55 protein-coding genes and 4 tRNA genes (2 of these 59 only partly in view) are annotated in these 55,754 nt (G+C 62.8%); 18 read left to right on the top strand and 41 right to left on the bottom strand.

Features of this window, described 5'->3' with window-relative positions; all coding sequences use genetic code 11:
* The 3 genes from K1X15_RS06785 to K1X15_RS06775 all read right to left on the bottom strand — a co-directional run.
* Positions 1-360, bottom strand: the 5' end (the start) of a protein-coding gene (locus K1X15_RS06785) for an amino acid ABC transporter permease (protein WP_220306734.1). 768 nt of this gene lie to the left of the window's left edge; the window shows 360 of its 1,128 coding nt (coding positions 1-360); the start codon lies at positions 358-360; the stop codon falls past the left edge of the window.
* A 9-nt stretch (positions 361-369) separates the two neighbouring features.
* Positions 370-1,560 (bottom strand): amino acid ABC transporter permease, encoded by a 1,191-nt coding sequence (locus K1X15_RS06780; protein ID WP_220306733.1) that lies wholly within the window; start codon positions 1,558-1,560, stop codon positions 370-372.
* A 111-nt stretch (positions 1,561-1,671) separates the two neighbouring features.
* Positions 1,672-2,688 carry an amino acid ABC transporter substrate-binding protein gene (locus K1X15_RS06775; RefSeq protein ID WP_220306732.1) on the bottom strand — a complete coding sequence of 339 codons (1,017 nt, stop codon included), beginning with the start codon at positions 2,686-2,688 and terminating at the stop codon, positions 1,672-1,674.
* Between the two features lie 217 nt (positions 2,689-2,905).
* On the opposite strand from K1X15_RS06775, the gene metC reads away from it, so the two are divergent.
* Positions 2,906-4,093: a cystathionine beta-lyase gene (gene metC / locus K1X15_RS06770; protein WP_220306731.1), complete on the top strand. Its 1,188-nt coding sequence runs from the start codon at positions 2,906-2,908 to the stop codon at positions 4,091-4,093.
* On the opposite strand, the gene K1X15_RS06765 is transcribed toward metC, so the two are convergent.
* Complete coding sequence (locus tag K1X15_RS06765; protein ID WP_220306730.1) at positions 4,075-4,812, bottom strand: phosphatase PAP2 family protein; 738 nt, start codon at positions 4,810-4,812, stop codon at positions 4,075-4,077. The genes metC and K1X15_RS06765 overlap by 19 nt on opposite strands.
* Before the next feature lie 103 nt (positions 4,813-4,915).
* Between K1X15_RS06765 and K1X15_RS06760 the strand changes: the two genes are divergently transcribed.
* The 3 genes from K1X15_RS06760 (at position 4,916) to K1X15_RS06750 (ending at position 6,349) form a co-directional block, all read left to right on the top strand.
* Positions 4,916-4,992: transfer RNA gene (locus K1X15_RS06760), tRNA-Pro, on the top strand.
* An 89-nt stretch (positions 4,993-5,081) separates the two neighbouring features.
* A complete protein-coding gene (locus K1X15_RS06755) occupies positions 5,082-5,387 on the top strand; it encodes an ETC complex I subunit (protein ID WP_220306729.1) in 306 nt (101 codons plus the stop codon).
* A 98-nt stretch (positions 5,388-5,485) separates the two neighbouring features.
* Entirely contained in the window at positions 5,486-6,349 is an 864-nt protein-coding gene (locus tag K1X15_RS06750; protein WP_220306728.1) for a TraB/GumN family protein, read from the top strand.
* A gap of 45 nt (positions 6,350-6,394) precedes the next feature.
* Here K1X15_RS06750 and K1X15_RS06745 read toward each other — a convergent pair whose 3' ends face one another.
* From K1X15_RS06745 to K1X15_RS06710, 8 genes are all read right to left on the bottom strand, one after another.
* Positions 6,395-7,546 (bottom strand): Gfo/Idh/MocA family protein, encoded by a 1,152-nt coding sequence (locus tag K1X15_RS06745; protein WP_220306727.1) that lies wholly within the window; start codon positions 7,544-7,546, stop codon positions 6,395-6,397.
* A gap of 112 nt (positions 7,547-7,658) precedes the next feature.
* Complete coding sequence (locus K1X15_RS06740; protein WP_220306726.1) at positions 7,659-8,717, bottom strand: sugar phosphate isomerase/epimerase family protein; 1,059 nt, start codon at positions 8,715-8,717, stop codon at positions 7,659-7,661.
* 169 nt (positions 8,718-8,886) lie between these two features.
* Positions 8,887-10,029 (bottom strand): Gfo/Idh/MocA family protein, encoded by a 1,143-nt coding sequence (locus K1X15_RS06735; protein WP_220306725.1) that lies wholly within the window; start codon positions 10,027-10,029, stop codon positions 8,887-8,889.
* Positions 10,030-10,031: 2 nt separating this feature from the next.
* Positions 10,032-10,781, bottom strand: a complete 750-nt coding sequence (locus tag K1X15_RS06730) for a sugar phosphate isomerase/epimerase family protein (RefSeq protein WP_220306724.1) — start codon at positions 10,779-10,781, stop codon at positions 10,032-10,034.
* Positions 10,782-10,954: 173 nt separating this feature from the next.
* On the bottom strand, positions 10,955-12,037 hold the full coding sequence (locus tag K1X15_RS06725) for an ABC transporter ATP-binding protein (protein ID WP_220306723.1): 1,083 nt from the start codon (positions 12,035-12,037) through the stop codon (positions 10,955-10,957).
* Between the two features lie 5 nt (positions 12,038-12,042).
* Entirely contained in the window at positions 12,043-12,960 is a 918-nt protein-coding gene (locus K1X15_RS06720) for a carbohydrate ABC transporter permease (RefSeq protein ID WP_420828375.1), read from the bottom strand.
* Between the two features lie 17 nt (positions 12,961-12,977).
* Complete coding sequence (locus K1X15_RS06715; RefSeq protein ID WP_220306721.1) at positions 12,978-13,916, bottom strand: carbohydrate ABC transporter permease; 939 nt, start codon at positions 13,914-13,916, stop codon at positions 12,978-12,980.
* Between the two features lie 97 nt (positions 13,917-14,013).
* Positions 14,014-15,255, bottom strand: coding sequence for an ABC transporter substrate-binding protein (locus tag K1X15_RS06710; protein WP_220306720.1), 1,242 nt, complete (start codon positions 15,253-15,255; stop codon positions 14,014-14,016).
* Positions 15,256-15,479: 224 nt separating this feature from the next.
* On the opposite strand from K1X15_RS06710, the gene K1X15_RS06705 reads away from it, so the two are divergent.
* The 3 genes from K1X15_RS06705 to K1X15_RS06695 all read left to right on the top strand — a co-directional run bounded on the left by K1X15_RS06705 (position 15,480) and on the right by K1X15_RS06695 (position 17,527).
* Entirely contained in the window at positions 15,480-16,526 is a 1,047-nt protein-coding gene (locus tag K1X15_RS06705) for a LacI family DNA-binding transcriptional regulator (protein ID WP_220306719.1), read from the top strand.
* 53 nt (positions 16,527-16,579) lie between these two features.
* A tRNA-Arg gene (locus K1X15_RS06700) sits at positions 16,580-16,656 on the top strand.
* Between the two features lie 169 nt (positions 16,657-16,825).
* Complete coding sequence (locus tag K1X15_RS06695) at positions 16,826-17,527, top strand: HAD hydrolase-like protein (RefSeq protein ID WP_220306718.1); 702 nt, start codon at positions 16,826-16,828, stop codon at positions 17,525-17,527.
* A 3-nt stretch (positions 17,528-17,530) separates the two neighbouring features.
* Here the strand turns inward: K1X15_RS06695 and K1X15_RS06690 are convergent, their stop codons facing one another.
* Entirely contained in the window at positions 17,531-18,049 is a 519-nt protein-coding gene (locus K1X15_RS06690) for an ArsR/SmtB family transcription factor (RefSeq protein WP_220306717.1), read from the bottom strand.
* 165 nt (positions 18,050-18,214) lie between these two features.
* On the opposite strand from K1X15_RS06690, the gene trhA reads away from it, so the two are divergent.
* The gene (gene trhA / locus K1X15_RS06685) at positions 18,215-18,904 is read left to right on the top strand and encodes a PAQR family membrane homeostasis protein TrhA (RefSeq protein WP_220306716.1); all 690 of its coding nucleotides are present in this window, start codon (positions 18,215-18,217) and stop codon (positions 18,902-18,904) included.
* Here the strand turns inward: trhA and K1X15_RS06680 are convergent.
* Complete coding sequence (locus K1X15_RS06680; RefSeq protein ID WP_220306715.1) at positions 18,888-19,373, bottom strand: DUF192 domain-containing protein; 486 nt, start codon at positions 19,371-19,373, stop codon at positions 18,888-18,890. The two genes, trhA and K1X15_RS06680, sit on opposite strands and share 17 nt — an antisense overlap.
* 13 nt (positions 19,374-19,386) lie before the next feature.
* Positions 19,387-20,007 carry a cold-shock protein gene (locus K1X15_RS06675; protein WP_220306714.1) on the bottom strand — a complete coding sequence of 207 codons (621 nt, stop codon included), beginning with the start codon at positions 20,005-20,007 and terminating at the stop codon, positions 19,387-19,389.
* A 186-nt stretch (positions 20,008-20,193) separates the two neighbouring features.
* Here K1X15_RS06675 and K1X15_RS06670 point away from each other — a divergent pair, with 186 nt between their 5' ends.
* The 4 genes from K1X15_RS06670 (at position 20,194) to K1X15_RS06655 (ending at position 21,513) form a co-directional block, all read left to right on the top strand.
* The gene (locus K1X15_RS06670) at positions 20,194-20,610 is read left to right on the top strand and encodes a VOC family protein (RefSeq protein WP_220306713.1); all 417 of its coding nucleotides are present in this window, start codon (positions 20,194-20,196) and stop codon (positions 20,608-20,610) included.
* 133 nt (positions 20,611-20,743) lie between these two features.
* A complete protein-coding gene (locus K1X15_RS06665) occupies positions 20,744-21,220 on the top strand; it encodes a YcbK family protein (protein WP_220306712.1) in 477 nt (158 codons plus the stop codon).
* 93 nt (positions 21,221-21,313) lie between these two features.
* Positions 21,314-21,388 (top strand) — tRNA-Glu (locus K1X15_RS06660).
* 50 nt (positions 21,389-21,438) lie between these two features.
* Positions 21,439-21,513 (top strand) — tRNA-Glu (locus K1X15_RS06655).
* 104 nt (positions 21,514-21,617) lie between these two features.
* Here the strand turns inward: K1X15_RS06655 and K1X15_RS06650 are convergent.
* The 12 genes from K1X15_RS06650 to K1X15_RS06595 all read right to left on the bottom strand — a co-directional run bounded on the left by K1X15_RS06650 (position 21,618) and on the right by K1X15_RS06595 (position 36,128).
* Positions 21,618-22,430, bottom strand: a complete 813-nt coding sequence (locus K1X15_RS06650) for an ABC transporter ATP-binding protein (RefSeq protein ID WP_220306711.1) — start codon at positions 22,428-22,430, stop codon at positions 21,618-21,620.
* 16 nt (positions 22,431-22,446) lie between these two features.
* Positions 22,447-23,445: a FecCD family ABC transporter permease gene (locus K1X15_RS06645; protein ID WP_220306710.1), complete on the bottom strand. Its 999-nt coding sequence runs from the start codon at positions 23,443-23,445 to the stop codon at positions 22,447-22,449.
* A gap of 50 nt (positions 23,446-23,495) precedes the next feature.
* Positions 23,496-24,506, bottom strand: coding sequence for a FecCD family ABC transporter permease (locus K1X15_RS06640; RefSeq protein WP_240549678.1), 1,011 nt, complete (start codon positions 24,504-24,506; stop codon positions 23,496-23,498).
* Positions 24,507-24,531: 25 nt separating this feature from the next.
* Entirely contained in the window at positions 24,532-25,476 is a 945-nt protein-coding gene (locus tag K1X15_RS06635; protein WP_220306708.1) for an ABC transporter substrate-binding protein, read from the bottom strand.
* A 91-nt stretch (positions 25,477-25,567) separates the two neighbouring features.
* The gene (locus K1X15_RS06630; RefSeq protein WP_220306707.1) at positions 25,568-26,803 is read right to left on the bottom strand and encodes an SAM-dependent methyltransferase; all 1,236 of its coding nucleotides are present in this window, start codon (positions 26,801-26,803) and stop codon (positions 25,568-25,570) included.
* 225 nt (positions 26,804-27,028) lie between these two features.
* Complete coding sequence (gene recJ / locus K1X15_RS06625; protein ID WP_220306706.1) at positions 27,029-28,819, bottom strand: single-stranded-DNA-specific exonuclease RecJ; 1,791 nt, start codon at positions 28,817-28,819, stop codon at positions 27,029-27,031.
* Between the two features lie 204 nt (positions 28,820-29,023).
* Positions 29,024-30,010, bottom strand: a complete 987-nt coding sequence (glpX, locus tag K1X15_RS06620) for a class II fructose-bisphosphatase (RefSeq protein WP_220306705.1) — start codon at positions 30,008-30,010, stop codon at positions 29,024-29,026.
* 26 nt (positions 30,011-30,036) lie between these two features.
* The gene (locus K1X15_RS06615) at positions 30,037-31,377 is read right to left on the bottom strand and encodes a homoserine dehydrogenase (RefSeq protein WP_240549741.1); all 1,341 of its coding nucleotides are present in this window, start codon (positions 31,375-31,377) and stop codon (positions 30,037-30,039) included.
* 259 nt (positions 31,378-31,636) lie between these two features.
* Positions 31,637-32,617, bottom strand: a complete 981-nt coding sequence (locus K1X15_RS06610) for an ABC transporter substrate-binding protein (RefSeq protein WP_220306704.1) — start codon at positions 32,615-32,617, stop codon at positions 31,637-31,639.
* Between the two features lie 23 nt (positions 32,618-32,640).
* Positions 32,641-33,609 (bottom strand): ABC transporter substrate-binding protein, encoded by a 969-nt coding sequence (locus K1X15_RS06605; RefSeq protein ID WP_220306703.1) that lies wholly within the window; start codon positions 33,607-33,609, stop codon positions 32,641-32,643.
* A gap of 96 nt (positions 33,610-33,705) precedes the next feature.
* On the bottom strand, positions 33,706-34,836 hold the full coding sequence (rlmC, locus tag K1X15_RS06600; protein ID WP_220306702.1) for a 23S rRNA (uracil(747)-C(5))-methyltransferase RlmC: 1,131 nt from the start codon (positions 34,834-34,836) through the stop codon (positions 33,706-33,708).
* A gap of 68 nt (positions 34,837-34,904) precedes the next feature.
* Positions 34,905-36,128, bottom strand: coding sequence for an LL-diaminopimelate aminotransferase (locus K1X15_RS06595; protein ID WP_220306701.1), 1,224 nt, complete (start codon positions 36,126-36,128; stop codon positions 34,905-34,907).
* A 418-nt stretch (positions 36,129-36,546) separates the two neighbouring features.
* Here K1X15_RS06595 and K1X15_RS06590 point away from each other — a divergent pair, with 418 nt between their 5' ends.
* The gene (locus K1X15_RS06590) at positions 36,547-37,836 is read left to right on the top strand and encodes a glycosyltransferase (protein ID WP_220306700.1); all 1,290 of its coding nucleotides are present in this window, start codon (positions 36,547-36,549) and stop codon (positions 37,834-37,836) included.
* A gap of 67 nt (positions 37,837-37,903) precedes the next feature.
* The gene (locus tag K1X15_RS06585) at positions 37,904-39,937 is read left to right on the top strand and encodes an NAD-dependent epimerase/dehydratase family protein (protein ID WP_220306699.1); all 2,034 of its coding nucleotides are present in this window, start codon (positions 37,904-37,906) and stop codon (positions 39,935-39,937) included.
* Here K1X15_RS06585 and K1X15_RS06580 read toward each other — a convergent pair.
* From K1X15_RS06580 to K1X15_RS06565, 4 genes are all read right to left on the bottom strand, one after another.
* Complete coding sequence (locus K1X15_RS06580; RefSeq protein WP_220306698.1) at positions 39,934-40,587, bottom strand: SdpI family protein; 654 nt, start codon at positions 40,585-40,587, stop codon at positions 39,934-39,936. The genes K1X15_RS06585 and K1X15_RS06580 overlap by 4 nt on opposite strands.
* Complete coding sequence (locus K1X15_RS06575; RefSeq protein ID WP_240549677.1) at positions 40,584-40,853, bottom strand: autorepressor SdpR family transcription factor; 270 nt, start codon at positions 40,851-40,853, stop codon at positions 40,584-40,586. Before K1X15_RS06575 ends, K1X15_RS06580 begins: the two co-directional genes overlap by 4 nt.
* Before the next feature lie 117 nt (positions 40,854-40,970).
* Complete coding sequence (gene lon, locus K1X15_RS06570) at positions 40,971-43,397, bottom strand: endopeptidase La (RefSeq protein WP_220306697.1); 2,427 nt, start codon at positions 43,395-43,397, stop codon at positions 40,971-40,973.
* A gap of 233 nt (positions 43,398-43,630) precedes the next feature.
* Positions 43,631-44,056 (bottom strand): Lrp/AsnC family transcriptional regulator, encoded by a 426-nt coding sequence (locus K1X15_RS06565; RefSeq protein ID WP_220307457.1) that lies wholly within the window; start codon positions 44,054-44,056, stop codon positions 43,631-43,633.
* A 125-nt stretch (positions 44,057-44,181) separates the two neighbouring features.
* Here K1X15_RS06565 and rocF point away from each other — a divergent pair, with 125 nt between their 5' ends.
* Both rocF and K1X15_RS06555 read left to right on the top strand, forming a co-directional pair.
* Complete coding sequence (rocF, locus tag K1X15_RS06560) at positions 44,182-45,153, top strand: arginase (RefSeq protein WP_220306696.1); 972 nt, start codon at positions 44,182-44,184, stop codon at positions 45,151-45,153.
* Between the two features lie 9 nt (positions 45,154-45,162).
* A complete protein-coding gene (locus tag K1X15_RS06555) occupies positions 45,163-46,197 on the top strand; it encodes an ornithine cyclodeaminase (protein ID WP_220306695.1) in 1,035 nt (344 codons plus the stop codon).
* A 115-nt stretch (positions 46,198-46,312) separates the two neighbouring features.
* Here the strand turns inward: K1X15_RS06555 and clpX are convergent, their stop codons facing one another.
* The 3 genes from clpX to K1X15_RS06540 form a co-directional block, all read right to left on the bottom strand.
* Positions 46,313-47,590 carry an ATP-dependent Clp protease ATP-binding subunit ClpX gene (gene clpX / locus K1X15_RS06550; protein ID WP_220306694.1) on the bottom strand — a complete coding sequence of 426 codons (1,278 nt, stop codon included), beginning with the start codon at positions 47,588-47,590 and terminating at the stop codon, positions 46,313-46,315.
* A gap of 174 nt (positions 47,591-47,764) precedes the next feature.
* Positions 47,765-48,394, bottom strand: coding sequence for an ATP-dependent Clp protease proteolytic subunit (locus tag K1X15_RS06545; RefSeq protein ID WP_220306693.1), 630 nt, complete (start codon positions 48,392-48,394; stop codon positions 47,765-47,767).
* Positions 48,395-48,646: 252 nt separating this feature from the next.
* Positions 48,647-48,874 carry a hypothetical protein gene (locus K1X15_RS06540; RefSeq protein ID WP_220306692.1) on the bottom strand — a complete coding sequence of 76 codons (228 nt, stop codon included), beginning with the start codon at positions 48,872-48,874 and terminating at the stop codon, positions 48,647-48,649.
* A 136-nt stretch (positions 48,875-49,010) separates the two neighbouring features.
* Here K1X15_RS06540 and K1X15_RS06535 point away from each other — a divergent pair, with 136 nt between their 5' ends.
* On the top strand, positions 49,011-50,267 hold the full coding sequence (locus tag K1X15_RS06535; protein WP_220306691.1) for a cytochrome P450: 1,257 nt from the start codon (positions 49,011-49,013) through the stop codon (positions 50,265-50,267).
* Positions 50,268-50,316: 49 nt separating this feature from the next.
* On the opposite strand, the gene K1X15_RS06530 is transcribed toward K1X15_RS06535, so the two are convergent.
* The 6 genes from K1X15_RS06530 to K1X15_RS06505 form a co-directional block, all read right to left on the bottom strand.
* The gene (locus tag K1X15_RS06530; protein ID WP_220306690.1) at positions 50,317-51,684 is read right to left on the bottom strand and encodes a dicarboxylate/amino acid:cation symporter; all 1,368 of its coding nucleotides are present in this window, start codon (positions 51,682-51,684) and stop codon (positions 50,317-50,319) included.
* Positions 51,685-51,857: 173 nt separating this feature from the next.
* Positions 51,858-52,496: an SdpI family protein gene (locus tag K1X15_RS06525; RefSeq protein WP_220306689.1), complete on the bottom strand. Its 639-nt coding sequence runs from the start codon at positions 52,494-52,496 to the stop codon at positions 51,858-51,860.
* Between the two features lie 4 nt (positions 52,497-52,500).
* Positions 52,501-52,902 carry a VOC family protein gene (locus K1X15_RS06520; RefSeq protein WP_220306688.1) on the bottom strand — a complete coding sequence of 134 codons (402 nt, stop codon included), beginning with the start codon at positions 52,900-52,902 and terminating at the stop codon, positions 52,501-52,503.
* A gap of 63 nt (positions 52,903-52,965) precedes the next feature.
* Positions 52,966-53,448, bottom strand: a complete 483-nt coding sequence (gene rpsI / locus K1X15_RS06515) for a 30S ribosomal protein S9 (protein ID WP_220306687.1) — start codon at positions 53,446-53,448, stop codon at positions 52,966-52,968.
* 1 nt (position 53,449) lies between these two features.
* Complete coding sequence (gene rplM / locus K1X15_RS06510) at positions 53,450-53,914, bottom strand: 50S ribosomal protein L13 (protein WP_220306686.1); 465 nt, start codon at positions 53,912-53,914, stop codon at positions 53,450-53,452.
* Between the two features lie 140 nt (positions 53,915-54,054).
* Positions 54,055-55,107 carry a COX15/CtaA family protein gene (locus tag K1X15_RS06505; RefSeq protein ID WP_240549740.1) on the bottom strand — a complete coding sequence of 351 codons (1,053 nt, stop codon included), beginning with the start codon at positions 55,105-55,107 and terminating at the stop codon, positions 54,055-54,057.
* Between the two features lie 88 nt (positions 55,108-55,195).
* Here K1X15_RS06505 and K1X15_RS06500 point away from each other — a divergent pair, with 88 nt between their 5' ends.
* Entirely contained in the window at positions 55,196-55,402 is a 207-nt protein-coding gene (locus K1X15_RS06500; RefSeq protein ID WP_220306684.1) for a DUF2842 domain-containing protein, read from the top strand.
* A gap of 66 nt (positions 55,403-55,468) precedes the next feature.
* Here the strand turns inward: K1X15_RS06500 and K1X15_RS06495 are convergent, their stop codons facing one another.
* A protein-coding gene (locus K1X15_RS06495) for a PRC-barrel domain-containing protein (RefSeq protein WP_220306683.1) crosses the window boundary here: on the bottom strand, positions 55,469-55,754 show its final stretch. 935 nt of this gene lie beyond the right edge of the window; 286 of the gene's 1,221 nt are visible here — the last part of the coding sequence; the start codon falls outside the window, past its right edge; the stop codon is at positions 55,469-55,471.

The raw sequence follows: 55,754 nt of genomic DNA, 5'->3' as shown, positions 1-55,754 counted from the left end.
CAGGGGGATGAACAGCAGGGCTCCCAGCGCGAAGACGATGTTTGGCCGCCACTGCTCGGGAATGTCGTAGAATCCGTAGATGAAGAACTCCATCTCCGCCGAGATATAGGCCCAACACGCGCCCGCGTTCGGATCCCGGCACTGCTCCACCGTTCCCCCAGGAAACACGGCGTGTCCAATGATGAAATTGAACAGCGGTGGCACAACCCAGAGCAGGAAGAGCAGACCAAGCACCGTCAGGAGCGTGTCCACTGGCGTGGCAAAGAGGTTCTTCTGCAGCCAGGCCACTGCACCGGTCGTGCGGTTGGGCGCCGGGCGGCTGTCGACCATTTCAGATCGAACGAAGCTGATATCAGTCATCGCACGCTCCTACCGTTCCACCAGCCGCACGCGGCCATTGTACCAGTTCATGATCGCTGACGTCAGAAGCGATAGCGTCAGATAGACGGCCATGGTCATGGCGATACATTCGATTGCCCGCCCTGTCTGGTTCAGCGCCGTGCCGGAGAAGACGTTGACAAGCTCGGGATAGCCGATGGCCGCGCCGAGCGAGGAGTTCTTCGTCAGGTTCAGGTACTGGCTGGTCAAGGGGGGGACGATCACCCGCATGGCCTGCGGAACGATGACCAGGCGCAGCCGGTCGCCCTCCTTGAGACCGAGCGACTGTGCCGCCTCGGTCTGGCCCCTGTTGACCGAGAGGATACCGGCGCGCACCGTTTCGGCGATGAAAGAGGCCGTATAGATCGTCAGGCCGAAGGCGAGTGCCACAAATTCCGGTGGCAATTGCAGGCCACCCTTGAAGTTGAAGCGCTGCAATTCGGGCACTTCGAAAGAGACGCTGGCGCCGCTGACGACGAAGAACAGCGCCGGAATGCCAACCAGAATGGCAACCGAAGTCAGAAAGACCGGAAAGCGCTGACCGGTCGCCTCGAGCCGCTTGCGGGCCCAGTGACGCAGGGCGAACACGCCCAGAATTGCGATCAGCAACCCAAGCCAGACGATCGCGAACTGCTCGTCGGGTATGGGCTTGGGCACCATGACGCCGCGCTGGTTGATGAAGGAGTCAAATGGCAGGGCGATTGAATCGCGCACAGCTGGCATCGCCTTGAGAACCGCGAAGTACCAGAAGAACAGCTGGAGCAGCAGCGGGATATTGCGGATGAGCTCAACATAGACCGTGGCGAGACGGGACACGATGAAATTGGTGCTCAGGCGCGCAATGCCGATGGTGAAGCCGAGCAGCGTGGCAAAGAAGATGCCGATAACGGCCACCAGCAGGGTGTTGAGGATGCCGACCAGGAAGGCTTCCCAGTAATAGGAGGCGCGAGACCATGGCAGGAGTGAGAAGCTGATATCAAAACCGGCCGTCCTCCAGAGGAAGTCGAAACCGGTCGTCTTGTTCTGGGCTGCGAGATTGGCCGCCGTATTTCCGATGATCCAGAAAATGAAGCTGACCAGCAGCACGGCCACAACGATCTGGTAGATGATCCCGCGGATCACCGGATCGTTGAAAAAGCTGGCCCTTGGGGCGAGTCTCCGCCCCGTGTCAATTGTTGTCATGTGTGGCTGTCCCTCGGCCGCAACGCGTCATCTGCACACCCATTGGCGTGACAGTCGACGGAGCAAACAGTCGGGCGCCCCACAAGGGAGCGCCCGACCAATTTGATCAGCTTAGCGGATCGGCGGGGCGTACTGGATGCCGCCGTCTTTCCACAGGGCATTCAAACCACGTTCGAGGCCGATCGGCGTATCCGGGCCGACATTGCGCTCATAGGATTCGGCATAGTTACCGACCAGCTTGATGATCTGGTAGGCCCAGTCATTGTCGATGCCGAGCGGCGCGCCGAATTCGCCTTCAACACCGAGCAGGCGCTTGATGGCGGGGTTATCGGAACCGAGCATCTCGTCGACATTGGCCGAGGTCACGCCGAGTTCTTCAGCTTCGAGAAGCGCGAAATAGGTCCAGCGGGCGATGTTGAACCACTGGGTATCGCCAGCGCGAACCACCGGGCCAAGGGGTTCCTTGGAGATGATTTCGGGCAGGATGACGTGGTCGGCCGGATTGGCGAACTTGGAACGTTCAGCAGCCAGGGCCGAGGAGTCAGTGGTGTAGACGTCGCAACGGCCGTCTTCATAGGCCTTCACGACTTCGTCCTGGTCCACGAACACAACGGTGTTGAACTCCATGCCGTTGGCGGCAAAGTAGTCAGCAGCGTTCAGTTCGGTGGTGGTGCCGGATTCGATACAGATGGCGGCGCCGCTCAGGTCGAGCGCGGATTCGATGCCATCTTCCTTGCGGACCATGAAGCCCTGGCCGTCATAGAACATGGTGCCGACGAAGCTGATGCCCAGCTGCGTGTCACGGCTCATGGTCCAGGTAGTGGTGCGCGAAAGGACGTCGATTTCGCCGGCGGACAGAGCGGTGAAACGCTCCTGGCTGGTCAGCGAGGTGTAACGGACGGCGTCGGCGTCCTTGAAGATGGCTGCAGCAAGTGCGCGGCAATAGTCCACTTCAAGCCCGGTCCACACATTGTTGGAATCGGGAGCGGAGAAACCCGGAACACCACCGGTAACACCGCACTGCACATAGCCCTTGGCCTTGACGTCGTCGAGAATGGCCGCATTTGCTGCCGTCGCGCCGAGGCCCAGCGAGGCCGCGATTGCGATCGATACGAGCGCTTTTTGCATTTATTTGCCTTTTGTTTCCTGACCCTGTGTTTCGGAGCCGACCATTTTCCCGCGACCCCGAGAGCACCACCACCTTTGTCTGGTGGTTTGGATGCTGCTAAGCATGCAACCTTCTATTGTCCGCAACGTCAAGGGCAGAAGCCGCGATGAGGCAGTGAGACTGTCTCTTTTTTAGCCAAGCGCCCGAACCTGAACCGTTTTTGAGCAGTTATCGATCATGTCCGACCATTCCCCGGAAAGTCCCTCCTTTCACTCAGTGGAAACGTTGCTCACGCATGCCGGGCGCACCCCGGACGATCAGTTCGGCTTCGTGAATACGCCGGTCTATCGTGGCTCAACAGTGTTGTTCAAAACGCTCGCCGACCTCGAGGCGCAGGCCCAGCCCTATCTCTATGGGCGCGCTGGCAACCCGACGACGGCCTCGGTCGAATCGGTGGTGAACGCGCTCGAAGGCGGCTTTCGCACCAAGCTGGTGCCCTCGGGCCTGGCGGCGATCACCATAGCGCTGATGTCCTGCCTCAAGGCCGGCGACGACGTCCTGATCACCGACAGCGCCTACGAGCCCGGCCGGAAGTTCGCCGATGGCTTCCTCGAGCGCATGGGGGTCAGCGTTCGCTACTATGATCCGCGGATCGGGTCGGGGCTAAGAGAAGTGATGTTGCCCAATACGCGTGCGGTCCTCGCCGAAAGCCCGGGCTCGCTGACTTTCGAAATCCAGGACATCCCCGCCCTGGCGGCCGCGGCCCATGAGGGCGGCGCCCGCCTGATCGTGGACAATAGCTGGGCAAGCCCACTCTATCACAAACCGCTGGCGCTGGGTGCCGACCTCGTCGTGCATGCCGGAACCAAGATGTTCGTGGGCCATTCGGACGCCTTCGCCGGCACCATTTCGGCCACCGAGGCGGCCTGGGCCGATGTCGAGCGCGTGCGGACGCTTTTGGGGTTCTTCACATCGGGGGACGACGCCTATCTGGTGGCGCGCGGCCTTCGGACACTGGCCATCCGCATGCAGGAACACCAGCACAGAGCGCTCGAAATCGCCCGCTGGCTGGAACAGCAGGACGAAGTGACTGCGGTGCTCCACCCTGCCCTGCCCAGCCACCCGGACCATGAGCTGTGGAAGCGGGACTTCACCGGGTCGGGCAGCCTTTTCGGCTTTGTCCTCAAGCCGGCGCCCCGGGCTGCAGTGGCGGCCTTTGTCGACCATCTGCAGCTTTTCACCATGGGCTATTCCTGGGGCGGCTATGAGAGCCTCTGCCTGCCCGTCACCATATCCAAGGCCCGGACGGTGGTGCCCTGGAGCGAGACGGGCAACCTCTTCCGACTGCATATCGGGCTGGAAGGTGTCGACGATCTCAAATCCGACCTGCAGGCTGCCCTTGACCGCTATGCCCGATCGCGCTGAAGCAGCTGACGCAGGCCGGCAAGCGGCTTGAGCACCATGCGGCCGTCGGGCCGTTGTGCGAACAGCCAGTTCCGGCGGGCAAACACATTGCGCACCAGATAGGCTCCCAGCATACCCACCACGACGCCGGCGAAGACGTCGGTGGGATAGTGCATGCCGACGGGGACGCGCGACAGGGCGACGACGACACCAACCACAAGCAGAATCGGAAACAGCGGCGGCCAGAGGAAGCCGAAGACAAAGGCCATGGCGGTCGCGGTGGCCGAATGGCCGCTGGGAAAGCTCTGGAATGTCCAATCGTTGATGAGATTGTGAAAGGAAAAGGCGCCCGACACGTCGAATTCGGTGGGGCGGCCGCGCCCGACGAGCCGCTTGAGCAGATTGGTCAGAAGCCCGGGCACGCCAACGCCCAGAAAGATGAACGTCATGACGAGGGCCAGTTCGCCGGTGGCCTGGCGCCAGACGCCGCGCAGGGGAAACATGGCCAGGCGCAGCAATATCATCAGCACGAGGCTGGGAATCAGCACCCAATCGGACAGGCCATAATCGGTGATGAAGAAAAATGGCGCGCGCCAGGCGTCCGGCCAGCCGATCGCTCCGCGGGACAGCGCCACGTCAGTCATGGCCAACAGGGCCAGTATGACGAGGATCGAAACCAGGAAGAGCGGCCACGACCGGCGATCAAGGCCAAGCGGCCACGGCTTTTGGAGATCGAACATGGCAGTCTTGTCCTCCGTCTGCCTCGCGCTCGTCAAGTCGTTGGCAAAGCTGCAAGTGGCCTTGCCCTTTGCCGCTGAACAGGCTAACGGAAAGGCGCGATTTCGGAGTGTAGCTCAGCCTGGTAGAGCACCGGTTTTGGGAACCGGGGGTCCAAAGTTCGAATCTTTGTACTCCGACCAATCGCATCGATATTCCTGGCGCATCGGATCGCCCGAAAACCGCGTTGCACTTTTCGGTCCGATGCTGTGCATCGTGTTGAGGACTTTGCATGACTGCCCGCATCTATCGCCCCGCCCGCAATGCCATGCAGTCCGGCAAAGGCAAGTCCAAGCAATGGGTGCTGGTGCATGAGGCGACGGCGCCCCGCAGCATCGATCCGCTGATGGGCTATACCAGCAGTTCCGACATGGCACAGCAGATCAGGCTGTCCTTCGCGACCCTGGAAGAAGCCGAGGCCTATGCACAGCGCAACGGCATCCCCTATTCGGTGCAGCCGGCGCATGAGCCGACCCCCAAGCGGGTCAGCTATCCGGACAATTTCCGCTCGGATCGCAAGACGCCCTGGACGCACTGAGATCGAGCTCTCGAATAGATTCCATCAAGCGCCGCAAGAGATTGCGGCGCTTTGTTTTTCTGCGCTAGGTTTGGCTCGAACCGATCGGAGCCACATCCATGAAATCTCGTCTGGCCCTGGGCGCGTTGGCGTGGACGCTTTCCGCGATCGCCTGCATGGCTGCCCCGGCCCTTTGGCAGGTGCGTGACGCCGACAGTTCCGTCTGGCTCTTCGGGTCCGTGCACCTGCTCAGTCCGGAAACGAACTGGCGCAGCACGACGCTGGACAAGGCAATCGACAAGGCCGACAGAGTCTATTTCGAGACCGATCTCAGCGCGGAAGCACAAGTGAGAATCACCGCCCTGACCTTCGAAGTCGGCTTCAACAAGGACGGCCAATTGCTGAGCGATGTCATCGGCCCCGAATTGACCGATCGGGTGCGCGAGGCTGCCGAAAGCTATGGAATCCCCATGGCCGCACTCCTGACCATGCGCCCCTGGATGGCGGCCATGACGCTATCGTCCGGCCCGATGCTGGATTCCGGCTATGAAGCGGCGCTGGGTGTCGAAGCAGTGATTTCCGCCCAGGTTCCGGGTGGCCGGCAGGCATATCTCGAGACGCCCGAGCAGCAGCTCGACTTTCTGGCGGGCGGGAGTCTCGAGGAGCAGATCGGCATGCTCGAGGCCACGCTGGACACGCTCGGCGCGATGCAGACGGATCTCGACGCCCTGGTCAATGCCTGGGCGGCCGGTCAACCCGAGGAATTGGGTGCGCTGTTTACCGAGCAGATGGGGGACTTCGACCAGGGCATGGTCGACCGGCTTATCGACCTGCGCAACGCCAATTGGGTGGATCAGATCGACGCCATGCTGGAGCGCAATGAAAACGCGCTGATCGTTGTGGGCGCCGCTCATCTGACGGGCACGAGCAGCGTGGTCAGACTGCTCGAAACGCGCGGCTATATCAGCAACCGCGTTCAGTAGCAGGCCGGCAGCTTGCGCCGCCGGCCGTGAAATCCCGGTCAGTGCTCAAACGTCAGCGAAGCGGGTCCACTTGCTGTCATTCTGGCTGGACTTGACCGAAGCGGTGATGAACTGCATCCCCTCGATGCCATCGGCCATCGTCGGCAGCAGGCTTTCGTAGTCTGCACCCTCGCCCCGGATCACGGCGGCAAACTGGCTGTACAGCGTGGCGAAGGCTTCGAGATAGCCTTCGGGGTGTCCAGCGGGAATGCGGACATTCATGGATGCCGCAGGCGGCACGGAAATCGATCCGCCACGGGTGATCAACTGGCGCGGCTTGCCGAACTCGGTGAACCACATGTAGTTCGGATTTTCCTGGCTCCATTCGAGCCCGCCCTTGTCGCCATAGACGCGCAGCTGCAGGCCATTTTCCTTGCCCACGGCAACCTGGCTGGCCCAGAGCATGCCCTTGGCTCCACCCTCGAAGCGCAGCATGATGTGGACATTGTCGTCGAGCTGGCGGCCCGGAACGAAGGCCGTGAGATCGGCCGAGACGGCCTCGGTCCTAAGGCCGGTGACGAAGCGGGCGAGGTTATAGGCATGGGTGCCGATATCGCCGATGCAGCCGCCGGCGCCGGAGCGGGCCGGATCGGTGCGCCAGGCTGCCTGCTTATTGCCTTCATCGGCGGCCTCGGTAAGCCAGTCCTGCGCATACTCGGCCTGGACGACCCGAATCTTGCCCAGGGCGCCGGAGGCGACCAGTTCGCGGGCCTGACGGATAAGGGGATAGCCGGTATAGTTGTGGGTGAGCAGGAATTTCGCGCCCTTGGCCGGCTTAATTTCTGCCAGCTTGCGCGCGTCTTCCAGGGTGGAGGTGATCGGCTTGTCGCAGATCACGTGAATACCCGCCTCGAGAAAGGCCTTGGTGGGCCCGAAATGCATATGGTTGGGCGTCACGATCGAGACCGCCTGAATGCCATCCGGGCGGGCGGCTTCGGCCTTGGCCATCTCCTCATAGGAGGTGTAGATGCGATCGTCGGCGAGGCCCAGGTTCCGACCGGACTCCCTGGCCACTTCCGGCCGCGACGACAGGGCGCCCGCTACCAGTTCGTAGTCACCATCGATGCGGGCCGCGACGCGGTGCACATAGCCGATAAAGGCTCCCGTGCCGCCGCCGACCATGCCCAGGCGAATGCGCTTTGCGCCGTTCTCAGCCATTTTTCTCTCCCTGTTCCGCGATGTCTTCCGCGTCGGGACCACCCGGTCCGACCGGGTGGTCCATAGAATGCCCGATCAGGCGGGGCAATGACGACGCAGCTGATTTCCGATGTTACGACAGACCCAGCATCTTGCGATTGGCTGCCTTGTCGGTGCCGCCACTGGCGAAATCGTCAAAGGCCTTTTCGGTGACACGGATGATGTAGCTCTGGATCAGCTCGGCACCCTCGCGCGCGCCATCCTCCGGATGCTTGAGGGCGCACTCCCATTCGAGCACGGCCCAACCCTGGAAATCATTGGCGGCCATCTTGGCAAAGATCGCCGGGAAGTCCACCTGGCCGTCGCCGATGGAACGGAAGCGCCCTGCCCGGTTCACCCAGCTCTGGAAGCCGCCATAAACGCCCTGACGACCCGTCGGATTGAACTCGGCGTCCTTCACGTGGAAGGCCTTGATGCGATCCTTGTAGATGTCGATGTAGTCGAGATAATCGAGCTGCTGCAGCACGAAGTGGCTCGGATCATAGAGCAGATTGGCGCGCGGATGGTTCTTCACGCGATCGAGGAACATCTCGTAGGAGACGCCATCATGCAGGTCTTCGCCGGGGTGAATTTCGTAGCAGACGTCGACGCCCGCCTCGTCGAAGGCGTTGAGGATCGGCGTCCAGCGGCGGGCCAACTCGTCGAAGGCCTCTTCGACCAGCCCGGCGGGGCGCTGTGGCCAGGGATAGAGATAGGGCCAGGCCAGCGCGCCCGAAAAGGTCGCATGCGCATTGAGGCCGAGATTCTGCGAAGCCTTGGCGGCGTTCATCATGGTCTGGACAGCCCATTCCTGGCGGGCCTTGGGATTGCCATGGACGGAAGCCGGCGCAAAGCCATCGAAGGCCGTATCATAGGCGGGATGGACGGCGACCAGCTGGCCCTGCAAATGCGTCGACAGTTCGGTGATCTCGAGACCGTGGGAATTCACCACGCCCTTGATCTCGTCGGCATAAGCCTTTGAATTCGCGGCCTTCTCCAGATCGATGAAGCTGGACACCCAGGTCGGGATCTGCACGCCCTTGTAACCCAGGCCTGCAGCCCATTTGCAGATATTGTCGAGATTGTCGAAGGGCGCCTTGTCGCCGGCAAACTGCGCCAGAAAAATAGCGGGGCCTTTGATCGTGGTGGCCATGGGGTCTCTCCTCTTGCCGCCCCGAGCACCGCATAGCCGGGGCATTCCCAGTCTTGTCAGTTTGCGGGTTGCGTTCCCGCATATGTGAGGGGCGGCGATCACTCGCCGCCCTGACATGTCAGACGATAATCTTGACCGGCCAATATCGCCTGTCAATGATGTACGTTCGTCAGGCCCGCAGCAGAGCCCTGGCCTCGTCGATACCGAGGGCGCGAGGACGCTCGCAGGTCGTGGTGAGCGTCAGCACCTGGCCGGTCTCGCCCGCCTTGAGCAGCCCGGTCATGACTTCGACGACATGCAGCGCCACATCCAGGCCGCAGCGGGCCGTCTGGCCGCTCTCGATCGAGAGCATCATGTCTGCAAGGCCGGCACAGCGATAATTGGCGCGCGGATTGTCCTTGTCGAGGTCCTGGTTCGGCTTGCCGAACGGGTGGTCCCACGGCGATACCGGCGTGCGGATACCTTCGATGCCGGTCGTGACCAGGTCACCGCCGAAGAAGTTCGGATCGGGCACGAAGATCGATCCGTCGGTGCCATAGAGCTCGATATTGTGGTGGCCATGCGCGGCCACGTCCCAGCTGGCGCCGATGGTGACGATGGCGCCCGAGTGGAATTCGAGCACGCCATGGATGGTCGTCGGGGTACCGACCTTGATGACGCTGCCCTTATAGGGGCCTTCGGCACTGACGATGCGTTCGGTCCGGGCCATGTTGGTGAAGGCCGAGAGGCGCTTCACCGGGCCGAGCAGGTGCACCAGATCGGTGATGTAATATGGGCCGAGATCGAGGATCGGGCCGCCGCCGGGCTGGAAGAAGAAGTCTGGATTTGGATGCCAGTGCTCCATGCCGCGGCTCATCACATGAGTGGTGCCGCTCATGATCTTGCCCAGCTTGCCCGAGTCGATGATCTCGCGCGCCTGCTGGTGTGCACCACCAAGGAACGTGTCCGGAGCCGAGCCGACCTTAAGGCCACGCTCGTCCGCAGCTTTCTTGAGGGCGAGGCCTTCTTCGACGGAGAGCACAAAGGGCTTTTCCGAATAGGAGTGCTTGCCGGCCGAGACGATGTCCATCGACACCTGATAATGCGTCGAGGGGATCGTCAGATTGACGATGACATCGAGCTCGCTGTTCTTGAGCAGTTCATCGGGCGTCTGGGCGGCGACGCCGAATTCCTCGGCGCGCAGCTTGGCGGCTTCGGGGCGGATATCCGCCACCGCCCGCACTTCGAGACCCTTGAACAGCGGCGCGAGCCGGAGATAGGCGGCAGAAATATTGCCGGCACCCATGATGCCGACGCCATAGGTCTTGGCCATTGTCAGACTCCGTAGCCCTTGAGTGCGGCTGCAGCATTGCGGGCAAAGCGAATGGCGTCGCTCGGCTTGTCATGCTCGGCAACGAAATAGCGTGCCTTGGTCTTGGCCTTGATCTCTTTGATGTAATTCGGCCAATCCAGGGTACCGGTGCCAACATCGGCCCAGCCATCCTCGTCGGTCTTTTCGCCGGCAGGGGCGATATCCTTGACGTGAACGGCCGTAATGCGATTGCCGAGCTTTTCCATCCAGAAGATCGGGTCTTCGTTGGCGCGGACGACCCAGGCAAGGTCCATTTCCCACTGGGTGTCGGGGGAAGCATCCAGGATCAGCTCCATCGGCGTCTTGCCGTTGGCGTCCTTGCCGAACTCCCAGTGGTGGTTGTGATAGCCAAAGCCCTTGCCGGCGGCCTTGAAGGCAGCGGCGATACGAGCAAGACCTTCGGCGAACTCCTGCCAATTGCCGCCGCCGGTGCGGAACGCCTCGGAGGGCGGCGCGGGGCAGAAGACCGTCTGAATGCCGACGGTTTCGACGATGCGCAGGGCGGCATCGGTGTCCTCGAGCTGGCCATAGCCCATATGGGCGGTCGGCATGGTCAGGCCGGCGTTCTTAAGGCTCTGCGCCAGGGCGGCAGGGTCGGCGAACTGACCGCCCCACCCTTCGACCTGGGTGTAGCCCAGGCCCGCCAGGGTCTTGAGGGTGTCGTCCAGAGACGCCTCGTTGCGTGCGCTGTAGAGCTGGTACGAAAAGTCCATGATTGGCCTCGTCTAGGAAACTGGAATGCGGTGTCGCGTCGGACCGGGTGATAGCCTGGCCAGGGGCTGGCGTCGCCGCGCCCGGACAGATCGACTGCCGCAAAAGTAATGCGAATAGTGTGAGATGTCGGAACAGCGCCCTTGGGCGCCGTCCCTCAACGCGTCGGGGTCAGCTAGAGCCGTTCTTCGGTGCCCAAGTCGAACATGGACCCGCGGGCGATGTCGAAGCCCAGCGTGACCTTGTCACCGGACCTGATCTCGATGTCGCTGCTGCAGCGGAACGTCACCGACACGCCGGCAACAGTGGTCCAGGCCAGGGTCTCGGACCCCATCGGTTCCACAATCTCGATCTCCGCTTCGGTCCGGAAGGGCATGCCTTCGGCCGCTTCGCCGATGAAGATGTGCTCGGGGCGAACGCCCAGGATGGCCTTGGTCGCGCCCGACCGCGGCGCCACATATTCATAGGAACCGACCGGGATGGCGGTGCCGTCATTGGCCGTGAAGGTGGTGCCGTCGAGCGTGCCTTCGATGAAGTTCATCGAAGGCGAGCCGATGAAGCCAGCCACATAAAGGTTGACCGGCTTGTTGTAGATGGTGTGCGGATCGGCCAGCTGCTGGATGACACCATTCTTCATGATGGCGATGCGGTCGGCCAGCGTCAGAGCCTCGATCTGGTCGTGGGTCACGTAGATCATGGTGTTCTTGAGGCGCTGGTGCAGGCGCTTGATCTCGACGCGCAGGTCCGAGCGGAGCTTGGCATCGAGGTTGGACAGCGGCTCGTCGAACAGGAACACGTCCACGTCGCGCACCAGGGCGCGACCGATGGCGACGCGCTGGCGCTGGCCGCCCGAGAGGTTGGCCGGCTTGCGCTGCAGCAAGGGCTCGATCTGCAGGATTTCGGCTGCACGCTTCACGCGCTTGTCGATCTCTGCCTTGGGCATCCCCGAAACGCGGAGGCCAAAAGACAGGTTCCGTTCGACGCTCATCTGCGGATAGAGCGCGTAGGACTGGAACACCATGCCGATGCCGCGGTCCTTGGGCTCTTCCCAGGTGACGTTCTTGCCGTTGATGAAGATCTGGCCGTCGGAAACGTCCAGCAGGCCGGCAATGCAGTTCAGAAGGGTCGACTTGCCGCAACCCGAAGGCCCGAGCAGGACGATGAACTCGCCCTGGGCGATATCGAGATTGAGGCGTTCAAGAACCTTGACGCTGCCAAAGTTGAGCGAGAGGTCTTTGATGGAAACACTTGGTTGCATCGGATTTATCCCTTCACGGCGCCGGCGGCGACGCCGCGTACGAACAGCTTGCCGGACACAAAGTAGATGATCAGCGGTACCAGCCCGGTCAGCACGGTTGCGGCCATGTTGACGTTGTATTCGGGCGTGCCCTGAGCCGAGTTGACGATGTTGTTGAGCTGGACGGTCATCGGATAGTTCTGCGTGCCTGCAAAGACCACGCCGAACAGGAAGTCATTCCAGATGCCAGTCACCTGCAGGATGAGCGCCACCACGAAGATCGGCAGCGACATGGGCAGCATGATCTCGAAGAAGATGCGCCAGAACCCTGCCCCGTCCACGCGAGCCGCCTTGAACAGTTCCTGCGGCAGCGAGGCGAAGTAGTTGCGGAACAGCAGCGTGAGGATCGGCATGCCGAAGATGGTGTGGATGAGAATGACGGCCTGCAGGGTGCCAAAGATTCGCAGTTCGCGGGTGATCATCACGAGCGGATAGAGCATCACCTGGTAAGGGATGAACGAGCCGAAGATGAGGATGGCAAAGAAGACTTCCGACCCCTTGAAGCGCCAGTTGACCAGAGCATAGCCGTTTACGGCGGCGATGAAGATCGACACGATCGTGGAGGGAATGGTGATCTTGACCGAGTTCCAGAAGCCGGGCGACAGGCCTTCGCAGGTCAGGCCGGTACAGGCACTGGTCCAGGCCCTGACCCAGGCATCGAAATTGATCTGGCTGGGAAAGGCGAAGATGTTGCCGAACCGGATTTCCGGCATCGTCTTCATGGACGTGACGACCATGATGTAGAGCGGAAACAGGAAGTACAGCGTGAAGAACACCAGGATCGAATAGATGATGATCTTCTGCGGGGTGAAGAACGGCTTGGGACGCGGGCCGCGCGGCTCGGTGCCGACTTGGGACCCTTGGGCAGGCGCGGAGCCGGCCATGGTTGCGGTCTGGCTCATCAGCGGCGACCCTTTCCACCAAATTCGAGATAGGCCCACGGCACCATGATGATCAGCACTGTCAGCAGCATCATGGTTGCTGCAGCCAGGCCCTGGCCGATATTGCCACCCGAGAACATGTAATTGAAGACGTACTTGGCCGGCACTTCGGAGGAAATGCCCGGACCGCCATTGGTGAGCGCCACCACGAGGTCATAGAGGCGGACAATGCCCGACCCGATGAGCACCACGGCAGTGACAAGCACGCCGCGCATCATGGGAAGAACGACCGAGATATAGGTGCGCCAGGTCGGAATGCCGTCGACACGGGCGGCCTTCCAGATTTCCTCATCCACACCGCGCAGGCCGGCAAGCATGAGCACCATGCAGAAGCCCACGCCCTGCCAGAGACCGGCAATCAGCAGCGCGAACAGCACCATGCGCGGATTGGCAATCCAGTCGAAGGTGAAGTTTTCCCAGCCCAGATTGCGGATCGCGGTCTGCAAGCCCAGGGTCGGATTCATGATCCACTGCCAGACCAGGCCGGTCACGATGAAGCTGAGAGCGAATGGATAGAGCATGATGGTGCGGAAGGCGCTTTCAAAGCGAATCTTCTGGTCCATCAGCACAGCCAAGAGGAAACCGAGCGACAGCGTCAGCACCAGGGACATGGCGCCATACGAAATCAGGTTGGTAACCGAGACATTCCAGCGGGAGGTCGAGAACAGTCGTTCGTATTGTTCAAACCCAATGAACTTGCCGGTCGGCAGGAGCTTGGAGTTGGTGAACGAGTAGTAGATTGTCCAGATCGTACATCCGATGAACACGATCAGCACTGTTGCCATCATCGGCAGGGCCGCGATCTTGGCGGGCAGATTGTGCAGGAAGGTCTTTTTGAGGATACCGGGCCGAGCAGGACTTCCTGCGCCCTCCCCAGAGTGAACGGCTGTGTCCGCCATTACATGTCTCTCCATAAGGAAGTGGTCGACCTTGTCGATCAAGGCCGACCACAGCTTTCATTGATGAGAACCAGGTCTCACCCGAACCGGCGGAGGATTAGTCCGCCTGTTCGATGATCGAGGCATAGCGCTCGATGTAGTCGTCAACAGTGATGCTGTCGTCATCGAGGAACTCGATGTTCAGATCCTGCAGCTGCTGCTGGGTGTCGCTGGAGAGCGCGAAGTCACCCGAGGGCAGCAGGCCGTTGTCGAGCAGCTTGAGGGCCTTCTGCATGCAGGGGTTGGCCTGGCTCAGGTCGATGTCGGTACGGATCGGCATCGAGCCCTTCTTCAGGTTGAAGGCGAGCTGGGCTTCCGGCGAGATCAGGATGCGAGCGAGCTGGGTCTGGGCTTCGATCACAGCCGGGTCGGTGCCTTCAGGCAGGACCGGGAAGTAGAACGAGTCACCACCACCAGTGAGCTGGTCACCCATGCCCAAGGCCGGCAGACATTCATAGTCTTCGCCCGGGACACCACCGGCAACCTGCAAGTCGCCCTGGAGCCAGTCGCCGTGGATGTTACCAGCGGCTTCGCCGGTCAGGAGCTGATTGCCCACGTCACCGAAGGACGGGACCATCATGTCCGGCGATATCACCTGACGGAGCGAATCCATGGCTTCGGCAACCTTGCGGAATTCCGGACCACGAACAGCGTCGGCGCTCTTGTCACGGTTGATGGCAAGGACGAGGTCCGAACCACCGATGCCGGACATCAACACGCCCGGGACGCCGGAAATCGGCCAACCGGTCGCCAGACCGAAGGGCAGGATGCCAGCTTCCTGGAGAGCCGGCCAGGAGGCCACATACTCGTCCCAGTTGGTCGGCACGGGCTGACCGATCTTCTCATAGGCCTTGGTGGAGAGCCACAGCCAGTCCCACGAGTGGATGTTGACCGGCAGACAATAGAGGCCACCCTCATAGCGGCAGGGCTCGAGCAGCGCCTGGTCGACATAGAAGCTGTCGATATCCATGTCGGCGACCACATCGGTCAGGTCGCGCATCAGGCCAGCCTGGATGAGTTCCTCGGCGTCACGGCCGGTGTTCATCTGGGTGGCACCCATCGGGTCACCGCCGATGATGCGGCTGATGATCACCGGATTGGCACCAGTGCCCGAACCGGAAAGGGCGCTATCCACCCAGGTATTGCCGGTTTCTTCTTCGAACACGCGGGCAAACTCGGCGACGGCGGCGGCTTCACCGGCCGACGTCCACCAGTGAGTCACTTCCAGGTCAGCTGCATGAACAGACGTGGAGCCGAGAAAAGCGGTTGCCATAGCGGCAACCACTGCAAACTTTTTCATAGGTTGTCCTCCCAACGAACACGAGGAGCTAGCGCCCCAGTGATGCACCAGTCGCATGGCTGCTCCTCCTATAGAACAACCCACGACCGTGTGTAATCGATTGCACTACATGTTCCAAACTGGTTGTGCAATCGATTTCAGGAGTTTCATACAAGCCTTGCGGAGATGTCAAGATCGATTTAGACCAATCGGGTTACTGACAGCTTGAGGGGGCGCTGCCAGCGATGACAGAGGTCAGAAAAACGCCGACGATTCAAGACGTTGCGCGTTTCGCGAAGGTATCAACTGCCACCGTCAGCCGCGCCCTGTCGAACCCCGACAGGGTCAGCGAGGGCACCCGTGCGCGTGTCGCCGACGCGATCCGTGTAACCGGTTACACTCTCAATCAGGCGGCACGATCGCTGCGCCAGCGGACCGCCCGCACCATCCTGGTGGCGCTGCCCGATATCCGCAATCCCTTCTTCTCCTCGATCCTTGAGGCCATCGAGCGCGAGGCCACCAATCGTGGCTATGGCGTGCTGGTGGCGAACCTGTTTCTCGCCCGCGCCCCGGCGCAACGGCTTCAGGACTATATGTTGTCCAATCGGGCAGACGGATTGTTGCTGCTCGATGGTTCGCTCGAGGTGTCGGCGTTGCAGGCCCTGGCGACCGCACCCTATTCAGTGCCGCTGGTGGTGGCCTGCGAGGACATTCCCAATTCCGGGTTTCACACGGTGCTGACGGACAATGTGCAGGCCGCCGAACGGGCGACCCGCCACCTGATCGATCTTGGGCACCGCCGGATCGGGCACCTTCTGGGGCCTGAAAACAACGTGGTGGCACGAGATCGGCTGGCGGGCTTTCGCAAGGCGCTGCAGGAGGCCGAGATACCCCTGCGCCAGAACTGGCTGCTGCGGGGCAATTTCGAAATGGAAAGCGGCTTTGCGGCTGCGGCGCATCTCGTTTCGATGCAGGAGCGGCCCACCGCCATTTTCGCGGCCAATGACGAATCGGCCATCGGTTTCCTGTCCGGCCTGCGCCAGCACGGCATCGAATGCCCCCGGGACATCTCGCTGGTCGGCTTCGACGATCTGGGGTTTGCCGCGCATTACACGCCGCCACTGACGACAATGCGCCAACCGCGCGAAATGCTCGGGCGCATGGCTGCGGAAGCCTTGATCGACCTGCTCGAAGACGTGGATCCAGAGCGGGGGCAGCTGCGAATCGTCCTCAATTCCGAGCTTATCGTGCGCGAAAGTACCGGCCGTCCACCCAAGGACGCCGAGGCCTGATCGCCATACGGGGTATGGCGTTGGGGCCAAAATGGGGTAAACAGGCGCCGTTCGGTCCCGTAGCTCAGCTGGATAGAGCAGCAGCCTTCTAAGCTGTTGGTCACAGGTTCGAATCCTGTCGGGATCGCCACCCCTCCCCCATGAGAACCAGCGCCGGCCAACCGATGGTACGCGGGTGAGACTGCACGAGCCAGGGCCGGCGGGAGCTGCAAGGCTTGTACCGGCAGGCGAATTGGGTCAGTTTGTTCGAACAAACGGGGGCTGGACCACTGGCTGACACTGCAAACCGACCGACTGTCGTGCTCTTCGATCTCGACGGAACATTGGTGCATCACGTCAATCCACGCGTGCTGCAGATGCTGGAATTCCTGGACGACTGCTCGCATCGCGGCGGCCGCCTGGTGGCGCGGTTCCGGCTGGCGCGGCGCAGTCGCAGTGCCGCACAGCGCGCGCCCAAACTGCTGGTGCACAAGGCGATCCACAAGGTCCGCCGCAAGAGTGTCGACCAGATGCTGGAGCCTTGCGAGACGATGCGGTGCGTGCTTGAGCGCCTGCGCGCCGAGGGCGTTACCCTGGGCGTTGTCAGCAACGGGCTGGGCCGCGGCTATGGCCACGATGTGCTCGAGACCTTCGACCTCCGGAAGTATTTCAGTGCAGCGGTATTTCGCGAGGACGTGGCGCGCGGCAAACCCTGGCCCGATTCGATCATCACGGCCCTTCATGGAATCGGCCGGGAGCTGCGGCGGACGGACGTCATCTGGTATGTCGGCGACCAGCGCAAGGACATCGCCGCGGCGCAAGCCGCTTCGCAGGTCATCGGCCAGGCCGTTCGCCCCTTCGCGCTGGGTGCCAGAGCGGCGCTCGGGGCCGTGGAAGCCCGTCTGTCGCCCGCCCAGATCATGTGGTCTGCCGCCGATTTTGAACGCGCGGTGCAAACCGTCTTTGCGCCGGAGGGCATCGAGCCGTCGCTGATCGATCCCCTACCCGCGCCGCTGCTCTAGCAACTAGAAATCAAAGCCCATCTGGCTGGCGGCGGGCTCTGGCCGGACGGCGCGCGCCGGCTTTTCCGGTTTGACGTCAACTGCCGGCGGGGATGGTTCCGAACTCGGTGCCACCTCTACGGCCTCAACCGGCTTGCGACGGATGCGTGGAGCCTTCACCAGAATAGGTGCGGTCGCCACCTGCTCGGACTTCTCCATGGCGGGCGGATCGAGCGGCGCACCGGCCTCGCCGGAAGCCGCGACAGGCGGCGCAGTGATCGAGGCTATCCAGGCCATGGCGCTCCCGAGCTTGGCCGGCCGCAGGGCATAGAGGTTTTCGCGCCCCTTCTTGACCTCGGCGACGAGCCCGGCGGTCTTGAGCACCCGCAGATGACGGGAGATCGCCGGCCGGCTGATGGCGAAGGCATCGGCCAGCTTGTGGACCGGGATTGGGCCGGCCAGAAGGATATCGATGATGCGACAGCGCGTGGCGTCGGCCAGGGCTGAGTAGATGGCGATGGGGGGCTTGGATTTGCGCGTCATGACTGCGCTTAAAGTAACGCCAGAGTTACCCGTCAAGCGGCAACGATGTGCGGCAATGGCTTGTTCACCAGAAAACTTGATCCCCGCTTTACGCTGACGGCAAATGTCACCGGCCGGAAAGGTATTGGTCACATCCCCGCCACACGATAGCGGCAAGGAGGATGAATGATGAGTAGCACCGCAGCATCCCTGGAGAGCAATCCGCATCGCGAACGCCGCCCCTATTCGACGGCCGAGCTCATCGTTGATGCCGCGGTGCATATCCTTGGCTTGGTGGTCGCCATTGCCGCTGGCTCGATCCTCCTGGCGCTGGCCCTGCTGCATACCGCCCCAGAGGCATTCCCGGCGCTGATGGTCTATGTCGCGACCCTCGTGGTGGTGCTCGGGATTTCGCTGGCGTTCAATCTGTGGCCGGCCTCGCCGGTCAAGCACTACTTGGCCCGGCTCGACCAGGCCGCCATTTTCCTTTTCATCGCCGGGTCTTACACGCCCTTTCTCGCCGTGATTGGCGGCACGTCGGCCGGCGTGGTGATGATGAGCTTTGTCTGGGGCGCCTCGCTTGTGGGCGTCGCACTCAAGCTGATCGTCCCAGAACGTTTCGGACGGGTGGCCATCATCCTCTATCTGGCAATTGGATGGAGCGGCGTCCTGGTGTTCCAGTCGCTTGGGCAGGCATTGCCGCCCTCGACCCTCTGGCTGCTGCTGGCTGGCGGCATAACCTATTCGGCCGGCATCGTCTTCCACCTGTGGGAGAAGCTGAAATTCCAGAACGCCCTGTGGCACGTCTTCGTGGTGGCAGGCGCCAGCCTTCACCTCTGGGCGGTGATCGACTGCATGGTCATTGCGCGGCTTTGATCCGCGCGTGCTCAACCTGATCGCCGGCCTCGATGCCGAGTTCGGCTGAGCGTCCCCCTGGAATCTCGAGCACGAACTGAACCGGGCCCGTAGACGGGATCGAAGTCGTATCGTGGGGCCGCGCATTGGCGTGGATGTTCAGGATGGTCCCATCGGCCTCGATGAACAGCATGTCGAGCGGAATATAGGTATTGCGCATCCAGAACGAGACGGCGCGCTCCTCCTGGAAATCGAACAACATGCCAGCGTCGTCTGCCAGTTCCTGGACGTACATCAACCCCTTGGCGCGGCCCTCGGGGGTGTCCACCACTTCCACGGTGAACCGGTGGTCACCCTGGGCCGTGTGAATGGTGAGGCTGGACTCGTCGCTGCACGCCGCCAGGGGCAGGCTGACAACCAATGCGAGGGCGGCCAGCCCCGATCGTGCGGTGCGCGACAGGACCGGGCGAGGCCAGCGATGAACGGACATTGACGGCCGACTTTCAGTGCGACGAGGGAGCATCGCCCCAACCATCAGGGCGAATTTCGGCGACCATGAGGCCTTTTGGGCCCTGGCCGTAACGCACCAGCACGAACTGGCCGGGCCGCAGCTCGGTAATGCCGAAGCGGCGCAGTGTTTCCATGTGCACGAAAACGTCGGGCGTCCCCTCGCCGGCGGACAGGAAACCAAACCCGCGAATGCGATTGAACCACTTCACCTCGAGGCGGACCATGCCCGAGGTCGGCTCGACCACGACATGGGTGCGCGGTGCCGGCATTTGCGAAGGATGACGGGCCGTGGATTCATCCATGGAGATGACACGGAAGGCCTGCAGGCCGCCGGGACGATTGAGAGCCTCGACGACGATGCGAGCCCCTTCATAGGCGGTCTGGTAGCCGTCACGGCGCAGGCAGGTCACGTGCAGGAGCACGTCGGCCATGCCATTGTCGGGGACGATGAATCCGAAGCCCTTGCCGGCATCGAACCATTTGATGCTGCCGACGACTTCGATCGTATCGGCGGTCGGCTGCAAGCCACCCTGCGCGCTGTCATCGCGCAGACTGCCTCCCGACGCCGTCAGATCGACGGAATCGCCGTCGTCACCGTTGCCCTTAGCCCCCATAATCGAAACGCCTTTTCACTCGCCCGCCGCATGCGGGTACTCCTCACAAGACCAAATCAGTCTGGCCGATTCAACGGCAAAAGTTAAGAAGGTCTTGCGATTTTGTTGACAGCCCTCTCGCACCATTGTTGCGGGCAGGCGCCGGGCTTGTTAGGCCATGCGCGAACTTAGCCAGAGGAGACAGAATTGAAGTATCTGCACACCATGGTGCGCGTCACCAATGTCGAGGAGAGCCTCCGGTTTTACTGCGAAGGGCTGGGACTGGAAGAGGTGCGCCGCACCGACAACGAAAAAGGCCGTTTCACGCTCATCTTCCTGCGGGCGCCGGGCGATGAGGGCGGCGAGGTTGAACTGACCTACAATTGGGATCCCGAAACCTATTCGGGCGGCCGCAATTTCGGCCATCTCGCCTATCGGGTGAAGGACATCTACGCGCTCTGCCAACACCTGTCGGATATGGGTGTCGTCATCAACCGGCCGCCGCGCGACGGCCACATGGCCTTCGTGCGCTCCCCGGACGGAATCTCAGTCGAGCTGATCCAGGACGGGACCTTGCCCCCGCAGGAACCCTGGGCGTCCATGCCCAATACCGGCTCCTGGTAACCCGCTGACAAATTTAAGGTTTCGCTAACCCTGCTGCTTAGCGGCAGGTTAGCGAAACCGCTCTAATTTTAGCGACCGAACCCCAAAACCCATTGCCTGTTGCCAAAGCGCGACACGCCACGGGAAGGTCGCCATGCATCGCCTCTTTCGCTCCCTCGCCCTTGTCGTCGTTTCCGCCCTGATGCTGGCCGGCTGCCTGCCCATGGCCATGTTCGCCAGCGGCAGCGGGCCGGGCTATTCCGGCCTCAAGCAGGACTGGGGCACCTATGTCAGCTCGAACAATGTCAATGCGCTGTGCATCTCGCCAAAGCTGCGCTTCGTGATCTGGGAGTTCGAGGGCCGTTTTGGCAAGCGGGTGGTCATGAATTCCGGCTATCGCAATGCTTTCCACAACGCGTCCGTGGGCGGCGCCGACAACTCCTACCACACCAAGTGCATGGCCGCCGATTTCTACATTCCCGGCGTGCCCAAGGAGCAACTGATCGCCTTCGCCATGCAGATGGACGGGGTCGGCGGGCTGGGCTGTTATCCGGAGCGCAACTTCATCCATGTCGATGTTCGCGACCGTCCCCGGGGCTATCGGCGTCCAGTGACGTTCTCGGGCTGTTGAAAACTCAGGGCGCCGAAAAAAACCGCACGCGTTCAATGCAAACGGGGTTGCACAATCAAAAGCGCCCCAGTATACGACGCCCATCGCGCTGATGCGCCCTTCGTCTATCGGTTAGGACGGCACCCTTTCACGGTGCAGAGAGGGGTTCGATTCCCCTAGGGCGTACCACCCTCCCCCGCTTGTTCACAAGCGTCGGGCGAGGTTAAAGCGATGACCGTGCGCCCATCGTCTAGCGGTCAGGACGACGCCCTCTCACGGCGTAAACAGGGGTTCGATTCCCCTTGGGCGTACCATTTCTCTCAGTTCGCATCTGACGACTTGACCGCGCCACTCCGCGGTTTTCTCCATGGTTTTGCCTCGACACCCATAGTGCCAGACCGAGCGTGGTCCGGCGCCATCAGGCGCTTGTCGGCTCGACGTGGTGTCGTCCAATCGGGACGATCATCGGCGTGTGGGAAACCGGGTCGAGCAGGATGCGGGAGGACATGCCGAACACCTCTGCCACCACGGCCTCGGTCACGACCTCTGCCGGGCGGCCTTCGGCGACGATCCGCCCGGCCTTCATGGCAACGATGTGGTCGGCGTAGCGGCAGGCGAGATTGAGGTCATGCAGCACCACGATAACGGTGCGGCCCCGATGCTTCACCAGATCGGTGAGAAGGTCGAGAACTTCGACCTGGTGGTTGATATCCAGGAAGGTAGTGGGTTCGTCGAGCAGCAGCAGGTCGGTCTGCTGTGCGAGCGCCATGGCGATCCAGACCCGCTGACGCTGCCCGCCCGAGAGTTCATCGACGGGGCGATCGGCGAGATCTGCGGTGTCCGTCGCCGCCAGTGCGTCTTCGACGGCGTCATCATCGGCCGGTGTCCAGCGCCGGAACCAGCACTGGTGCGGGTAGCGGCCGCGCCCCACCAGATCGGTAACGGTAATCGCCTCGGGGGCGACGGGACTCTGCGGCAGCACGCCCAGGACAGTTGCCACATCGCGCGTGGGTAATTGGTGAATGGGCCTGCCATCGAGGTAGACGGCCCCCCTGGCCGGCGTCAGCAGCCTTGCCAGACCGCGCAGCAGGGTGGACTTGCCGCAGGCATTGGCGCCGACAATGATCGTCAGCTTGCCGGGCGGCAGGCTCAGATCCAGCGCCGAAACGATCTGGCGCTCGCCATAGGCGAGGTCGAGGCCGGCAGCAAGCAATTGGTGATTTGTGGACATGGTCAGCACTCTTTGATCAGTTCACGCGGCCGGATCGGCCCGACGCCACCAGCAGCCAGAGCAGGAACAGGGCACCGCAGGCCCCGGTGACGACGCCCACCGGCAGTTGGACAGAGGGCAGTGAATGCTGGGCGACGAGATCGGACACCAGCATGACCAGCGATCCCACCAGTGCGGCGTGCAGAAAGCCACGCCCGGCGCCCCTGAGCAGGTTGCGGGCCAACGGGCCGGAGACGAAGGCCACGAAGCCAACCGGGCCGACAGCGGCCGTGGCGAAGGCCGCCAGCCCCACAGCCACCAGCATCAGTCCCAGCCGCGCCAACTCCACCCTGGCGCCCAGTGCACGGGCGGTGTCGTCGCCCAACTCTATGGCATCGAGACCACGGATGAAGGTCGCCATCAACGGCACAAGGACCAGCATGGCGGCCCCCAGGACCAGCACATCGCCCGGCCGCGACGCATTAAGGCTCCCCACCAACCACGCCATGGCCTGCTGCACCTCATTGAGGCGGGCGCGCGTGAACAGGTAGGAGATCGCGGCTACCAGCATGGCGGCCACGCCGATGCCGATCAGCACGACACGAAACGCGTTTATGCCCCCGCGCCAGGCCAGCAGATAGATGGCCAGCGCAGTCAGCAACGCACCAGCGAAGGCGCCGAACGACACGGCAAGGCCCGACCAGCCCAGCACGATAATGCAGAACACCGCGGCGGCGCTGGCGCCGTGGGCGATCCCGATTATATCGGGACTGGCCAATGGGTTACGCAGAAGAGTTTGAAAAGTGATTCCGGATAGCGCGAAGGCGGCACCGGACAGGACCGCCAAGATGGCGCGCGGCAGGCGCACCTGCAGCACGATGAAGTCGACACCCTTGTCGGCATGCCCGGTGATGGGCGAGAGCAGCGACCGGACGATTTCGGGCAGGCCTACGGGATAGTCGCCGAAATAGAGTGCCAGCGCAAAGGACGCCAGGAGCGCGCCGGCAAGACCGGCCGCGACCCGTCGGCGGTGCATTGCCGCGGCGCGACGCACAGATGCAACAGCAGTGGGGCCGGTAACTGCGATCATAGGGCGGCCAGTTTGCGGCGCCGGACCAGGGCGATGAAGAATGGTGCGCCCAGAAAGGCGGTGACGATTCCCACCTGCACTTCGCCGGGCGGGGCGATAATGCGGCCCACAATGTCGGCGCCAAGCAGCAGGATGGGCGCCAGCAGCATGGAATAAGGCAATATCCAGCGATAGCCGGGACCGGTGATGGCGCGCGCCACATGGGGCACGGTGAGACCTACAAAGGCGATGGGACCGGCCGCGGCCGTGCTGGCGCCTGCCAGGATGACCGCAGCGAGGGCCGCCAGGCCACGCGAGAGGCCGATACGTTGCCCCAGGGATCGGGCCACGTCGTCGCCCAGGGATAGACCGTCGAGAAGACGGGCCGATCCCAGTGCCAGCACCGTGCCGAGCGCAAGAAAGGGAGCAACCTGGATGACGATGTCGAGGGTGCGCCCAGAGAGCGAACCGACCTGCCAGAACCGGACCTCGTCGAGCGTGCGGGGGCTGGTGAGCAGCATGGCGTTGATGATGGCATGCAACACCGCAGTTATTGCGGCACCAGCCAGCGCCAGCTTGACCGGCGTTGCTCCGTCGCGCCCCAGGGACGCGACCGAATAGACGACCAACATTGCCGCCCCTGCCCCGGTAAAGGCCAGCCAGACATAGCTCGTCAACTGCGTCATGCCCAACAGGGCCACGCCCAGCACCACGGCGAGCGACGCGCCGGCATGGATGCCGAGGATGGACGGGTCGGCAAGCGGATTGCGGGTCGCGCCTTGCAGCACCGCACCGGCCAGGCCGAGGGCTGCGCCCACCATGACGCCGGTCACAGTGCGCGGCAGGCGCAGATCCCAAATGATCCGGTGTTCGCTCGAGGTGGGGTCAAAGGCGGTCAGCGCCGCCCAGACGGCTTCGATGGGTATCGCCCGGGCACCAGTTGCAAGGGACAAGACGACGATGGCGACGAGAGCACCACACAGGGCCAGAAGACCCAGGGCGAGCCGCGCCGCCCGGCGCGCGCGCATGGTTGAAGGCCCGCCCATGGCCAGGTCAGGGGACGAGATCGGGATCGGCCGCCGTGATGGCTGCCGCCAGGCCGTCGAGTGCGGTGGCATAGGCCGCGTAATTGCGCAGCCAGAAAGCCGGCCAGTCGGTCACCTGTCCGGCCGCCGCCGCCTTCATCAGTGTCCAGGTCGGCTGTGCCTTTGCTGTCTCCATAGTGGCGGCAGAGCGATTATCCACGAGGATCAGGTCGGGCTGGTATTTGTCCGCGTTTTCCCATGAGAGGGTTTCCCAGTAGCCTCGATCATCGGCAACTTCCGGATCGATGAGGTTGAGGCCCCAGCCGGCGAAATCCATCAGTTCCGAGGCTCCCTGTGTCGAAGCGACATAGAGGGCGTCGGTGCCCGCCCAAACGGCCAGCGCGGTAAGGCCGGGCCTAGCGGCAAGGGCGGACTTGAAGTTGGCGAGCGAGGCCCCGAACCTGGATTTTTCGGCGGCAATCGCGGGGGCCGTCAGATCCGCCCCGAGGCTTGCCGCCAGGGTCTCGTAGTCCTCGATCAGCGTCAGAATCGAGGCGCCCTGTTCGGGGCCGGTAATCGGCGCGAGCGGGGACAAGGCCGCAACCACGTCATTGCCACCTGACCAGGTGGTTTCCATTGGCCAGAACTCGGCCACGATCAAATCGGGCTGGAGCGCCGCCGCCTTTTCGATATCCACTTCGCCCCAGGCCTGGCCGATGATCTCGATGCCGGTGAGGTCGAGCCCCTGCAGGGCCTTTGCGTCAGCCACCGCACTGTCGGCATAGATGCCAACCGGGCGGATGCCCAATGGGATCAGGCCTGCCGCCGCGTCCTGGCTGGCAAGGATGCGCACAGGGACTGCGTCGAGTGTCACGGTCTTTCCGTCGCCGCCAACATAGCTCCAGCCCTGGGCAAGGCCGGGCAGCGTACCGAGCCCGAAAAGGCCAATTGCGAGCACGAGGAATCGAAACATGACAAACCCTTACAGGTTTTGAGAACTGCCCGTTCCCTAGACCTGATAAGGTGACTGGTCAAGTCATGTTATATGCGTTTTCCTCCGAAGCTCAGATCGGCCGCCGGTACTGATAGATGCCGACATCGATGGAGCCTTCGGCAAAACCGGCCTCGCAATAGGAGAGGTAATAGACCCATTTGCGCTTGAAGTGCTCGTCATAACCGAGGGGCGCGATCATCGGCCAGCGTTCGAGGAAACGTTCGCGCCAGAGGCGAAGGGTGCGGGCGTATGAGAGGCCGAAGGTTTCCACCTGTTCGAGCACGAGCCCATAGCGCTCGCCGAACTGCTTCATTACGGTCTTGGTGAGCAGCATGCCGCCGGGGAAGATGTAGCGCTGGATGAAGTCGGGGCCGGAGCGGTAGTGTTCGAAATCGCTCTCCCGGATGGTGATGGCCTGAATGGCGGCCGTGCCGCCGGGCTTGAGGCGATCATGCAGGGTCTGGAAATAGCTCGGCCAGTTGTCTTCACCGACGGCCTCGATCATCTCGATGGAGCCGATATGGTCGAATTGCCCCTCTGTATGCCGATAATCCTCGAAAACCAGGGTGGCGTGTTTGTCCAGGCCCTGCCGGGCCAGGCGCTCCAGGCCGAACTTGAGCTGCTCGGCAGACAGCGTGATGCCGCGCAGATTGGCCTTGTAATCCCGGGCAACGGTCTCGGCGAATCCGCCCCAGCCACAGCCGATCTCCAGGACGCTGGAGCCTTCCGTGATGCCGGCCATGTCGGCGACGCGCCGATACTTGGCCAGTTGCGCCTCCTCGAGAGACTGGTCCCCGGAGGTGAAGACCGCCGATGAATAAGTCATCGAAGGATCAAGCCACTGACCATAGAAATCATTGCCGAGGTCATAGTGCTCGGCAATGTTCTTCTTCGAGCCTTCGAGCGTGTTGCGACGCGACAAGTGATAATGGACGTCGCCCGCGGCCTTCCCGAAGAAGCCCTTGTTGGCGCTGTCGAACATGTCGCGATTTTGCAGGAAGAAGCGGAAGAGCGCCGTCAGGTCATCCGATTCAATGTCGCCATTCATATAGGCCGCAGCGAAGCCAACCGTGCCGCGCTGCATGGCCTCGGAAATGACCTTAAAATTGTTGAGGCGCAGCGTTGCATGCTCGCCGGCATTTCCCTGCCCCACCGTACGCGTCCGCCCGTTGGGGAAGATGACGGTGAGCGAGCCGTGGCGTGGATTGCCGATGAGGGACACCCCCACCTGCTCCACCAGCCAGGAGGTGAAATGCGTCCACGCAGAAGCGCCGGTTCGTGTCTGTTCGACGGCTGTTTTTGTCATTTTGCCGCTTGGTCCAACTATCGCGAATAAGGGCGGCAGGGCAGATTGCCCGTCGCCGAATGCTCAGCGTCAGAAGTGTCGGAGGGCGGACGTCGCCCGCCTGACACCGCAGGATAGTTTAGCCGTCACAAGCAGATATGCAAGCCGCCTCATCCGCAACGGCCTGCGCTTCGCCGCTGCAAGGGGACTACGCGAGGCCGGACCGTCCGGATCGAAAAAAGTCGCTCAGCGGGGCGGACGCGCAATGTCGATGAGTCGGAACTGGGCCTGTTCCCGCCCTTGGTAGTGGTCCAGTGAAAGGCCGCCCGCCAGATGCAGGGGCTGGTCGCCGTCGCGCATCAGCACGTCTCCCAGGGCCGTGCCGGCGGCCCGGAAGGCAATGGCCTTGAGCCTGGCACCATCATCGGAGGAGAGGGTGAAGCTGATGTGCCCCCCCTTGCCGACGATCTGCGGAAAGCGCGCGCGATGCGCCGGGAAGGCGAAGACCGGGGACGGATTGCCGGCACCAAAGGGACCGGCCTTTTCCAGACCATGCAGCAGGTCGACCGTTGCCCCGCGCGCTGTCAGCGCCGCATCGATCTTGAGCGCGGAAGTGGCCCGGGCGGCGTTGACACTGGGACCGAGTCTTTCCGCCAGGAAGGCGCGGAACGCGCCAAGCTCACCGGGCCGCAAGCTGACGCCTGCCGCCATGGCGTGCCCGCCACCCTTGGGCACAAGACCCGATTCCACCGCCTCGATGACCGCCCGGCCCAGGTCCACACCGGGCATCGAGCGGCCGGAGCCGGTTCCGCCGCCATCAGGATTGAGAGCGATGGCAAAGCTTGGGCGCTCGAAGCGTTCGCGCAACCTTGCGGCAACAAGGCCGACAACGCCTGGATGCCATTTGGCCGAGGCCAATACCAGCACCGGGGGCCCCTCGCCTCCTCCGATTTCTGCTTCCGCCGTTGCCGTGGCCTCTTCGACGGCCTCAACCTCGATACGTTGACGCTCGCCATTGAGTTCGTCGAGCTGGGCGGCGATGACCATGGCCTGGTGCTCGTCGTCGAGGGCCAGCAGCCGCGTGCCGAGGGCCGCGTCGCCAATCCGGCCGCCAGCATTAATGCGGGGGCCGATAAGAAAGCCCAGGTGATAGGGGTTGAGCGGACCCGAGGCGCGGGCCGCCAACGCCAACGCAGCCAGGCCGGGCTTGTCTCCGCGCCGCGCCACTTCGAGGCCGCGCACCACGAAGGCACGATTGAGACCGGTAAGGGGCACCACGTCGCACACGGTTGCCAGGGCGACCAGGTCGAGCAGTTTCAGCAGGTCCGGCAGGCCAGTATCGCCGCGGTTGCGCAGGACGCGGTTGACCGCCACCAGCACCATGAAGGTGACGCCAGCAGCACAGAGATAGCCCAGCCCAGAAATGTCGTCGAGGCGGTTTGGATTGACCAGTGCCGTGGCGGGCGGCAGCTCGTGATCGGAAAGGTGGTGATCGATGACCAGCACATCGGCGCCGCGCCCGCGCGCGTGGGCGATCGGGCCGTCGCTGGTGGTGCCGCAATCGAGGGTGACAATGAGGCTCGCACCGGCCTCTACCAGCTTGTCCATCGCCGCAATGTTCGGGCCATAGCCTTCAAAAATGCGGTCGGGAATGTGCACCTGGGGCTCAAGGCCGAAGTGACGGAGATAGCGGGTCATCAGGGCGCATGAACAGGCGCCGTCAACGTCATAGTCCCCAAACAGGGCGATGGACTCATTGTCCGTGATGGCCCTGGCCAGACGCTCGGCCAGGTCATCCATGGCGGTCAGCGTCGATGGATCCGGCATGAGGTTGCGGATCGAAGGCTCCAGGTAGGACTGAGCATCTTCGATGGCCACGCCGCGCGCCGCCATGATGCGCGCCAGAATGTCGGGAATGCCGGTGCGCTGGCCGATTGCGGTGGCATTGCGGGCCGCGGCGGCATCCAGCCGATCCACCCAGGCACGGCCGGTGACCGAACTGGTAATATCGAGAAAGGGGCGCGGGCTTTCGGGCATGGGTGAGGGTTATGGGATTTTGGATGCCGGGGGAAGGGGCCCATTCCCTTCTCCCCTTGCGTGATCAGGTCGCGCATAGCACCGGATGAGGGCATCAGAGACGTCTTAAGTGCTCAGGCTCCGCTCCTGGGTAGCCCATACCCCTCTCCCGGGTCGCGCTTCATGCGATCCCTCTTTCCGTCCAAGGGAGATCCAGTACGTTCCTCAGCGTGCGTGCCGCGCCCTGATCCAGCGCGTCGTCTGGCTCCAGCTCCGCATGACGACCGTCGAGGTTTCGACCCAGCCGCGCCGCAGCCGCACGCCTTCGACAAGCGATCCGTCGGTGATGCCCGTGGCCGAAAACAGCACGTCTCCGGCGGCCAGTTCGGTCACGTCATAGATGCGATTGGGGTCCTCGATGCCCATTTCCCGGGCGCGCAGGCGCTTGTCGGGCGTATCGAGGATCAGCTTGCCCTGCATCTGTCCGCCGATGCAGCGCAGGGCGGCAGCGGCCAGCACGCCCTCGGGGGCGCCACCAGAGCCGAGATAGATGTCGACGCCGGTGTCGGCGCTGTTCACGGCGTGGATGACCCCCGCAATGTCGCCATCGCTGAGCAGCTTGACCGAGACGCCGGCGGTGCGCAGCTCTTCGAGCAGTCCCCCGTGTCGTGGCCGATCCAGGACGATGGCGGTGATCTCGGAGATCGGAACGCCCTTGGCTGCCGCCAGCGCCTTGACGTTCTCGGTTGCCGACCACTCGATGTTCACGGTGTCGGGCGGGTATTCAGCACCGATGGCGATCTTGTGCATATAGACGTTGCGGCCGACATTGAGCAGGCCGCCGCGCTCGGCCATGGCCAGCACCACAAGCGAATCGGGCTGGTTCTTGGCGCAGAGCGTGACGCCTTCAAGCGGGTCGACGGCGATGTCGACCTCAGGCCCCTGCCCCTCGCCCACCGCCTGCCCGACATAGAGCTCGTCGCATTCGAATTCTTCACCCTCGCCGATGACGATGCGCCCGGAGATGGCCACGCGGTCCAGCTCGGACTTCATGGCCGCAACGGCGGCCTCGTCGGCAGCCTTCTCGTTGCCCTTGCCCCGCCATTCGGCGGCGGCGATGGCCGCGCGCTCGGTGACGCGCACCATTTCGAGGGTGAGCGTGCGATGCAGATTGGCCGGGTGCTTGCTGTCTTCGACCTTGCTGAGCTTCATGGTTCCCCCCGAAGCCCTGCAGATGGTCAGAGCTTTTCGATACGGATCAGTTGTGGTTCGCCGACTATGAACCCATCAGCAGCGATCTGCGCAAGCGCTTCGCGCACCGATGATTCCAAAGTCTGTTGAGTAATCATCACCACGGTCCGGGTTGGCGACCCGTCGGGCGCCACTGCCTTGGCACTCAAATCCGACCGCTGGATGACGCTGTCGATGGAAATCGACTTTTCCCCCATGCGGGTTGCGATGGCCGCGAGCGCGCCAGGCACATCCTTGGCGCTGAGGCGAATGTAGAAACCGCCCTCATGGGCACGGTGCGGCGCCTCGCGATAGGGCAGCAACTCGTCACTAGGGACACCCAATGGCGGCACGCGGGTGCCGCGGGCGATGTCGAGGATATCGGACAGGACGGAGGATGCGGTGGGCGGTCCACCAGCGCCGGGGCCGGCCAGCAGCAGTTCGTGCACATGGTCGGTCTCGAGCGCCACGGCGTTCATGACCCCATCGACCCCGGCAATGGCGCTGCCCTTGGGCACGAAGGTGGGATGGACGCGCTGCTCGATGCCGCCATCGGTGCGCTCGGCAATGCCGAGCAGCTTGATCTTGTAGCCAAGATCGGCCGCCACCTGGATATCGTGCTGGGTGATGTTGGAAATGCCTTCCACCCGCATCTTGTCCGGCGCGATCTCGTAGCCGAAGCATAGCGTGGCGAGGATGGAGAGTTTGTGGGCGGTGTCGAAGCCTTCGACGTCGAAGGTCGGGTCCGCCTCCGCATAGCCAAGCGCCTGCGCGTCCCTCAGGCAATCGGCAAAGGAAATGCCCTCATTGCCCATCCGCGTCAGGATGTAGTTGCAGGTGCCGTTCATGATGCCGAACACCTTGGCAATGCGGGCCGAACCCAGGCCCTCGCGCAGGGTCTTGATGACGGGGATGCCGCCGGCCACGGCGGCCTCGAAACCGAGCTGGGCGCCGGATTCCTCGGCCAGTCGCGCCAGGGTGACCCCGTGCTTGGCCAGCAGTGCCTTGTTTGCGGTGACAACCGGACGCCCGATCTCGAGCGCCGCCTTCACCGCTGCAAAGGCAGGACCATCCTCGCCGCCGATCAGTTCCACGAAGAGGTCGATACCATCCCACTTGGCCAGAGCCACGGGATCGTCGAACCACTCAAGCCCTGAAATATCAATGCCGCGGTCTCGGGAACGCGAGCGCGCGGCAACAGCGACAACCTCAAGCTGCCGCCCCAGTTTTCGCGTCAGCTCAGCGCCATCTTTCTGGAGAATGCGCACCAGCGTCGCGCCGACATTGCCGAGGCCTGCCACGCCAACCCGCAAAGGCGCCTGCCGGTCGGCGTCGCCGAATTCGGCCATCGCCTTCATGATCCGCGCCCGCGTCTCCGTGCGGGGCTCGCGGCCGTCGCGCAGGTCAAACACGAACAGCGGATCGCCCGCAACGATGCGGCCGAAACGGGTGGGCGTCCAACCCCTTGCGGAGATGAAGGATTCGACGGCTTGGCGGAATGACTGGATATCGCTCATGGTGGGCGACATGTGCATAGGAATTCGCCTAGCCGTCAATAGGAGTTGTTATAGGAAAAATGGGCCGATGGCATGAACGGCCCAAACTGCGCTATTCCGACCTGGCGGCTGCTGCGGCCCGCCCCACCTCGGCGATTACCTTGGGGAAGCCCCAGCGCAGCGAGGCTGGCGTGATAGCGCCGCTGACCGCCATGGTCAGTTCGTCACCCACAAGGTTGGTGTAGGCCTGAGACTTGACCAGCGGCGAGAGCTGGATGAGCTCCATAGCGAAAAAGTCGTCGGCCGATTGCTGGTTGGAGAAGAAGCTCAGGAGCATCTCGGCGGGAATCTGGTCGAAATTCTCATAGCTGAGCAGGTAGGCGATCTTGGTATCGACCAGCGAGCCACCCGGCGCTTCGCCAGCGGGCACCATGCCGATATCGGCAAAGAGCTGCACGCGCGGATCGCCTTCGATACGCACCGAGACCTGGCCATCATTGCGGTTGACGACATTGGCAAAGACCGTGCCTTCGATCTCGGGATAGAGATCGCGCTCGGCAATCATCCAGTCCATGGTTTCGGCAACCAGCGCGTCGGCCTCGGCCGACAGACCCAGCGCCTTGCCGGTCAGGGTGACGACCTCCTGCCAGCCGGCAAACCAGGGCTTTTCGGGATAGGCGACAACCGGAGCAATATTGCTCAGGGTCGCATATTCATCCTCGGACAGGCCCGAATAGGGCGCGATGATCACGTCGGGCTGGAGCGCGGCAATGGCCTCGAGCGGCACTTCGGGCGTATTGGGCAGAACGTTGGGCAGGGTCATGCCCTTTTCGGCCAGCGCAGCCTCGGTCCAGGGCAGGACGCCATCATCTCCGCCGCCATAGGCGAAAAATGGCATGCCGACCGGCTCGATGCCCAGGTCGATGACAATGTCCTGGGCAGACCAGCCCCAGGTCACAACCCGGGCGGGTTTGGTTTCGATGGTGGTGGTGCCCAGCGCATGCTCGATGGTCACCGGGAAGGTATCGACGGCAAATGCGGGCACGAGAAGGGTTAGTGACGCAAGGATAATGGCGGACGAAATCTTCAACATAGTCTGCTTCCAGTTGTGTGTTCTTAGTTCTGACCGGCTCTGACCGCGTCGGCGATCCGCTTGATGTATTGGGGATAGCCCCATTTCAGCGACAGGGCGCTGGGGGGTGAGATGGCATTGATCAATTCGGCGCCGACGACATGGGCGACTGCCCCCTGCTGGACCTGCGGGTGAAGGGCGATAACGGGATTGGCGAAGAATGCGGCATCGGCCTCGGGGGTCTCGAAATAGGAAACCAGCACATCAGCGGTCAGCTGCTCGAAGGTCTCGAAACTGAGTGAAAAGTAGAAGCTTTCGCCCTGGGCGAGTTCACTGACGCTGGGCGCCGAAACCAGACCGGCATCGACCAGGAATTTCACCCGGCTGTCCAGATCGGCATAGACCGCCACTTCGCCACTATATTCGGCGATGGCGGCGAAACTGGCGCCTGCGACCTCTGGGTATTTTGCCGTTTCATCGGCCATGAACTGTTCGAGTTCGGCTACCAAGGCCTCGGCCTCGGCCTTCTTGCCCATGGCCTCGCCGGTGATGATGATGGTCTGCTGCCAGGGTGTGCTCCAGGCGCTTTCGGGAAAGGCCACGACCGGGGCAATGCCGTTCAGCACCGCGTATTCTTCCTCGGCCAGGCCGGAATAGACGGCGATGATGAGGTCGGGCTGCAGCGCGGCAATGGCTTCCACCGGAGCATCGAAGCCCTCTGGCAGGATGGCCGGAAAATCCTCGCCCAGGGCGGTCACTGCCTCCTTGGTCCAGGCGAGCGCGCCATTCTCGTCGCCGCCATAGCTGAAATGGGGAATGCCCACGGGCACCTCGCCCAAAGCGATCACGGCATCCTGGGCAGCCCAGCCCCAGGTGACGATGCGCTGCGGCTTGGCCGGAATCGTCGTCTCGCCATAGGCATGGGTGATGGTGACGGGAAAGGACTGCGCCTGAGCGGCAACTGCCATGGCCAGGCCAATGACGGCGGAGAGGACAAGCGAGCGTATCGACATGGGTCACCTTCTGCGTAGAGATTGCCCTCCATACAAAAGGTGATTTAAATTGTCATGTATTATTTGGCAGGACCGCATGGCCGTGTTGTTCCGGCGTCAGCGGCGGGTGAGCAGCACCATGACTTCGGAATGGTCAGTCTGCGGGAACATGTCGAACAGGCGGATACGCTGTGGGGCGTAGGCGGGCATGGCGGCGATGTCCTGGGCGAGCGTCGTGGCATTGCAGCTCGAATAGATGATCGTCGGGACGCCCGATGCCTCAAGCACTGCGCATAGCCTGTCGCCGAGGCCACGGCGCGGCGGGTTGACGATGATCGCGTCGGGGATGTCACCGGCGGAGAGTGCCGTCGCATCGCCCACGGCAAAGGTGACATCCGCCAGTCCCGCTTCTGACGCGCTCAGCCGGGCCGACTCGACGGCCGGTGCGCTCACCTCGACCCCGTGGATTCGACGACCCGGCGCGGCAACATGGAGAGCGAAACCGCCGACGCCGCAATACAAGTCCCAGACGGACCGGGGCGCGACTTCGTCGATCCACGCCTTCGCCTGCGCATAGAGACCCGCCGCGACCTCGGTATTGGTCTGAAAGAAGCTGGCAGGCCGCAGATGCAGCACCAGACTGCCAAGGCGCATGGCGAGGGACTCGCCGCCGCTGAGCAATATCTCTTCGTCGCCCTCAAGCACGGCCTTGTGCTCGGGCAGCAGGTTGGCGGTGACGACCGCAAGTTGCGGCAGGTCGGTCAGGAGAGCGGGCAAGTGCTTGCGGATGCGGCCGAGCGCCTCGGTGGATCGCAGCACGAACCGCAGCATCAGATCGCCATCGGGAGATTGGGTCAGCAGCACATGCTTGAGTTCCCCGCGGCGGGCGGGGATGTCATAGGGGGTGATGCGGGCGCGAGAAATGAAGGCGGTGATCGGCGCGAAGGCCGCTCGCAGCCCAGCAGAAAGGATGCCGCAGCCGGTGAGATCGACGCCATGCTGGGTGGAATCGAGAATGCCGAGTGTCGGGTTGTCCGACGTGCCGCCGACAACCATCTTGGCCCGGTTGCGAAAACCGTGGGACGCACTGGTCATGGGCGGCAGCCAGACAGCGTCGGGCCAGGCAGCAAGAACTTCGCGCGCATGCGCCATCTTGGCCGCGAGCTGGACATCGTAAGGCGTGCCCATCAAGGTGCATGAGCGGCACGCACCCCTGTCGAAATAGTCGCATTGCATGGCGGCATTCATGGCTGCATCCACACGACTATCCCAGCGCGTCGAAGGAGGCGGGATCTCCGCCTCCCCACAATCCCGGCCTATTTGCCCGATGCGGTCAGCGGCACCACATTGCCCTGCCCCGGCTTGGAGCCGAGCAGTTTCTTGACGTTGCGCGCCGCCTGGCGGATGCGCTGTTCGTTCTCGACGAAAGCGAGCCGGATATACTGGTCGCCATATTCGCCGAAGCCAACGCCCGGTGCCACGGCGACGCCGGTCTCCTGCACCAGGAGCTTGGCAAATTCGAGCGAACCGAGATGGGCGAACTGATCCGGGATCGGCGCCCAGGCAAACATGGTGGCCTTGGGAACCGGGATGGTCCAGCCGGCGCGGCCAAAGCTTTCGACCATGACATCGCGGCGGTGCTTGTAGACCTTGCGAACCTCGTCGATCACCTCGTCCGACCCATTGAGGGCGGCGACGGCCGCCACCTGGATAGGCGTGAAGGCGCCGTAGTCGAGATAGGACTTCACGCGCGCCAGGGCCGCGATCAGGCGCTCATTGCCCACGGCAAAGCCCACGCGCCAGCCGGGCATGGAATAGGTCTTGGACATGGAGGTGAATTCGACAGTGATGTCGATGGCACCGGGCACCTGCAGCACCGAAGGCGGCGGGTTGTTTTCATCGAAATAGATCTCGGAATAGGCGAGATCGGAGAGGATGAAGATGTCGTTGGCCTTACAGTACTTGACCACCTCGGTGTAGAAATCGAGGTCGGCGGTATAGGCCGTCGGGTTGGCCGGGTAGTTGAGCACCAGGGCAATCGGCTTGGGGATCGAATGGCGCACCGCCCGATCGAGCGAGCGCATGAAATCCTCATTCGGGTCGGCCGGCATGGAGCGCACCACGCCGCCCGACATGATGAAGCCGAAGGAATGAATGGGATAGGTTGGGTTGGGCACCAGCACCACGTCGCCAGGCGCGGTGATGGCCGAGGCCATGTTGGCAAAGCCTTCCTTGGAGCCGAGCGTTGCCACCACCTGGGTGTCCGGGTTGAGTTTCACGCCAAAGCGGCGGCCATAATAGCTGGCCTGGGCCTTGCGCAGGCCGGGAATGCCGCGCGAGGTGGAATAGCGGTGGGTCCGCCCATCCTTCACGGTTTCCTGGAGCTTGGCCACGATGTGTTCGGGCGTCGGCATGTCAGGATTGCCCATGCCGAGGTCGATGATGTCCACGCCCTCGGCGCGCGCCTTTGCCTTGATCGGGTCGATATGGGCAAAGACGTATGGCGGCAGACGGCGGATGCGATGGAAAACTTCGCTCATTGATTCCTCGGGGCCCTGCGGGGCCGGTAGCTGACCGCGACGCGCAATGGCGCCACGCCTCGATTATGAGAGGTCGATTATCGCGGAATTATGGTTCTGGACGGGTTAAAGCGACCCTTTCGGGTCGAAGACGGAACATGTTCGGCTCTTCCCGGCCACCTTGTGGCCATCGGGAAGAGCTATCGGGCGCTCGCTGCAGCCGCGCGTGCCGCCACCGGCTTGCCGGCGAGCACTGCTCCAAACCATGCAACAGTGAACGGAGACGCCATGTCTCTTGCCCTTGCGAATTGTCTTCTGCTACCACACCCGCGCGTGGCCAATACCCTATTATGTTTTCCGACAAAGCTTGTAAATGCCGGTGCGGCTTTACATCTAGGGGTTTTGCTGCTGCGGCAGAAGAATTTCATCGGATAGGTGCATGAGCAAGCGCGTCGCTATCGCCACAATTGGTACGGCAGGTGATGTCAGGCCTTATTTGGCGCTCGCTCTTGAGCTCAAGAAGCACGGCCATGACGTCGTGGTGGGCACCAATTCCGACTTTGAGAGCCTGGTAACCTCCCACGGCATCGAGTTCCATAATCTCGGGACCAATATGCAGAACTGGCTGCAGGAATCGCGGTTCGACACCGCGATCAGCCAGATGAAGCTGCACCATTTCCCGCAATTGCTGCGCCAGGGCCAGGCCCTGGTCGAGCGCGCCGCGCGCAATTCCTGGGTGATGGCGCAGGGCGCCGATGCGGTGGTGGTCAATATCAATACCAGCTTTGGCATCGATATCGCCGAGGCGCTCGACATTCCCGTCATCATGACGGCGATGCAGCCGCTCAATCCGACCCGCGAATTTCCTGTCTGTGCCTATGAGGTTCCAGATCTGGGGCCGACCTTCAACAAGCTCAGCTATATCGCGATGAACATTCAGCAGGGCTACTACGACCTGCCGCGAGATCGCGTGCGCAAGGAACTCATGGGCCTGCCGCCGCGCAAGCGAGGGGGGCTGTTCCGGGACAGCAACGGCAACAACATCCCCACGCTCTACAATTTCTCCTCGATCGTATCGCCGCGCCCGCGCGACTGGCCCCAAACCGCCGTGGTGACCGGCTTCTGGTTCCTCGACGACAACACCAACTGGGTGCCTCCGGCCGACTTGCAGCGCTTCCTCGATGCAGGACCGCCGCCGGTCTATATCGGGTTTGGCTCGATGCCGTTCGGCGCGGACCGGAACACCCAGCTGCTCAAGTCCGCGCTGAGCCAATGGGGTGGCCGGGCCATCGTGTCGCGCGGCTGGGGCGGCATCAATGCGGACGATCTGCCCGATACGGTCTTTGCCGTCTCGGAAGCACCGCATGACAGGCTGTTCCCGCTATGCGCCGCCGTGGTGCATCATGGCGGCGCCGGCACCACCGCCGCCGGACTGCGCGCCGGCAAGCCGACTTTCACGCTTCCGCAGGCCTATGACCAGCGCTATTGGGGCCGCCGGGTGCGCGCCCTGGGCTGCGGCCCTGCCCCGGTCCGGCTGCGCGCCATAACGCCGGAGATCCTCGCCAACGCATTGCGCGAGCTGACCACCAACCCGGCCATGGCAGCCAATGCCGCTTCCATTGGCCGGGCACTGGCGGCCGAGGACGGGCTTGGAACTGCCGTCAGTTTCATCGAAGCCACCATTGACGCCGCCAAGGCGGGTGCACGCCGCTTCTCTGTCCCCATATGATCGTGATCGAATCGTCTTTACCACCGGGTCCGTCCAGCACGGATCAGATCCAGAAGGGAACTGCGCGGTGAATATCTGCCTGGTTGGCGCGGGGGGTGGGATCGGCCGGCAACTGCTGACGACCTTCTCTGCCAACCATGATGTGCGCCCGGTCTATCGCACCCTGCCCCGCACCGCCGGCGCCAATGCCGTCGCTTTCAACGACGAGGCGGGGCTCGCGAACGCCGTCGCGCATTCCGAGATCATTGTCCACGCGGCCCTCAATACCAAAGCCCGCGGTCGCGCCTTTATCGACACCAATCGCGCCGTCACCGAAGCGCTGCTCGCCCTTATCCAGCCCGGGCAATGCCGCCTGTTCGTCTATTTCAGCTCGCAGGTGGTGTATTCCGCGCTCGATCCGCACCAACACCCGATCCAGGGCGAAGACCTGGAACTGGCAGAGAATGCCCGCCTCGACGCCTATACCCGGCTGAAGCTGACTGAAGAACAGCGGGTGATTTCGGCTTGCCGCGACAAGGGCACCGACTATCTGATCGTGCGTCCCACCGTGGTGATGGGGCCGCATATGCAATGGTCGAGCGGCATCGTCGATGCCATGCGCTGGGCCCCGGTGGGGATCAGGAACCGCACCTTCAACCTCGTCCATGTCGAAGACCTCAGTCGGCAATTGCTGGCCTTGATCGAGAACGGGGTCTGCAACGAGATCGTCAATCTGGGCGATCTGGATGTGTCATCGGACGCCTATTTCCGTCATGCGGCGATGCTTGCCCAGCGCTCCATCCTGCTGGCCCCGAACTGGCTCGCGCGTGCCGCCGGGGGGCTGATTCCATCAACCCTCTGGTTCCTCGGCCAGAACGTGCAGGTGGACACGAGCAAGGTCCGCCGGCTGACCGGCATCACGACAAACCGGAACTTGTCGGAGTTCTTCGAGCCGCCCGCCCGCATCGTCAATGCCGACAGCCTCGAGATCATCCGCGGGATTGTGCGCGGCGGCCGACCCTTCCACACGATCGGGCGTGGTTACTTCCTCTGGTTCAACGATCGCCAGCGTACCGACCAGTTGGTGATGGAGCACTATTCGGGCGTCATCGGAATGGAGGGCGAGGATCTGACCGTGCGCGCCGGTACGACCCTGCGGGCAGTACTCGACCATCTGGCTCCGATGGGGATGAGCCTGGCCACCCTCCCCGAATTCGTGGATATATCGGCGGGCGCGTGCTTTTTTGCCGAAGTCCATGGCAGCAGCAACGAACACATTTCGCTCTATGACCTGATCTCGGCGATCCGCTATGTCGGACCTGACGGGGCTGAAGTGTACTCACGGCGCAATGACGACGAGTGGGACCGGCTCCGCGCCGATCCAACGATTGTCGTCACCGAAGTCACCTTCCGTTGCCAGCCCAACCAGCGCCTCGCCAATGTGATCGAGTGGCATCCCGACAGCCAGCTCGAATCCTATGTCGAAGGCGGCTATCGGGCCAATTTCAGCACGACGGTGCACTGGTATCCGCGCAGCCAGGAATTGATGGTCTACAATGTCAATCCGGTGGGCGAGCAGCACCCGCGGGATCGGGGGCCCTTCGCGCCAATGCGGGGCTCGCCGGCTCCCGTGCAGAAGCTGCTTCTGAGCCTGCGCCTGCGCGGCCGGCTGCGCATTGTCGGTTCATCCGAGCAGGTGCTGGCCCCGTGGACCAGTGTTCCGGCCAAGCGTCTCATCGGCAAGCTGTTTCGCGAGAGCCGTCGCCGCATTCGCAATCTGGAAGTGTGCGTGCCGGACGGTTTCGCGCCCGAGTTCTTTTCCCGGTTGCGCCTGAGCCTGCCCAATATGCAGATGCACCCTGGCCAGGGGATCGGGGTCCGCTTCACCCGTCAGCCCGAGACCGGCCGCGGCTTCGTCTGGATCGAGATGACGTCCCGAAACGCCGAGCAGATGCATGCGATGATCGACATGGCCAGCGAGGTTTGCGGCGGTTCGTTCTGGCTGCATAGGGGCAAGTACGTGCCGTCCTGGGTCAGCGTGGAACACCTGTTCATTCCCCGCGCGAGCGCGGGCGATATGGATGTGTCGACGGGTGACGCCGGAGCTCTGTTGAAACGCTAGCCTCGCGACCGCGCGGCCGTGTAGCTGATGGCGATCCCCGCCAGCAACGGCAGCAGGATGCACCCCAGGACCGCAAGCAAGAGCACGGCAGGCGCTGGGTTGATTGCAGCAGCAACAAGTGCAGTGACCCCGCCCAGCATCATCAACCTGCCGGTCCAGAGATGCGTGAGGCGCCAATTGGCAGGATCCCGCAGCGTCCAGGGGAGCCGAAGGCCGGCGATCCAGTTTGGCTGCGTCTTGGGCAGGTAGTTGCCCAGCACCAGTAGCATTGCTCCCATGGCAAAGGCGATGAGCCGGACCATATCGACACTTATGCCCTTGCCGATGGCAATGGTGGCGCCGCCCAGCAGCACGGCCAAGGCCAGGACAATGCTGATCGCCGCATCAATGGCGTGGCGCCCGGCTTCGAAGTCCCGCCGCAGGCCCGCAGGCCGCAGGATGAGCAGCAGTCCGACGACCAGTGCGGCCATGACTGCCGGCAGCAGCATGGCGAGCGGGGCCGGGGCAAAATTGTCCGGCTCGCCATTGATGTTCCAGTGGATCGGCAGGCTCACGTCGAGCGGCACCAGGAAAAAGCCGGCGATGGTGACGATGGCAACGGCAACGAGCAGGCCGCGATTGAGGGTGTTGAGGATGGGTTTGCTGGTCATTCCTGGCGATCCGCGAGATCAAAAATTCCGGCCAGCGCGTCTTCGAGCACGCTGGTGTTGAGGTGATAGATGAGGCTGGTGCCCTGCCGCTCCACGACGACAAGTTCGGCCTCCTTGAGCTTGTTGAAATGGACCGACAGCGTTGGGCGGCTGACCGCGAAGTGTTCGGCCAGTTCGCCTGCGCTCATCGGCCCCTTCTTCAGGAGCGCCAGAACCTTGCGCCGCAAGGGGTGCGACAGGGCCTCGAAGACGGAATTGATGCCCATAAGCCCTCTTTCGTTGATTCACTAATTAGCTGCATCGCTAATTAGCGTCAAGGCTAAATATCAGAAACAAAAATGGCGGCCCGAAGGCCGCCATCTCATATCAGGCATTCTTGCTGACTAGTGCGTTACGCTGGCGCCGGCATCCTCTGCAGGATCGACCTTGGCCGGGACGGCGGGTTCGGCATCGAAGTTCCACTCGATCGGTTCGGGCTTGCGCACCAGGGCACGCTCGATGACCTGGTCCATGCGGCTGACCGGAACGATCTCCATGCCTTCCTTGACGATGTCCGGGATCTCCTGGAGATCGCGGACATTCTCCTCGGGGATCAGCACCGTCTTGATGCCGCCACGCAGGGCCGCCAGGAGCTTTTCCTTGAGGCCGCCGATGGGGAGCACCCTGCCCCGCAGCGTGATCTCGCCGGTCATGGCGACATCATTGCGGACCGGGATACCGGTCATCACCGACACGATCGCCGTGGCCAGGCCGATACCAGCCGAGGGACCATCCTTGGGGGTGGCGCCTTCGGGCAGGTGGACGTGAATGTCACGCGTATCGAACATCGGCGGCTTGATGCCGAAGTCGATGCAGCGGGACTTCACATAGGCCTGGGCGGCGGTCAGCGATTCCTTCATCACCTCCTTGATGTTGCCGGTGACCGACATGCGGCCCTTGCCCGGCGTCATCACGCCTTCGATGGTGAGCATCTCGCCACCGACCGAGGTCCAGGCAAGGCCGGTGACCAGGCCAACCTGCGCTTCGGCTTCGATCTCGCCATGCTTGAAGATCATCGGCCCGAGATACTCGGCCAGCTTCTCTTCGGTGATCTCGATCGACTTGACCTTGGTGCGAACGATGTCCGTCACCGCCTTGCGCATCAGCTTGCTGATTTCGCGCTTGAGGTTGCGGACGCCGGCTTCGCGGGTATAGCCGCGGATGACCTTCATCAGCATCTCATCGGAGAGCACGAACTCGCCATGGGCGATGCCGTTTTCCTTGGCCGCTTCCGGGATCAGGTGCTGCTTGGCGATCGCGTGCTTTTCCTCCTCGGTGTAACCCGAGAGGCGGATGATCTCCATGCGGTCCATCAGCGGGCCGGGAATGTTGAGCGTGTTCGAGGTGGTCACGAACATCACGTCCGAGAGGTCGAAATCGACCTCCAGATAGTGATCGTTGAACGTGTTGTTCTGTTCCGGATCGAGCACTTCGAGCAAAGCCGAAGACGGATCGCCGCGGAAGTCCTGGCCCATCTTGTCGATCTCGTCGAGCAGGAAGAGCGGGTTGTTCTTGCCCACTTTCTTGAGCGACTGGATGATCTTGCCGGGCATGGAGCCGATATAGGTGCGGCGGTGACCGCGGATTTCGGCTTCGTCCCGCACGCCGCCCAGGGCCATGCGCACGAATTCGCGGCCGGTCGCCTTGGCGATCGACTTGCCCAGCGAGGTCTTGCCGACGCCCGGAGGACCCACAAGGCAGAGGATCGGGCCCTTGAGCGTGCCGGTGCGGGCCTGGACCGCGAGGTATTCGAGGATGCGTTCCTTGACCTTTTCGAGGCCATAGTGATCGGCATCGAGCACCTTTTCGGCCAGGGCCAGGTCGCGCTTGACCTTGCTCTTCTTGCCCCAGGGCAGACCCAGAAGCGTATCAAGATAGTTACGCACGACCGTGGCTTCGGCCGACATCGGGCTCATGCCCTTGAGCTTCTTGATCTCGCCTTCGGCCTTGGTGCGGGCTTCCTTGGAGAGCTTGGTCTTGGCGACGCGCTCTTCGAGTTCGGTGATCTCATTGGCACCATCCTCGCCGTCGCCCAGCTCGCGCTGGATCGCCTTCATCTGCTCGTTGAGATAGTACTCGCGCTGAGTCTTCTCCATCTGCCGCTTGACGCGGGAGCGGATGCGCTTTTCGACCTGCAGCACGCCGATCTCGCCTTCCATCAGGCCGATGACCTTCTGCAGGCGCTCGATGACCGAGACGGTCAGCAGCAGGTCTTCCTTCTCGGGGATCTTGATGACGAGGTGGCTGGCAATGGTGTCGGCCAGCTTGGAGGCATTCTCGATCTGGCCAACGGCCGCAACGACCTCGGCAGAGATCTTCTTGTTGAGCTTGACGTAGTTTTCGAATTCCGACTGGGCCGAGCGCGCCAGCGCCTCGACTTCGGTCGCGTCCTCGGCAGGCTCGGGCAGGATCGAAGCCTCGGCCTCGAAATAGTCCTCGGTCTGCAGGTAATTGTCGATGGTCGCGCGGTGCAGGCCTTCCACCAGAACCTTGACGGTGCCGTCGGGCAGCTTGAGCAGCTGCAGCACGGTGGCAATGGTCCCGGTGGGGTAGATCTGGTCGGGCGCCGGATCATCATCCTGCGCGTTCTTCTGCGTCACGACGAGAATGTGCTTGTCGTCGCGCATGACTTCTTCAAGCGCCTTGACCGATTTCTCGCGTCCGACGAACAGCGGCACGATCATGCCGGGGAAGACCACGATGTCGCGCAGTGGGAGGACCGGGTAAACCCGATCCCGGCTTGTTTCGCCGGTGGAGGTAACTTCCGACATCACATTTCCTTTCCGGGGCGCGCCGGAGGGAGGAAAAGACTGCGCGCCCGTATTGCGACTGCCCAATCATCGAAGGCTGGGCGATTCAGGTTAATAAATAGGGTGGACCGCCCCGCCCGCAAGTCAAGCTTTGCGCTTTTGTGACCGTTACGACCGCTACGCACAGGAGATATGTGCCAGCACCGGAAACATGGCTGTGCCCTGGGGGCGAATTTGCATGTGGACGGGCCCTGTCAGGACGCGGCCTTGCGGGCCTTGAGCAAGATGGAGGTATCGGTGGCGCCAATGCCATCGATCTGGCGGATGGTCCGCAGCAGGTCGTCGAAGGCGGCGACGTCTGCGGCCTCGAGTTCGGCCACATAGTCCCACCTGCCATTGGTGGTGTGCAACTGGCGCAGTTCGGGGATGCCCATGAGACGCTTGAGCACCGCATCCTCCCGCTTGGTCTCGACCTCGATCATGGTGATGGCCCGCACGCCGTGGCTCTGGGCAGCAGCCGTCACCACCGTGAAGCCGGCAATGGCGCCGCCCTCCACCAGGCGGTCCAGCCGCGCCTTGGCGGTGGCGCGCGAGACGCCGAGATGCGCCGCGAGCTTGGCAATCGGCAGCCGTGCATTGCTGCGCAACAGGGCGATCAGCCGGTGATCGAGATCATCCAGTACCATTTCGCACAGCCTCGCTTATCACTGTGATCAATTTTGTGTTCAATCTTTGCATGTTTCCGTCTTTTCGTCACCACCTGGCGGACGCAAACTGAGGAGGAGACAAAAAAGGGAGCACCGGGATGGACCCAAGCCTCAAGCGCATCGACCTGATCGGCATACCAACCGACGCTGGAGCGTCCTGCCGCGGCTGCGGCATGGGGCCGGAGGCGCTGCGGATCGCTGGCATTGGCGAGGCCATTGCGGCGCAGGGCCATGACGTCGCCGACCTTGGCGACCTGTCCCGCCCCCGGCGGAGCGAGCCGACCCTGCCCTGGCGACTGTCGGAGGCGCGCGAGGCAGAAGTGCTGGCCCTGGCCAAGCTCGGCAGCGAGGCGGCCTATGCGAGCATGGCTGCGGGGCGCCTGCCCGTGTTCCTGGGTGGAGACCACTCCATCGCCATGGGCACGCTGAGCGGCGTGGCGCGATACGGCGCGGCAAAGGGCAAGCCGGTCCATGTGCTTTGGATCGACGCCCATGGCGATTTCAATACGCCGACGACCTCGGAAACCGGCAATTTGCACGGCATGCCGCTGGCCCTGTCCTGTGGTGAGCCGGATTTCGGGCCGCAGTTCGAGGGCGGCTGGCGCGGCCGTATCGATCCGAAAAACGTTACGATCTTTGCGGCGCGCGATATCGACCGCCCTGAGCGCGAACTGCTCGAACAGCGCGGCGTCGATGTGATCGACATGCGGCGGATCGACGAGACCGGCGCGGTGGCACTGATGCGCGAAGTGCTTGAGCGCGTCGCGGCAGATGGCGGGCACCTGCATGTCAGCCTCGATGTCGATGCCGTCGATCCCGCCATTGCACCCGGCGCCGGCACGCCGGTGGCAGGCGGGCTCACCTTCCGCGAGGCGCATCTGGCCATGGAGATGATCCATGACAGCGGCCTGATGGGGTCGCTCGACATTGTCGAGCTCAATCCCATTCTCGATCACGCCGGGATGAGCGCGCGGCTGCTGGTGGACCTCGCGGCAAGCCTGTTCGGCCGCCAGATCATGCCCCGCCGGATCGCGCGCGACGCGCTGACGGCCCAGAGCAGCAATGGATAGGAGAGAACCATGACCCAGTTCGTCGGCGTCAACGACCTCAGCGAGATGGTCGGGACCATGGGTCCCCGTCGCTTCCTCAGGCGTCTGGTGGATTACCTGTCCGAGGATTTCGCCCGCTGGGAGATGTTCGACAAGGTGGCGCGGGTCGCCAGCCATTCTCCGATCGGCGTGATCGAGTTGATGCCGACCAGTGACGGGACGCTCTACAGCTTCAAATATGTGAACGGGCATCCAGGCAATCCCCGGCAAGGCAAGCTCACGGTAACCGCTTTCGGCGTCCTCTCCGACGTTGCCACCGGCTATCCGTTGCTGATCAGCGAGATGACCCTGCTCACCGCGCTGCGGACAGCAGCCACCTCGGCCTATGCGGCGCGCCTGCTGGCGCGGCCGGAGAGTCGCGTGATGGCGCTGATCGGCGCGGGAGCGCAATCCGAGTTCCAGACGCTGGCCTTCCAGGAATTGCTGGGCATTCGCGAGGTGGTGGTATTCGACCCCGATCCCGCGGCGGTGGAGAAATATATGCGCAATGCGTCGGGCTTCGGCCTCACCCTGCGCGCGGCCTCGTCCGTCGAAGCGGCCGTGTCCGGTGCAGACATTGTTACCGTTTGCACGGCCGTCAAAGGCCGGCAGGCATTGGTCTCACGCGCCATGCTGAAACCGGGCACCCATATCAATGCCATTGGCGGGGATTGCCCGGGCAAAACCGAGCTCGACCGCGACATTCTCGAGGATGCGCAGGTCTTCGTGGAATTCACACCGCAGACGCGGGTCGAGGGCGAAATCCAGCAAATGGGGCCGGACTTTGCGGTCACCGAGCTCTGGGAGGTCGAGACCGGACGCAGGTCGGGTCGCAAAGACTCGCAGGCGATCACGGTGTTCGACTCGGTCGGTTTTGCTGTCGAAGACTTTTCGGCGCTGCGGCTGGTGCACGACTTGATGGAAGGCCGCGGCAAGAAGCTCGACCTCATCCCGGACTTGGGCAATCCGAAGGACCTCTTTGGGCCGCTGCTGGGCGAAAGTGAGACAGGCGCCGCCGTCGCCTGACCGTCCGGGCTGACCGGCAATCGTCGCTCGGCAATGCAGGAAACAATATCCCTTCGAATACAAACGAAAACGCCGGGCGCGAGGCCCGGCGTTCTTGCGTTCAGTTGAAGCAGGTTCAGGCCGTGGCCGGCGCTTCATCCTTCTTGCGCTCGGAATAGATGTAGAGCGGACGCACGTCCTTGCCCTTCACCACTTCCTCCGAGATCACCACTTCCTCGACGCCTTCGAGCGAGGGCAGGTCGTACATGGTGTCGAGCAGGATGCCTTCCATGATCGAGCGCAGGCCGCGGGCGCCGGTCTTGCGCTCGATCGCCTTCTCGGCGATGGCCTTGAGGGCGTCCTCGTGGAAGGTCAACTCGATCTCTTCCATCTGGAACAGGCGCTGATACTGGCGGACCAGGGCGTTCTTGGGCTGGGTCAGGATTTCGATCAGCGCCGGAATATCGAGGTCTTCCAGGGTCGCAAGGACCGGCAGACGGCCGATGAATTCCGGGATCAGGCCGAAGCGGACCAGATCTTCGGGTTCGACGTCCGCAAGCACCTGGCCGACGCGACGGTCATTGGGGTCCTTGACGGTGGCCGCAAAGCCGATGCCCGAACCTTCGCCGCGCGCCGAGATGATCTTTTCAAGACCGGCAAAGGCGCCGCCGCAGATGAACAGGATATTGGTCGTGTCCACCTGCAGGAATTCCTGCTGCGGGTGCTTGCGACCGCCCTGCGGAGGCACGGAGGCAACGGTGCCTTCCATGATCTTGAGGAGGGCCTGCTGCACGCCTTCGCCCGAGACGTCGCGGGTGATCGAGGGATTGTCCGACTTGCGGGAAATCTTGTCGACCTCGTCGATATAGACGATGCCGCGCTGCGCCTTCTCGACATTGTAGTCGGCCGACTGCAGGAGCTTGAGAATGATGTTTTCCACGTCCTCGCCGACATAGCCGGCTTCGGTGAGCGTGGTGGCATCAGCCATGGTGAAGGGCACATCAAGGATGCGCGCCATGGTCTGGGCCAGCAGCGTCTTGCCCGAACCGGTGGGGCCGATCAGCAGGATATTGGACTTGGAGAGCTCCACGTCCTGGTTCTTGCTCGCATGATGCAGGCGCTTGTAGTGGTTGTGGACAGCCACGGAGAGGACGCGCTTGGCGCGGCTCTGGCCGATGACGTAGTCATCCAGCACCTTGCAGATTTCTGCAGGGGTTGGCACGCCCTCGGAGGACTTGACCATGGAGGTCTTGTTCTCTTCGCGGATGATGTCCATGCACAGCTCGACGCATTCATCGCAGATGAACACTGTCGGACCGGCGATCAGCTTGCGCACTTCGTGCTGCGACTTGCCGCAGAACGAGCAGTAAAGCGTGTTCTTGGAGGTTTCGCCGTTGGTGGTCTCTTTGGACATCCAGTCACTCCCGGGAGCTGAGCGCCCCCAAATTCAAGCGTTAACAGGCAGGCTAACGCTCAAGGCATAAAGAAAGTCTAAGCCGAAACGACCTTAAAGGCCGTTCCGGCTCGGTGCAATTGCGCTTGGATCACAGTCCACGGCGCATCAGCATTGTGCTTAACGTGACCCAAGTCAGGCGGAGGCCTCCGGCACGGCGCGCTTTTCCATCACGTTGTCGATCAGCCCGAAGGCCTTGGCCTCTTCGGGGGACAGGAAGCGATCGCGCTCGAGAGCGTTCTCGATTTCTTCGTAGGTCCGGCCGGTGTGCTTCTCATAAATCTGATTAAGACGGCGCTTCAAGCCCTCGACTTCCTTGGCATGAATCAGGATGTCGGTGACCTGACCCTGGAAGCCGCCGGAGGGCTGGTGGACCATGACGCGCGAGTTCGGCAGGCTCGAACGCATACCGGCTTCACCGGCTGCGAGCAGCAGCGAGCCCATCGATGCCGCCTGGCCCATGACCATGGTGGCGACGGCCGGGCGGATGAATTGCATGGTGTCGTAGATGGAAAGACCAGCCGTCACCACGCCGCCGGGCGAGTTGATGTACATGGCGATTTCCTTCTTCGGGTTCTCTGATTCGAGAAACAGAAGCTGGGCGACGATCAGCGAGGCCATGTTGTCCTCGACCACGCCGGTCACGAAGATGATGCGTTCGCGCAGGAGGCGCGAATAGATGTCGAAGGCGCGTTCGCCGCGGTTCGACTGCTCGACCACCATGGGAACGAGCGTGTTCATGTAAAGATCGTGCGGATCCCGCATATTTTGCCCCTTGGCCATGCCCCGGGTCGCGGACCGGATGGCAGGCTTGGTTGTTTGGACATGCCCCCTGCCCCGAACGCGCATTGGAGGGACGGGGCAGCATGCCGGAAAATCGAATCGGCGCGACAGGCCGATTGCAGGCGACACCGCCTTAACGGGCGGTAAAGGCACAGATAGGCGGCAATGAGGCAGGCTTCAATAGTGGCCGCGCATCTTCCCGCCTTAGGGTGAATGGCATTATACCGCCTTGCATCAGCTGAAGCTGACGGCAACACCCTTCTTCTTGAAATAGGCCTGCATCAGCTTGCGGCCCTGGCGATTGGGCTGTGCCAGCTTGGACGTCTCGAAGGTCGCCTCCTTCACGCCCTCGCGGGCCATGGCACCCTTGAGGGCTGCGATATGAGTGTCAATGTCTTCATTGTCATTCCGGATCGAGGCGTAGATGGCGTCGATGGCCTGGGAATAGGTGATGTCGCTCACGGAAAATGCTCCTCGAAACTGCTGGCTTCTTCCCTAGCGATTTTTTCGGCCTGAGCAAGGCAGGAGGACGTAGGCAGGCGCGGCCGGACACTCTAGATTTGACCAATCGATCAAAAGAGACAGCCCCGCCCAGACCATGGCCGCCATTATCCAAGTCAAGCCGATCACCGATATTGCCCCGCATCTGAAAGCAAGCGCGCAGCCGCAGGATCCCCTTTTCTACCAGAACCCCTACCCGTTCTACGCGCGTCAGCACGCGAGCCATCCGGCCTTCTTCTGGGAGGAGTACGGGCATTGGTGCTTTGCCGATTTCAAGTCTGTCAGCGCATTGTTGCGGGACAAGCGGTTCGGCCGCGATATCCTGCATGTGGCGACGCGCGCGGAAATCGGTCTGCCCGAGCCCAAGCCGCACGTGGCCGACTTCGACCTGACCGAGAAATATTCGCTGCTCAACCTCGAAGCGCCGGCGCATACGCGGCTGCGGACGCTGGTCAACCGGGCCTTCGTGTCGCGGCAAGTGGAGCAGTTGCGGCCGAGAATCCGGCAATTGGCCCATGAGCTTATCGACGGATTTGAAGAAAGCGATTCCGTTGACCTGATCAAATCCTTCGCCGCGCCGATTCCGGCCATCGTCATTGCCGAAATGATCGGTCTGCCGGCCGAGATGGCGCCGCAATTGCTCAACTGGTCCAACCGCATGGTGACCATGTACATGTACAATGTCACCCGCGAGACCGAGTTGGACGCCAACCAGGCGGCCGCCGATTTCATGGCCTATCTCCACGACGTCATCGCGGAACGGCGCAAGGCACCGCGCGAGGACCTGCTCACCCACATGCTGACCACTGATCGCGATGGCGACGTGCTCAGCGACGAGGAGGTGATGTCCACCGCCATCCTGCTGCTCAATGCCGGGCATGAGGCGACGGTGCACACAACCGGCAATGGCGTGAAATCCATTCTCGAAAGCGGTCTCGACCCGCAGGCCCTGTTCGCGACCCCGGCGCAGGCAGAGGCCACCGTGGAAGAATGCCTGCGCTTCGACGCGCCGCTGCATCTGTTCACCCGCTATGCGCTGATGGACATGGACTATGAGGGGATTTCGCTGCGCAAGGGCGACGTGGTCGGGCTGATGCTGGGGGCCGCCAATCGGGATCCGGCGCGCTTTGCCCATGCTGACCGGTTCGACCCGTTCCGGACCGATGGCGCCAATGTCAGCTTTGGCGCCGGCATTCATTTCTGCATCGGCGCACCATTGGCGCGGATCGAGTTGCAAGAAGCCATGCGCGTCCTGTTCGAGCGGCTACCCAAGCTCCGGATCGTCGAGCCGCCACGATACGGCAATGTCTATCATTTCCATGGGCTGGAAAAGCTGATGGTGGGTTGGAAATGAAAAAGGGGAGGCAAGCGCCTCCCCTTCTCCTTGATGCTTCGCCCACGGCTTATTCGGCCGGGACTGCCTCCACGTCGAGGTCCTCGATGGCCTTGCCATTGTCGTAGATGGCCTGGTTGAGCATGCCCTGTCGCTTGGCGACGATGGTCGGGACCAGCGCCTGGCCGGCAACGTTCACCGCCGTGCGGCCCATGTCGAGGATCGGGTCGATCGCCAGCAGCAGGCCGACGCCTTCGAGCGGCAGGCCAAGGGTGGACAGGGTCAGCGTCAGCATGACGGTGGCGCCGGTGAGGCCCGCGGTGGCGGCCGAACCGATGACCGACACGAAAATGATCAGCAGATAATGCTGCAGTTCGAGCGGCACGCCGAAGAACTGGGCCACGAAGATGGCCGAGATCGCCGGGTAGATGGCCGCGCAACCATCCATCTTGGTGGTGGCGCCGAGCGGCACGGCGAAGGCGGCGTATTCGCGCGGCACGCCCAGGTTCTTTTCCGTCACGCGCTCGGTCACCGGCAGGGTGCCGATGGAGGAGCGGGAGACAAAGGCGAGCTGGATAGCGGGCCAGGCGCTCTGGAAATAGCGGATGGGGTTGAGGCCATGGGCCTGCAGCAGCACCGGATAGACGACGAACAGCACGAGGAAGAGGCCGATATAGATGGCTGCAGCATACCAGCCCAGCTGGGCCAGCGCGTCCCAGCCATAGACGGCCACGGCATTGCCCAAGAGACCGATCGTGCCGATCGGAGTGAGGCGGATGACCCACCACAGGACCTTGTGGATGACCTTGAGGAAGGAGCGGTTGAACGCCAGGAAGGGATCGGCGGCGGGGCCGACGCGCAGGGCGGCGACACCGACCACGATGGAAATGATGAGGATTTGCAGGACGTTGAAGCTGAGGCTCGTGGTCGCCCCGCTATCGCCAACGCGGGTCGATGCCTGCAGGCCGATGAAGTTGGACGGGATCAGACCCTTGAGGAAATCGAGCCAGGACCCCGTTGATGAAGGCGCGCGGGCCGCCGCTTCGGTCACCGCGGTATTGAGACCCGGCTGGATGATCAGGCCCAGTGCGATGCCGATGGCAACGGCGATGAGCGCGGTGATGGCGAACCAGAGAAGCGTCTGCCAGACCAGCTTGGCGGCGTTCTGCAGCTCGCGGAGATTGGCGATGGAGGCGACGATGGCGGTGAAGACCAGCACCGGCACCAATGCCCGCAACAGCGAAACGAAGGACGAACCCACGGTGGCGAGAGTCTGGGTCAGCCAATTCGCACCGCCAGCGGCGTCGGGCCCCATGGATCGGGCAATGAAGCCGAGAATGAGGCCGATGACCATGGCGGCCAGGACCTGAAAACCGAAATTGCGGTAAAGCGGCTTGGGCGCGCGCGGGGCGGCGCCGGAGGAAACAGTCGTCGGCATTTTGAGAGGCCTTTCATGGACCGGAGACTCAATGCCCAAATATTGAGCGCAAAGCCTCACAATTGACCAGATACTAGGCCTCGACTGCTGTGAATTCAGCGCATGGCATTGCGTTTTGGCGCCGGGGAAGAAGATTTTTCTGCTTCCAGCCCGCCGTTTACGGCAACGGCGTGTCAGAATCGGCGGGCGAACACGGTGAAGAGCCCCGCTGCGAGGGGGAGGCCGGCGAGGCAGGCGCAAAGACCCAGCACCAGCAGGCCGGGACCAGGGTCGCTCCAGGCCAGCCAGGCCAGTGCAAGCCCGGCGCCACCCGATGCGAGACCGCTGAGCCGGTGCACGATGCGCCAGGCGCGGTCGGAGCGGATCGGCCAGGGCATGCGCAGGCCGGCATAGGAATGGCGTTCGGCTTCGAAGACGATCACCCCGATCAGGGCCAGAAGGGCCGCCAGCCCGAAAGCGGTGATGCGAAAGAAGTCAAAATCCGAGCCGATGCCATTGAGCAGCAGTCCGAGCTGGCACGCCGCCGCGACGGCCAGTGCCAGGGTCAGGGCCGGATCGAGAATGTGCCTTGTTTTGGCGAGGTGGTTCCTGGTCAGGATGCGGCCGAGGGTGAAGAACGCCCCCATGAGCCCAAGCTGAACAAGGGGCGCAATGGCCAGCGCAATGTCGCGCGGCCAGAGCCAGTCCACGACGCTTCCATCCCAATGGGCGGGAAAGGCGTAGTCGGCCGGCACATGGACGATAATAACCCCGGCAATGGCCAGGGTGACCCCGAACAGAAGCAGATGAAAGCGGGTGACGAGGCTGGGCATGACCTTAGGCCAGAAGCTCGTCCCGGTGGACCAGGTGCACCTTGTTGCCATCCGGGTCGCGGAGATAGGCGCCATAATAGTCCGGCGCGTAGCGGGACCTAAGCCCGGGCGCGCCTTCATCTCGACCACCGGCAGCCATGCCAGCAGCGTAGGCGGCGTCGACGGCTGCGCGGGAGGGGGCGATGAAGGCAAGCATCGCGCCATTGCCGGGCGTGGCTGCCTGCCCATCGAACGGGGCGTAGACATAGAATCGCGGATAGGGCACGCCGCCGACCCAGCACAGGGCCTCGGGTCCGCCATCGGGCTCGACCGGACGCCGGCGCAGGCCAAGAGGCGTCAGAACCGCGTCATAGAACTGCCCGGCCCGCACCAGATCATTGCTGCCGACGGTAATGTGACTGAACATCAGGCCCTCCCAAAAGCAAAGGGGCCGGTTTCCCGGCCCCTCGCAAATATGAGATCCAGCGTCTTAGCGCTTGGAGAACTGGAAGGACCGGCGGGCCTTGGCCTTACCGTACTTCTTACGCTCGACGACGCGGCTGTCGCGGGTCAGGAAGCCACCCTTCTTGAGGATCGGGCGCAGGCCCGGCTCGAAGTAATTCAGGGCCTTCGAAATGCCGTGACGGACAGCACCGGCCTGACCCGAAAGACCACCACCGGCAACGGTGACGTTGACGTCGTACTGGTCGAGACGGTCGGTGGCGACGATCGGCTGCTTGACGATGAGCTGCAGAACCGGACGGGCGAAATACTTGGCGAATTCGCGGCCGTTGATGGTCAGCGTGCCCTTGCCCGGCTTGATCCAGACGCGCGCGACGGCGTTCTTGCGCTTGCCGGTGGCATAGGCGCGGCCGAGGCTGTCAAGCTTCTGGACATGGACCGGAGCGGTGTTGGCGACCGGAGCGGCAGCCGAAGTGCCGAGGTCTTCGAGGGAGTTGATGGTTTCGGCCATATTACTTCACCCGCACGTTCTTGGAGTTCATCGCAGCGACGTCGAGCTTGGTCGGGTTCTGCGCTTCATGGGGATGCTCGGTGCCTGCATAGACGCGCAGGTTCTTGAGCTGGGCGCGGGTCAGCGGACCGCCGGGCATCATGCGGCGAACGGCGTTTTCGAGGACGCGGTTCGGGTAGCGGCCTTCCAGCAGCTCGCGCGCGGTGCGGTCCTTGATGCCACCGGGGAAACCGGTGTGCCAGTAGAAGCGATGCTGGTCCAGCTTGCGGCCGGTCAGCTTCACCTTGTCGGCATTGATGACGATGATGTTGTCACCCATGTCCATGTGCGGGGTGAAGGTCGGCTTGTGCTTGCCGCGCAGACGCGAAGCGATGATCGAAGCCAGACGACCCACGACCAGCCCTTCGGCGTCGATCAGGACCCACTTCTTTTCGATCTCGCTCGGTTTTGCCGAGTACGTGCTCATAATCGAATTCCCTAAGATTCAAGCAGCCGGCCCACGCATGGACCGGCCAGTTCGAGCGGCTCTCTATGAGAGATTCATCAGGCCGTCAACACCCAATAATTTCAGTCACAAAATCAATGACTTACGGATGCGGTATTATATTACCTTACCCGCCGCAGATCGGCGAGATAGGCGACGGTGAGGCCCGCCAGCATGAAGGCAAGCGACTGGTGACCAACCGCCAGCCCGATCGGCACGCTCATGAGCAGCGTTCCAACACCCAGGCCAACCTGCAGCAGAACGATCACGCCGATGCGCGGCAGCCATCCATGCACGCCGGCAAAGCCGCCATCCTTGTGGCGTCGCCAGATCAGCCAGCCGATATAGGCCACGATGGCATAGGCGATCATGCGATGGATGAACTGCACGGTCAGCGCATTCTCGAAGAGGTTGCGCCAGGCGGGGTCCATGATGAAGAGCCCCTTGGGTATGATCGCGCCGTCCATCAGTGGCCAGGTGTTATAGCCCATGCCGGCATCGAGACCGGCGACGAAGGCCCCTGCCCCGATCTGCAGGATCACCAGGCCCAGCAGCAGTCCCGTGGTGCCCAGGTGAAAGCCGGTAACCCGCCCCAGAACCCTTCCTGGCGACAGGGAGCGGGCGACATAGACCAGGGCAATGAACAGCAGCGAAGCGGCGGTCAGGTGGGCCGCCAGGCGGTATTGCGACACCGAGGTCAGTTCGGACAGCCCGGACGAGACCATCCACCAGCCCAGCGCGCCCTGGAAGCCACCCAGGATGAAGAGGCCGAAGAGCGGCCAGGCCAGGTCTCGCGACAGGCGCTTCTGGAACAGGAAGACCACGAAGGGCACGATGAACAGCACGCCGAGGAAACGCGCGATCAGCCGGTGGAACCATTCCCAGAAGAAAATGACTTTGAAATCGTCCAGGCTCATCCAGGAATTGAGCACCGAGTATTGCGGGATCTGCTTGTAGGCCTCGAACTCGGCCTGCCACTCCGCATCATTGAGCGGGGGGATAACGCCGGAAATGGGCTTCCATGAGGTGATGGAGAGCCCCGATTCGGTGAGCCGCGTGATACCCCCCACCACGACGATGAGCAGCACGAAGGCGGCCAGCCCATAGAGCCAGATGCGCACGGGACGCAGCCTGTCGCTGGCATAGCTCACTTGGCCGGGTGCGGCATCTTGCATGGCATTCACGGGACAAATCCGGGTATCGATCGGGACGCCGGAGTGGTAATCCTCCGTTCCATCCCCCGCAACAGTCCAGATGCCGCACATGACCCAGCGTAACCGCAAGTTGATAGGCGCCTTCCTTCTGGTTGGCTCCATCGTTCTCTGGTCGGTGCTGGCGACCTGGGTCTATCTGCAATTGCCCGAAGGTCTGCCCGGCCTGGTGTTGATCGGTTTCTTCATCGTCGCCGGCATGGGTTGGGTCCTGCCCGCCATGCCACTGATCACCTGGATGGCGCGGCCGGACCGGTAGCACCATACCGGCCGCAAAAAGGCCGGCCCGCAAGCGGACCGGCCAGGGTGCGAAGACCGGCGGGGGCTATTGAGAACCGATCTCGACCCTATCATCGTTGCCAAGCGCCTGGGCGTTCTGGGTATCGACCCCGGACATGGCATTGATGTCTTCCTGGCTCATGCCGCGCAGGATAAGGACACCGTCGATCACCGAGATGGTGTCGAGCGGGATGGCTACTTCCTGATCGCCGAGGCCGAGCCGTTGACCATCGGTCAGCACGACATAATGCCTGTTGCCATCCAGTATGACACGATCGATCGTGCCCAACTGCTGGTCCCGCGCGTTCCTAAGATCGAGCCCGCGGAGGTCA

Source organism: Devosia salina (assembly GCF_019504385.1).
Taxonomy (GTDB): domain Bacteria; phylum Pseudomonadota; class Alphaproteobacteria; order Rhizobiales; family Devosiaceae; genus Devosia; species Devosia salina.
The sequence above is the reverse complement of the archived record's forward strand: the minus strand, read 5'-3'. Positions and strand labels throughout refer to the sequence as shown.

Excerpts from the sequence above, each read along its gene's own strand:
- K1X15_RS06780 (WP_220306733.1), bottom strand. The coding sequence starts at position 1,560 with ATGACAACAATTGACACGGGGCGGAGACTCGCCCCAAGGGCCAGCTTT.
- K1X15_RS06775 (WP_220306732.1), bottom strand. The coding sequence starts at position 2,688 with ATGCAAAAAGCGCTCGTATCGATCGCAATCGCGGCCTCGCTGGGCCTC.
- metC (WP_220306731.1), top strand. The coding sequence starts at position 2,906 with ATGTCCGACCATTCCCCGGAAAGTCCCTCCTTTCACTCAGTGGAAACG.
- K1X15_RS06765 (WP_220306730.1), bottom strand. The coding sequence starts at position 4,812 with ATGTTCGATCTCCAAAAGCCGTGGCCGCTTGGCCTTGATCGCCGGTCG.
- K1X15_RS06755 (WP_220306729.1), top strand. The coding sequence starts at position 5,082 with ATGACTGCCCGCATCTATCGCCCCGCCCGCAATGCCATGCAGTCCGGC.
- K1X15_RS06750 (WP_220306728.1), top strand. The coding sequence starts at position 5,486 with ATGAAATCTCGTCTGGCCCTGGGCGCGTTGGCGTGGACGCTTTCCGCG.
- K1X15_RS06745 (WP_220306727.1), bottom strand. The coding sequence starts at position 7,546 with ATGGCTGAGAACGGCGCAAAGCGCATTCGCCTGGGCATGGTCGGCGGC.
- K1X15_RS06740 (WP_220306726.1), bottom strand. The coding sequence starts at position 8,717 with ATGGCCACCACGATCAAAGGCCCCGCTATTTTTCTGGCGCAGTTTGCC.
- K1X15_RS06735 (WP_220306725.1), bottom strand. The coding sequence starts at position 10,029 with ATGGCCAAGACCTATGGCGTCGGCATCATGGGTGCCGGCAATATTTCT.
- K1X15_RS06730 (WP_220306724.1), bottom strand. The coding sequence starts at position 10,781 with ATGGACTTTTCGTACCAGCTCTACAGCGCACGCAACGAGGCGTCTCTG.
- K1X15_RS06725 (WP_220306723.1), bottom strand. The coding sequence starts at position 12,037 with ATGCAACCAAGTGTTTCCATCAAAGACCTCTCGCTCAACTTTGGCAGC.
- K1X15_RS06720 (WP_420828375.1), bottom strand. The coding sequence starts at position 12,960 with ATGGCCGGCTCCGCGCCTGCCCAAGGGTCCCAAGTCGGCACCGAGCCG.
- K1X15_RS06715 (WP_220306721.1), bottom strand. The coding sequence starts at position 13,916 with ATGGCGGACACAGCCGTTCACTCTGGGGAGGGCGCAGGAAGTCCTGCT.
- K1X15_RS06710 (WP_220306720.1), bottom strand. The coding sequence starts at position 15,255 with ATGAAAAAGTTTGCAGTGGTTGCCGCTATGGCAACCGCTTTTCTCGGC.
- K1X15_RS06705 (WP_220306719.1), top strand. The coding sequence starts at position 15,480 with ATGACAGAGGTCAGAAAAACGCCGACGATTCAAGACGTTGCGCGTTTC.
- K1X15_RS06690 (WP_220306717.1), bottom strand. The coding sequence starts at position 18,049 with ATGACGCGCAAATCCAAGCCCCCCATCGCCATCTACTCAGCCCTGGCC.
- trhA (WP_220306716.1), top strand. The coding sequence starts at position 18,215 with ATGATGAGTAGCACCGCAGCATCCCTGGAGAGCAATCCGCATCGCGAA.
- K1X15_RS06680 (WP_220306715.1), bottom strand. The coding sequence starts at position 19,373 with ATGTCCGTTCATCGCTGGCCTCGCCCGGTCCTGTCGCGCACCGCACGA.
- K1X15_RS06675 (WP_220306714.1), bottom strand. The coding sequence starts at position 20,007 with ATGGGGGCTAAGGGCAACGGTGACGACGGCGATTCCGTCGATCTGACG.
- K1X15_RS06665 (WP_220306712.1), top strand. The coding sequence starts at position 20,744 with ATGCATCGCCTCTTTCGCTCCCTCGCCCTTGTCGTCGTTTCCGCCCTG.
- K1X15_RS06650 (WP_220306711.1), bottom strand. The coding sequence starts at position 22,430 with ATGTCCACAAATCACCAATTGCTTGCTGCCGGCCTCGACCTCGCCTAT.
- K1X15_RS06645 (WP_220306710.1), bottom strand. The coding sequence starts at position 23,445 with ATGCACCGCCGACGGGTCGCGGCCGGTCTTGCCGGCGCGCTCCTGGCG.
- K1X15_RS06640 (WP_240549678.1), bottom strand. The coding sequence starts at position 24,506 with ATGCGCGCGCGCCGGGCGGCGCGGCTCGCCCTGGGTCTTCTGGCCCTG.
- K1X15_RS06635 (WP_220306708.1), bottom strand. The coding sequence starts at position 25,476 with ATGTTTCGATTCCTCGTGCTCGCAATTGGCCTTTTCGGGCTCGGTACG.
- K1X15_RS06630 (WP_220306707.1), bottom strand. The coding sequence starts at position 26,803 with ATGACAAAAACAGCCGTCGAACAGACACGAACCGGCGCTTCTGCGTGG.
- recJ (WP_220306706.1), bottom strand. The coding sequence starts at position 28,819 with ATGCCCGAAAGCCCGCGCCCCTTTCTCGATATTACCAGTTCGGTCACC.
- glpX (WP_220306705.1), bottom strand. The coding sequence starts at position 30,010 with ATGAAGCTCAGCAAGGTCGAAGACAGCAAGCACCCGGCCAATCTGCAT.
- K1X15_RS06615 (WP_240549741.1), bottom strand. The coding sequence starts at position 31,377 with ATGGCCGAATTCGGCGACGCCGACCGGCAGGCGCCTTTGCGGGTTGGC.
- K1X15_RS06610 (WP_220306704.1), bottom strand. The coding sequence starts at position 32,617 with ATGTTGAAGATTTCGTCCGCCATTATCCTTGCGTCACTAACCCTTCTC.
- K1X15_RS06605 (WP_220306703.1), bottom strand. The coding sequence starts at position 33,609 with ATGTCGATACGCTCGCTTGTCCTCTCCGCCGTCATTGGCCTGGCCATG.
- rlmC (WP_220306702.1), bottom strand. The coding sequence starts at position 34,836 with ATGAATGCCGCCATGCAATGCGACTATTTCGACAGGGGTGCGTGCCGC.
- K1X15_RS06595 (WP_220306701.1), bottom strand. The coding sequence starts at position 36,128 with ATGAGCGAAGTTTTCCATCGCATCCGCCGTCTGCCGCCATACGTCTTT.
- K1X15_RS06590 (WP_220306700.1), top strand. The coding sequence starts at position 36,547 with ATGAGCAAGCGCGTCGCTATCGCCACAATTGGTACGGCAGGTGATGTC.
- K1X15_RS06580 (WP_220306698.1), bottom strand. The coding sequence starts at position 40,587 with ATGACCAGCAAACCCATCCTCAACACCCTCAATCGCGGCCTGCTCGTT.
- K1X15_RS06575 (WP_240549677.1), bottom strand. The coding sequence starts at position 40,853 with ATGGGCATCAATTCCGTCTTCGAGGCCCTGTCGCACCCCTTGCGGCGC.
- lon (WP_220306697.1), bottom strand. The coding sequence starts at position 43,397 with ATGTCGGAAGTTACCTCCACCGGCGAAACAAGCCGGGATCGGGTTTAC.
- rocF (WP_220306696.1), top strand. The coding sequence starts at position 44,182 with ATGGACCCAAGCCTCAAGCGCATCGACCTGATCGGCATACCAACCGAC.
- K1X15_RS06555 (WP_220306695.1), top strand. The coding sequence starts at position 45,163 with ATGACCCAGTTCGTCGGCGTCAACGACCTCAGCGAGATGGTCGGGACC.
- clpX (WP_220306694.1), bottom strand. The coding sequence starts at position 47,590 with ATGTCCAAAGAGACCACCAACGGCGAAACCTCCAAGAACACGCTTTAC.
- K1X15_RS06545 (WP_220306693.1), bottom strand. The coding sequence starts at position 48,394 with ATGCGGGATCCGCACGATCTTTACATGAACACGCTCGTTCCCATGGTG.
- K1X15_RS06535 (WP_220306691.1), top strand. The coding sequence starts at position 49,011 with ATGGCCGCCATTATCCAAGTCAAGCCGATCACCGATATTGCCCCGCAT.
- K1X15_RS06530 (WP_220306690.1), bottom strand. The coding sequence starts at position 51,684 with ATGCCGACGACTGTTTCCTCCGGCGCCGCCCCGCGCGCGCCCAAGCCG.
- K1X15_RS06525 (WP_220306689.1), bottom strand. The coding sequence starts at position 52,496 with ATGCCCAGCCTCGTCACCCGCTTTCATCTGCTTCTGTTCGGGGTCACC.
- K1X15_RS06520 (WP_220306688.1), bottom strand. The coding sequence starts at position 52,902 with ATGTTCAGTCACATTACCGTCGGCAGCAATGATCTGGTGCGGGCCGGG.
- rpsI (WP_220306687.1), bottom strand. The coding sequence starts at position 53,448 with ATGGCCGAAACCATCAACTCCCTCGAAGACCTCGGCACTTCGGCTGCC.
- rplM (WP_220306686.1), bottom strand. The coding sequence starts at position 53,914 with ATGAGCACGTACTCGGCAAAACCGAGCGAGATCGAAAAGAAGTGGGTC.
- K1X15_RS06505 (WP_240549740.1), bottom strand. The coding sequence starts at position 55,107 with ATGCAAGATGCCGCACCCGGCCAAGTGAGCTATGCCAGCGACAGGCTG.
- K1X15_RS06500 (WP_220306684.1), top strand. The coding sequence starts at position 55,196 with ATGACCCAGCGTAACCGCAAGTTGATAGGCGCCTTCCTTCTGGTTGGC.